Source organism: Kitasatospora sp. NPDC053308, assembly GCF_055585785.1.
Map to the genome: position 1 here is coordinate 112496 of NZ_JBVJJY010000009.1, position 56035 is coordinate 168530.

Below are 56035 nucleotides of genomic sequence, written 5' to 3' on the forward strand. Positions count from 1 at the left end.
CCCGGACCGCACGCTGGTGCCCGGGGTGGAGATCGCCTCCGGCTCGCTCGGGCACGGTCTGCCGCTGGGTGTCGGCACGGCGCTCGGGCTGCGGGCGCAGGGCCTGACCGGGCCCGCGGTGTGGGTCCTGGTCGGCGACGCCGAGTTCGACGAGGGCTCCAACCACGAGGCGGTCGCCTTCGCCGGGGCGTACGGGCTGGACCGGCTGCACGTCGTGGTGATCGACAACTCCTCGGCCACCCACGGCTGGCAGGGCGGCATCGCCCGGCGCTTCGCGGCCGAGGGCTGGTCCACCGCGACGGTGGACGGCCGCGACCACGAGGCGCTGTACCGGGCCTTCACCGCCGAGCACCGGGGCCGCCCGCACGTGGTGGTCGCCCGGGTGGAGCCCAAGGACTCCTGAGCACGACCCGCCTCCTGTCGAACCCCCGCCGGACCCCCGTCGAACCCGTACCGCACCCCCGCCGGGCCCACCCGCCGAACCGGACCGAGCGAAGACCCGGCCCCGAGAGGAACCCACCGATGGACACCATGCGCGACCGTTTCGTCGACGTCACCACCCGCCTGCTGGACGAGGACCCGCGGCTGGCCGTGGTGCTCGCCGACATCACCGCGGCCGCCTTCGCCCCGGCCCAGGAGCGCCATCCCGACCGGGTGGTGAACGTGGGCATCCGGGAGCAGCTGCTGATCGGCGCCGCGGGCGGCCTCGCGCTCAGCGGGATGCGCCCGATCGCCCACACCTTCGCCAGCTTCCTGATCGAACGGCCCTTCGAGCAGGTCAAGTTGGACCTGACCCACCAGGGCGCCGGCGCCGTCCTGGTCAGCGCGGCCGGCTCGTACGACTGGCCGGCCGGCGGCCGCACCCACATGGCGCCGGGGGACGTCGCCCTGCTGGACACCCTGCCGGACTGGACCGTGCACGTCCCCGGCCACCCGGACGAGGCCGAGCAGCTGCTGCGGCACGCCTACGCGGACGGTGACCGCACGGTGTACGTCCGGCTCTCGGCGCACCGGAACGCGGAGCCGGTGGCCGTCGAGCCGGGCCGGTTCAGCACCCTCCGCACCGGCACCCGCGGTGTGGTGCTGGCGGTCGGGCCGATGCTGGACGCGGTGCTCGCGGCCACCGAGGGCCTGGACGTCACCGTGCTGTACGCGGCGACGGTGCGCCCCTTCGACGCCGCAGGGCTGCGCGCGGCCGTCGGCGACCGGGCGGACGTGGTACTGGTCGAACCGTACCTGGCGGGCACCTCGGCCGGGGAGGCGCACGAGGCGCTGGCCGACCGCCCGCACCGGGTGCTGGGCCTGGGTGTGCCGCGCGAGGAGCACCGGCACTACGGGTCGATCGCCGAGCACCTGGCGGCCTACGGCCTGGACGCCCCGGCGCTGCGGGAGCGGATCGGCACCTTCCTCTGGTGAGCGTGAGCCGTGCCGCTGCGGGCGACCCCGCGGCCCCGGCCCCTGCGGGCCGCGGCGGGACCCCGGCCGCCGCGGGCTACACCGCGACCACGGCCACCGCGTCCGCCCCCACCCGCACCGCCGTCCCGTCGAGCGCCGCCGGGCCGAAGGCCGCGACCAGCTCGCGCCCGGTGCCCCCCAGCGGCAGCGCGGCCTCCCGCGCGCCGAGGTTGACCGCGACCCGGTACGGCCCGCGGTGCACCACCAGCCAGCCCGCCGCCTCGTCGAAGTCGGTGCGCACCGCCCCGAGGTCCGGGTCGGCGAGTTCCGGCCGCGCGCGCCGCAGTCGGATCAACGTCCGGTACCAGGCGAGCAGTTCGGAGTGCGGGGAGCGCCGGGGCTCGGTCCAGTCCAGGACGGAGCGCAGCACGGTGGCGGGCTCCTGCGGGTCGGGGACGGCCTCGGCGGCCCAGCCGTGGTCGGCGAACTCCCGCCGCCGCCCCTGCCGGACGGCCTCCGCGAGGTCCGGGTCGGTGTGGTCGGTGAAGTACTGCCACGGGGTGGCGGCGCCCCACTCCTCGCCCATGAACAGCATCGGGGTGAACGGCGAGGTGAGCACCAGGGCGGCGCCGCAGGCCAGTCGGCCGGCCGGGAGCGTGGTGGAGAGGCGGTCCCCGAGCGCCCGGTTGCCGACCTGGTCGTGGGTCTGCAGGTAGCCGAGCAGTCGGTGGCCCTCGGTGGTGGGGAAGGGGCGCCCGTGCCGGCGGCCGCGGAAGGAGGACCAGGTGCCGTCGTGGAAGAAGCCCCGGGTGAGGGTCTTGGCGACGGCGGCGAGCGGGGCGCGCGCGAAGTCCCCGTAGTAGCCCTGGGATTCGCCGGTGAGCGCGCAGTGCAGGGCGTGGTGGAAGTCGTCGCTCCACTGGGCGGTGAGGCCCTGGCCGCCGGCCGCGCGCGGGGCGGTGGTGCGCGGGGTGTTGAGGTCCGACTCGGCGACCAGGAACAGCGGACGGTTCGTGGCGACGGCCAACTTCTCGACCTCGTGGGAGAGTTCCTCCAGGAAGTGGACGGCCCGGTCGTCCGCGAGGGCGTGCACGGCGTCCAGCCGCAGGCCGTCGATCCGGTAGTCGCGAAGCCAGGCCAGCGCGCTGCCGATCAGGTACGCGCGGACCTCGTCCGAGCCGGGCGCGTCCAGGTTCACCGCGGAGCCCCACGGGGTGTGGTGCCGGTCGGTGAAGTACGGGCCGAAGAGCGGCAGGTAGTTGCCGGACGGGCCGAGGTGGTTGTGCACGACGTCGAGGACGACGCCCAGGCCCTTGCGGTGGGCGGTGTCGACGAAGCGCTTGAGCCCCTCCGGCCCGCCGTAGGGCTCGTGGACGGCCCAGAGCGAGACCCCGTCGTAGCCCCAGCCGTGCCGGCCGGGGAACGGGCAGACCGGCATCAGCTCGACGAAGTCCACGCCCAACTCGACCAGGTGGTCCAGCTGTTCGGCGGCGGCGTCGAAGGTGCCGCGCGCGGTGAAGGTGCCGACGTGCAGCTCGTACAGCACCGCCCCGGGCAGCGCGCGGCCGCGCCAGCCGGTCCGGGACCAGCGGAACGCGGCGTGGTCCACCCGCCGGCTGGGGCCGTCGGGGCCGTGCGGCTGCCAGGCGGAGCGCGGGTCGGGCAGCGGCGGGCCGCCGTCCAGGCGGAAGGCGTAGTCGCCCGCCGGGGCCTCGCCGGACCACCAGCCCGCGCGCTCCGCGCAGCGCTGCAGCGGGTGTTCCACGCCGTCGACGTCGACGCTGACGCGGGAGGCGGCCGCGGGCGCCCACACTTCGTAGGCCGCCATCAGCCCCTCCTCGTCAGCAGGGCCACCGGGGAGTCGGCCAGCAGCTCGGCCACCGGGACCGGGCCCGCCGGGAAGCTCCGCAGGGTCAGCTCGTCCGTCCACGGCCGGCCCGCCGGCAGGTCCAGCACGGTGCCGCGCCACCCGCCCGACCGCTCCAGCCCGTAGGGCAGCCGGGTGACGGCGGTGACCACGTCGTCCCCGCGGGCGAAGGCCAGCAGGTGGTCGGCGGCGGGGCCCGTCGCGTCCAGCGGGCGGTAGGTGCCGAGCGGACGGGCGCGGCGCAGGTGCAGTGCCCTGGTGGTGAGGTGCAGCTTCTCCCGGGCGAGGTCGCCGGGGCGGGCGGTGGCCGAGTCGGTGAGCCGGACGGCGAGCCGGCCGAAGTCCACCACGCCGCGGTTGTCCGGGTCGACCAGGGTGTACAGCGGCTCCTCGCTGCCCTGGTAGAGGTCGGGCACGCCGGGCACGGTGAGGTGCAGCAGGGCGGCGGAGAGGGTGTTGGAGCGGGCGTAGGGGGCGAGGGCGTGCACCGTGCCCTCGATCCGGGGGAGCAGCCCGGGGTTGCCGTGGACGGCGCGGGCCCGGTCCTCCAGCGCCCGCTCGTAGCGCGGCTCGGGCTCGGTCCAGGAGGTGTGCAGCTTGGCCTCGCGGACGGCCTTGAGTAGCGCGGCGACCAGCCGGTCCGGGCTGATCGGCCAGGCGGCGACCAGGGTGTGCCAGAGCAGCCAGTCGGCGTCCCGGTCGAGTCCGGGGGCGGCCGGCCCGGCCGCGGTGGACCAGGCGGAGGCCTCGGCGGCCCAGGCCTCGGGCTGCTCGGCGAGGACGGCGAGCCGGGCGCGGGCGTCGGCGCTGCGCTTGGTGTCGTGGGTGGAGAGCACCGTCATGCCGTGCGGCCAGTCGCGCTCCTGGCGGCGGCACCAGTCGTGGAACTCCGCCGGACGAAGGCCGGGCCGGGCGGGCTCGCCGCCGACCTCGTTGAGCCCGGGCAGCGCGTTCCAGCGGTAGAAGGCGGTGTCCTCGACGCCCTTGGCGGCCACCGCGGCGGCGGTCTGGGCGAAGCGGACGCAGAACTCGTCGTGGTCGGGGCCGCGCCCCAGCTCGCCGAGCGCCAGGGCGGCCAGCAGCCGGTCGGTCGGATCGGTGGAGCCGTCCAGGGCGGCCCGCAGCTGCTGCTCCGAGGCGGCGGGCACCACCTCGCCGGGCCGCGCGTACGGCCGGTACGCGGGGTAGCCGGTGAGCAGCCGGCCGAGTGCCGCGCGCAGCTGCCAGGGCGCGTGGTCGGCGTGCGCGGGCTCGGCGGCGCCGATCCGCAGCGCGATCCGCACCAGCCGTTCGACCTCGGCGGCGAGCTCGCCGTCCGGCCCGGTCATGTCGGCCCGGCCGCGCCGGGCGGCGGCGATCGCCGGGTGCGGGTCCTCGCAGAGGTCGCGGGCCGGGCCGCCGGGCGGGAAGGGGCCGCGCAGGAAGGACTCGTACGCCCCGGCGAGGCGGCAGGCGCCGGCGTGGTCGGTGAGCACGCCGTCGATCCGGCGCAGCGCGTCGTAGCCGGTGGTGCCGGCGACCGGCCAGTCCTCGGGGAGGCGCTCGTCGCCGGTGAGGATCTTCTCGACGACGACGTACGCGCCAGAGGCGGCCGGCGCCGTCCGGTCCCCGTCCGCCGCTGCCGCGCCCCCGTCCGTCGACGCCTCGCCGGTGGTCCCCGACGCCTCGCCGGTGGTCCCGGTGGTCCCCGATGCCCCGCCGGCGGTAGCTGACGCCCCGCCGGTGGCGGCTGCGAGCCGGCGCAGGTAGCCGCGCGGGTCGGCGAGGCCGTCCGGATGGTCGATCCGGAAGCCGTCCAGGACGCCGTCCGCGTACAGCCCCAGCAGCACGGAGTGGGTGGCGGCGAACACCTCCGGGTCCTCGACCCGCAGCGCGATCAGGTCGTTGACGGTGAAGAACCGCCGGTAGTTGAGCTCGGTGCGGGCCAGCCGCCACCAGGCGAGCCGGTACCACTGGCGGGCGAGCAGCTCGGGCAGCGGCAGGTGCTCGGTGCCGGGGCGCAGCGGCAGCTCGTGCCGGTGGTGGCGCAGGGTCCGGCCGTCGACGGTCAGCTGGTCCAGGACGGCGCCGAGCCGGTCGCCGAGCAGCGGCAGCAGCAGCCGGCCGCGCCCGGGGGCGTCGACGGGGCCGGGCTGGGCGGTCCAGTCGATGTCGAACCAGCGCGCGTACGGGGAGTCCGGCCCGTCCCGCAGGACTTCCCAGAGCGGGCGGTTGAGCCGCTCGGGGACGGGCACGGCCATGTGGTTGGGCACCACGTCGGCGATCAGCCGCAGGCCGTGCCGGTGCGCGGCGGCGGCCAGCGCGCGCAGCGCCGCCTCGCCGCCGAGCTGTTCGCTGATCCGGGTGTGGTCGACGGTGTCGTACCCGTGGGTGGAGCCGGGGGCGGCCTCCAGCAGCGGGGAGAGGTGCAGGTGGGACACGCCGAGGGCGGCCAGGTAGGGGACGGCGGCGGTGGCGTCGTGGAGGGTGAATCCGGGCTGGAGCTGGAGGCGGTAGGTGGCGGTGGGCGGGCCCCCGGGAGGGTTGACGGCCGGGCGGGGCTGGGCGGGCTCGGCGGCGGAGGTCATAGCTCCATAGGTACCCGGGGGAGCCCGCCGCCAAGACCCGCTGCTGATCCGAACAGGTGAGCGCCCGGCGCCCGTGACCGGTACCGGCCGGTGCGGGCGGGGCCCGGCGGCCGGCTGTCCGGCGCCGCCCGCCCGGCAAGATCCGCAGGAACAGGACAGGGCAGGACAGGCCAGGGCAGGCCAGGGCAGGCCAGGGCAGACCTAGGCCGGTCGCTGCAGCACCATCAGCGAGCGGTCGACGAGCCAGAGGCTGTCCCCCGCCTTGACCCGCGCGCCGGTGCCCGGGGCGGGCAGCCGGGGCTGCGCGGTGTCCACCACGACCTGCCACTCCTGGCCGTGGTCGGCGGGCACGGTGAACTCCAGCGGTTCGAAGTGCGCGTTGAACATCAGCAGGAAGGAGTCGTCGACGATCCGCCCGCCGCGCCGGTCCGGTTCGGAGATCGCGTAGCCGTTCAGGAAGACCGTCAGCGACTTGGCGTAGCTGGCCCCCCAGTTGCGCTTGGTCATCTCCTCGCCGGTGGGGGTGAACCAGGCGATGTCGGTGAGGTCGTCGAAGCCGCCGGAGGCCGGGGCGGCCGCGCCCTGCCGCCCGGAGACCGGCCGCCCGTGGAAGAAGCGCCGCCGCCGGAACACCGGGTGGTCGCGGCGCAGCCAGATCATCCCCTGGGTGAACTCCAGCAGCCGCGCCTGCGGGCCGTCGCCCTCGGGCCAGTGCACCCAGGTGAGCTCGTTGTCCTGGCAGTAGGCGTTGTTGTTGCCGAGCTGGGTGCGGCCGAGCTCGTCGCCGTGCGAGAGCATCGGCACGCCCTGGGAGAGCATCAGGGTGGCGATGAAGTTGCGCTGCTGGCGGGCCCGCAGCTCCTCGACGGCCGGGTCGTCGGTGGGCCCCTCGACGCCGCAGTTCCAGGAGCGGTTGAAGGATTCGCCGTCGCGGTTGTCCTCGCCGTTGGCCTGGTTGTGCTTCTCGTTGTAGGAGACGAGGTCGCGCAGGGTGAAGCCGTCGTGGCAGGTCACGAAGTTGATGGAGGCGATCGGGCGGCGGCCGTCGTCCTGGTAGAGGTCGGAGGAGCCGGTGAGCCGGGAGCCGAACTCGGCGAGGGTGGCGTTCTCGCCGCGCCACAGGTCGCGCACGGTGTCCCGGTACATGCCGTTCCACTCCGTCCACAGCGGGGGGAAGTTGCCGACCTGGTAGCCGCCCTCGCCGAGGTCCCAGGGCTCGGCGATCAGCTTGGCCTGGGAGACCACCGGGTCCTGCTGGACCAGGTCGAAGAAGGACGAGAGCCGGTCCACCTCGTGGAACTGGCGGGCGAGCGTGGCGGCGAGGTCGAATCTGAAGCCGTCCACGTGCATCTCGGTGACCCAGTAGCGCAGCGAGTCCATGATCAGCTGGAGCACGTGCGGGCTGCGCATCAGCAGGCTGTTGCCGGTGCCGGTGGTGTCCTCGTAGAAGCGCTGGTCCTGGGCGAGGCGGTAGTAGGAGACGTTGTCCAGGCCGCGCAGCGAGAGCGTCGGGCCGAGGTGGTTGCCCTCGGCGGTGTGGTTGTAGACGACGTCCAGGATCACCTCGATCCCGGCCGCGTGCAGCGCCTTGACCATGGACTTGAACTCCTGCACCTGCTGGCCGCGGTCGCCGGTGGAGGAGTAGGAGGAGTGCGGGGCGAAGAAGCCGATGGTGTTGTAGCCCCAGTAGTTGGCCAGGCCGAGGTCGCGCAGCCGGTGGTCGCGGACGAACTGGTGCACCGGCATCAGCTCGATCGCGGTGACGCCGAGCTTGGCCAGGTGCTCGATCACCGCCGGGTGGGCCAGGCCGGCGTAGGTGCCGCGGATCTCCTCGGGGATGCCCGGGTGCAGCCGGGTGAGGCCCTTGACGTGGGCCTCGTAGATCACGGTGCGGTGGTAGTCGGTGCGCGGCGGGCGGTCGGTGCCCCAGTCGAAGTACGGGTTGATCACCACCGAGTGCATCGTGTGCGGGGCGGAGTCGAGGTCGTTGCGGCGCTCGGGCGCGCCGAAGTGGTAGCCGTAGACCGACTCGTCCCAGTCGATGTGGCCGCTCATCGCCTTGGCGTACGGGTCCAGGAGCAGCTTGGCGCTGTTGTGCCGCTGGCCCAGGCCCGGGTTGTAGGGGCCGTGGACGCGGAAGCCGTAGCGCTGGCCGGGCTGGATGCCCGGGAGGTAGGCGTGCCGGACGAAGGCGTCCGTCTCGCGCAGTTCGACGGCGGTCTCGGAGCCGTCCTGGTCGAGCAGGCACAGCTCGATGCGGTCGGCGCTCTCGGAGAACACGGCGAAGTTGGTACCGGCCCCGTCGTAGGTGGCACCGAGGGGGTAGGGCGTGCCGGGCCAGACCTGCATGACTCCTCAACTTCCTTACTGCCGAAGAAAACTGGCATGTAGTCCGACAATAAGTCCGGCAGTCTGTCCGGACTCGGACGCTCTCTGCCCGGCCGGGCGGCCGGACATGTGCGGTGCTCGCGTGCCGTGACGCACGGCACAGCCCGCATACTCCCCGAGCCCTTCCTCGGCGGCCGGGAGAACCGGCCCGGGTTGGTCCGAACGAGTGTCCGTCGGGCATTCGTGTGAAGAGTGGTGCCGCTGGTGCGGCCGCGACCCCGCCCCGGGTGCGCGGCGTGACCGTCGGCCATCCGGCTGCGGTCGGCTCTCGATCGGCAGTACCCTTGATCGTCCGGCCGCCCCGGCCGACCCGGTGTTCTGTCAACGGCCCGTCAAGGGCCCCCGTCTCCGCGGGGGTCAGCCGCAGATGAGGTGGCGCATGGTGTTCCCCGCTGGCGGCGGCCGTGGCTCCGGGCCCGACGTCCCGGACCGGGGCGCGGGCCGCAGCGAGGCGCCCACGGTCGTCATGCGTCCCACCCTGACCGGCCGCGCGCTGGTGCCCGCCCAGAGCGGCCCGGTCGAGGTGCCCGCGCTGGCCTGGTCCGGCGCGGAGTGGGAGGACGCCTACCAGCGGGTCCGGCTGTCCGGCCGCGCCTACGTCTGGCTCAACCTGGTCGAGCAGCGGCTGCGCTCCCTGGTGGACGAGGTGCTGCACCCCATCTACGCCCCCGCCCACGGCGAGGACTGGGTCACCGCCGCCGCCGGACCGGCCGGCGAGGAGTGGGCGCACCGGGCCGGGGCGGTGCGCGAGGTCAGCCGCCGCAAGGGCTACCTGCTCGACCCGGCCGACGACGACCCGCTGGTCTTCCTCACCCTGCCCCAGCTGCGCGAGCTGATGGTCCAGCACTGGCCCTGCTTCGAGCCGTACCTGGCCGACCGGCGCGAGATCGAGCTCGCGCTGGACGAGCTGGAGGTGGCCCGGCACGTGGTCTCCCGCAACCGGGTGCTCACCCAGACTGTCCTGGCGCAGACCGAGCGGGCCGCCGCCCGGCTGCTGGCCGTGCTGGACGGCGGCGCGGGCGGGGTGCCCGCCGACGTGGTGGAGTCCCTGGTGGCCGGCCGGTACGCGGACGTGGTCGCGGTGCACGCCGACCGGGTCCGGCTGCAGCGCGACCTGCCGGTGGAGGACCTGCTGGACGGCGCCCGCCGGCTGGACGCGCTCGGCATCGGCCTCGGCATGCTCTGCCAGAACTACACCGGCAAGCGGCTGGTGCGCCTCGCCGGGGAGGGCTGCCGGGTGCGGCTGCTGTTCCTCAACCCGGCGAGCAGCGCGGTGCGCCGCCGCGAACGCGAACTGGGCCTCGGCCGCAGCGAGTTGTCCCGCTCGATCGAGATGAACATCATGCACGTGCGGCGGGTGCGGGCCCGGCTGCGGGACCAGGGCGGCTTCGAGATCCGGGTCTTCGACGAGACCCCGCGCTTCACCGCCTACCTGGTCGAGGGCCCGCGCACCACCGGGCAGGCGGGCGGCCGCCGGCAGGGCCGCGACCTCGGCGTCATTCAGCCCTACCTGCGCCGCTCCCGCGGCATGGAGTCCCCGGCGCTGGTGCTGCGCGGCGGCGCCGGACAGCAGCCCGGCGGCACCGAACCGGGGCTGCTGGAGGTCTACCGCGAGGAGTTCGAGGGGGTCTGGGCGGACTCCCGACCGGTGTCCTGAGGCCCGCATCCCGAGAAACCCACTGGTCGGGGCGGTGCGGGCGCTGCCAGACTGCGGGCCGTGAACAGCCTTCCCGCCTGGACCCTGGTACCCGCCGCGCTCGCCGACCTCGAACGCATCACCGACCTCAAGGACCAGGTCATGCGCGCCGACCTGGAACGCCTCGGCCGCTGGGACCCGGACCGCTCCCGCCGGCGGGTGGCGGACTCCTTCTCCACCAGGTGGACGTCCGTGCTGCTGGTCGACGGCGCTTTCGCGGGCTCCGTCACCGTCCGCCCCGACGGGCGGGGCGGACGCCACCTGGAGCTGTTCTACCTGGCCCCGCACCTCCAGGGCCGCGGCCTCGGCAGCGACGTGCTGCGCCGCCTCCTCGCCGAGGCCGACGCCGCCGGCGAGCCGGTGCACCTCGTCGTCCTGCGGGGCAGCGCCGCCCAGCGGCTGTACGCGCGGCACGGCTTCACCGTCGTCCACGAGGACCCGGTCGACGTCCACATGTACCGCCCGGCCCCCGAGCCCGTCCCCGCGGCCACTCCCGAGCAGGCGCGCACCCGCCTCCAGGACTGGGCCGCCCTGTGGAGCACCGGGGCCGCCGCCGGCCGGGCGGTGATCGACGCGGCCTGCGAGGCGCTCGTCGTCGGGCTGGACGGCCCGGCCCTGCGCGAACTGGCCGCCTGCTCGTACGGCGAGGCCGCCACCGAACTGCCCGTGCTGCTGCCGCCCGCGCTGGCCGAGCAGGGCCTGGTCTTCCATCCCGCCGGCAGCGGCTCCGCCGCCGAAGCGGCACTGCGGGCGCTCGCCGCCCGCTTCCTGGACGGGGACCTGACGCCGAGGGAGCTGACCCGTGCCGTCCACCAGCGCTTCGGGCACCAGCTGGACCCGGCCGACCCGCTCTCCTGCCTCGACGACGAGTACGACCTGCTCGGCGTCCACTCCCGCAGCCGCGAGGAGATCGACGCGGACGTTCTCACCGAGGCCCGGCGGCTCACCGGCGCGGCGTAGGAGGGGCGGAGGGGCCGGGCTTCGGCCGGGTGGCGGGTTCGGCGATCACGGTGGCGTCCGCCGGGTGGATGACTCCGGGTCCGTCTGGTCGTCGTAGGAGCGCGATCCGAAGTCCAGCCCCTCGAAGGGCGTCGACAGGAGCCAGTCGACGAAGCCGTCGGTTCCGAGGGTTGCCCAGCGGTGCAGGATCGCCGGCAACTCGTCGATATCGGTGTCGGCGAGCTCGGCGTCGAAGTGCTCGACCTGGTCCGCGGGCAGGGACGCGCGGATCTCTCCGATCGTCCGCAGTGGGTGGGGCTCGTCAGGCCGGCGAGGGGGCACGGGCAGGTCCGGGGCAGTGCTCACGGTCGGCTCCTTCGTTCGGGTCCGAGGACCAGCCTGGGCCCGGCGGGGACCGGGGTCAGCCGCCCCGCGGGCCGGGTTGTCGGTGGGGCGGGTGATGATAGGGGCTGTTTCGAGAGCAGGACGGAAGGACACACCTGATGAGCTGGTGGCAGCAGCCACTGGTCGGCTTCGACCTGGAGACCACGGGCACCGACCCGGCCGTGGACCGCATCGTCACGGCCGCGCTCGTGGACACGGTCGGGGCCGCCCGGGTGGGGGCCGCGCACTGGCTGCTCGATCCCGGAGTGCCGATACCCGCCGAGGCGGAGGCGATCCACGGGATCGGGGACGAGGTGGCGCGGGGCAAGGGCCGCCCGGCCGAGGAGGCGGTGGAGGAGATAGCCGCCGCGCTCTGCGGGCGGATCGCCGCCGGAAGACCGGTGGTGGCGTTCAACGCGCCGTTCGACCTGTCGCTGCTCGACGCCGAGCTGCGGCGGTACGGGCTGGCGACGCTCGCGGAGCGCCTCGGCGCGCCCGTCGGGCCGGTGCTGGACGCGCTGGTGATCGACCGGGCCGTGGACAAGTACCGCAAGGGCTCGCGCACCCTGCAGCGGGTCTGCGAGGTGTACGGGGTGGAGCTGACGGACGCCCACGAGGCGGGCAGCGACGCGCTGGCCGCCGTCCGGGTCGCCGTCGCCCTGGCCGGGCGTTACCCGGCCGAGGTGGGGGAGGTGGCGCCGGCCGAACTGCACCGGCGGCAGATCGACTGGTACCGGGACTGGGCGCAGGGCCTGCAGGCCTGGTTGCGCCGCGGCAAGGACCCGCAGGCGGTGATCGACCCGCGCTGGCCCGCCCGCTGAGCGGCCCGGCCCCTACTGCAGGTCCAGGCCGACCGGGTGCGTGAGGTCCACCGGGCAGGTGAAGACGTGCAGTTCGCCGTGGCGCCCGACGGAGAGGTCCGGGTCCCCACCGCTGTCGACGGTGAGCAGGTGGACCATCCGCGCGCCGCAGGCGCAGTCGATCGGGACCAGGTCGGTGGAGCGCCAGGACGGCCAGCCGCCGAGCTTCCAGCCCTCCGCGCAGGACAGGGCGCGGTGGTACTCCACGCCGTGCCGCTGTGCGAACTCCTCGGCGGCGGCGTGCAGTTCGCGGGGGAGCTCGTCCTGGTCGGGCAGGTCGAGGAGGTGCTCGGGGCGTAGCGCGCAGGGTGTCGGCAGGTACTCGTCGTCGCTGCGCCGGGGCGCCGGGGGCGCGACCGGGCTGAGGTCGGCGGCGCGCTGCCAGTGCAGTTCGACGTTCGGGCCGTAGTAGTACCGCCCGTCCTGGAGGTCGTCGTGGTCGTTGGGGCACCAGAGCACCTGGAGCCGGTCGGCGCCGCGCGGCCAGGGCAGGTGCGGGGCGTCCTCGACGCGCAGGTGCGCGAGGGGCACCATGGCCGTCCCGGCGGCGGGCCGTTCGGCGACCTTCCGGTGGAGGCGCCAGCCGACGAGGTCGAGGGAGTGGGCGTCGCCAATGATCCGGCGCCGCTCGGCGGCCTCCTCGGGGGTGAGGACGTGGGCGTCGCCTCCGGCCCGGGCCCGCTCGCGCAGCGCGTGGTCGATGCCCTCCCAGATCGCCCGGTCGGCCGGGGGGACGTCCTGGTGGTCGTCGTCCAGGTGTCCGGCGGTGCAGTGCGGCCAGGGCTCGCCGGCCGGCCACAGCGCCGGGCCGCCGATCCGGCTCGCCCGCGGGTCGGGCGTGGCGGCGTACGGGTGGAGCAGGGTGGCGGGCCGCAGGTAGGGGGCCAGCGCCGGTACGGCGGCGACGAGTTCGGCGGGGGTGGCGCTGCGGTCGGTCACGCGCACCAGGGTAGGGCCCGTCAGCCCGCCGGGAAGTCGAAGGTGTACCCCTGGGCGACCAGCCAGGGCAGCAGCTGCTTGAGCGCGGCCACGGTCTGGCTGCGGTCGCCGCCGCCGTCGTGCAGCAGGATCACGCCGCCGGGCTTGAGCTGCTTCTGCACGGTGGAGACGATGGCCGGCACGCCGGGGCGGGACCAGTCGCGCGGGTCGACGGACCAGCCGAGCGAGGACATGCCGAGGCCCGCGGTGATGTGCTCGTTGTCGGGGTTGAAGCCGCCGCCCGGGGCGCGGAACCAGCCGACCTCGGTGCCCGGGCCGCCGGCCTGGACGATCATGTCGCGGGCCGCGGTGATCTCGTACACGGCCGTGTCGTGCGGGAGCTTCGCGAACGGCTGCGGGTGGTGGACGCTGTGGTCGCAGAGCCGGTGCCCGGCGGCCAGCACGCGCTTGACCAGGGCCGGGTTGGCGGCGGCGTTCTGGCCGATCTCGCAGAAGGTGGCCTTGGCGTGGTACTGGGCGAGCAGGTCGAGGATCTGGCCGGTCGCGGGGCCGGGGCCGTCGTCGAAGGTGAGCGCGACGGTGCGGCCGCCGGAGGCGGTGGAGCCGATCACGGAGCCCGCCCCGGCGTGCCCGGACGGTGTGGTGGGCGGCGCGGCGGGCGGTGTGGTGGGCGGCGCGGCGGGGGTGGAGGCCGCGGCCGGGGTGCCGGGGGCCGGAGTCGCCGGGGCGGCGGAGGAGCCGGCCGGTGCGGGGGTGCGCGGCTTCACCGGGGCGGCCGTCGCGGACGGCGAGGCGGAGGCCGGGGCCGGCGGCAGCCCGTCGGAGCCGGGGGCGGGCGCGAGGGTGGTGGCCGGTGTGCCGCTCGGCCGCTCGGCGAGCGGCGCCTGGGCCGCGGTGCTCGGCGACTGCAGGGCCCCGCTGGCGGTTCCGCATGCGGTCAGTCCCAGGACGGCGGCCGCCGCGATGCAGCCCGCGACCAGCCGGCGCCGGGAGCGGGTCGGGCTGGTCGGGGTGGAGGGGCGGCGGGCGGTCCGAAGCATGGCGGCGGCTCCTGAGGGTGCGGGGGCGGTGCCGATCTCTCGGGGCAGGATGACTGTCCGATAGGACGCCGAGCGTACGCGGCCCGGTTGCGCGCCGGACCGATCCGCCCCGGGACTCTTCTCACATCCGCTCCGGTTGGCACCCGCCCGCTGCCCGAGGTATCTCCCCCGCTGCCCGGGGGCGGTCGGCTGCCGTCAGAACGGGTACCAGCGCACCTCGGTGGCGCCGTCCCGCAGGGAGCCGACCCGCCGCCGGAACTCCGCCAGCGCGGCCGGGTTGCCGGCCGCCTGCTGCGCCACCCAGGCCGCGCTGGCGGTCTCCCGGGCGCCGCGCAGCACGGTGAAGCCGGGCCAGTCGCGCACGTCCCAGCCGTACGCCTCGGTGAACGCGTGGTACTCCTCGCCGGGCACCCCGTAGCGGTCCTGGGCGAGCGCGAGGACCACCAGGTCGTGTTCGCGCAGGTCGTCGGCGACGAATTCGAGGTCGAGCAGCACCGGGCCGTCCGGGCCGACGTGGACGTTGCGCGGCAGCGCGTCGCCGTGGACCACCCCGGGCCGCAGCCGGGGCACGAGGTCGGGCAGGGCGGCCTCGAAGGCGTTGCGGCGGTGGCGCAGGAAGGCGACGTCCTCGGGGTCGACGTGGCCCTCGGCGGAGGCCAGCCAGCGCTCGACCGGGGCCAGCAGGTCGCGCCGGCCGAGCGGTACGGGCGGCACCGGCAGCCGGTGCAGGCCGCGCAGCAGCGGGGCGAGGTCGACCGGGCGGGCCGGGCGGACGGCGGGCGCCAGCCGGTGCCAGAAGGTGACCGGGTGGCCGTCGGCGAGCTGCGGCTCGGGGGCCACGGCGTCGTACGGCCGCACCACCGGGACGCCCTGTCCGGCCAGCCAGTGGGCGACGGCCAGCTCGCGCTGCGCCCGGTCGTACAGTTCGGGGCCGCGGCCGACCTTGGCGACCACGGCCGGGTCGCCGAGGTCGAAGACGGCGTTCTCGCCGAGGGCGAGCAGCGCGGCGTCGCCGGGGCCGGGCAGTCCGGCGGACTCGCAGGCGTGGGCGAGCAGCAGCCTGGCGCGGCCCTCGTCGAAGGGGATCATGACCGGGCTCCGTTCCGTCGGCGTCCGCCCGGGGCCCCGGGCGGTGATCATCATGACGCACGGACGCCGGGCCCCGCGCGCTGCGGGGCCCCGCGTGGTGCGCGTCACGGCTACCGGATCAGACCCCGATCCTCCGGTGCCGCGGGCCCTGTGCCGGGGCCTCGGCGGCGGGCTGCCCGTGCAGGGCGGTCGCGGCGCCGAGCGGCGGGACGGACTCGCCGTGCGAGAGGTCCGGCAGCCACCTCAGCCAGCGCGGCAGGTACCAGTTGCGGTCGCCGAGCAGGGTCATCACCGAGGGCAGCAGCACGGCGCGGATCACCGTCGCGTCGATCAGCACGGCCACCGCCAGGCCGACGCCCATCTGCTTCATCGCCTGCATGGACAGGGTGCCGAAGACCGCGAACACCGCCACCATGATCACCGCGGCGCTGGTGACCACCCCGGCCGTGGAGCGGATGCCGTGGGCGATCGCGGCGCGGGTCGGCAGGCCGCGGTCGTGGCCCTCCTTGATCCGGGAGACCACGAAGACGTGGTAGTCCATCGAGAGTCCGAAGAGGATCACGAAGAGGAACAGCGGCACCCAGGACTCCACCGCCCCGACCCCGGCGGTGCCCAGCAGCGAGGCGCCCACGCCGTGCTGGAAGACCAGTGTCAGCACCCCGTACGCGGCGCCCACCGACAGCAGGTTGAGCACCACGGCGGTGAGGGCCACCACCGGCGAGCGGAAGGAGGTGAGCATCAGCAGGAAGGCGAAGGCGACCACGAAGCCGAGGACCAGCGGCATCGAGCCGGTCATCTTGGCGTTGAAGTCGTACGACCCGGCGGTGCGCCCGGTGACCGGGGCCTCGGTGCCGGGCACCGCGAGGACGGTCGAGGGCACCAGGTCCTCGCGCAGGGTCCTCAGCGCCGCGTTGCTGGTGGCGTCGTTGCCGGTGCCGTCGAGCGGGATGTCCACGGTGGCGACGTTCCGGTCGGCGTGCACGGTGACCTCGACCGGGCCGTGCATCCGCCCGCTGGCCAGTGCCTTCGCCTTGAGGTCGGCGATCGCGGCGGTCATCGCGGGGGAGTCGATGTCGGCGGCCCTGATGACCACGGTGGCCGGGGCCGGGCTGCCGGGGAAGGCGGCCTCGATCTTCTGCGAGGCGGCGACCAGCGGGTTGCCCTTCGGCAGCTGCTGCTGGAAGGTCAGGTTGGCGGTGTGCATGGTGAGCAGCGGCGCAGCCAGGGCGAGCAGGAAGGCCCCGGCGAGCAGGGTGGCGGCCAGCGGGCGGCGCAGCACCGGGGTCAGCACCGCGTTCCAGAACCGTCCGCCGGTCTGTGCCGCCTCCGGGCGGCGGAGCTTGGCGAGCAGGGGCACCCGGCCCTTGTCGACCCGGTCGCCGAGCATCGACAGCAGCGCGGGCAGCACGGTGAGCGAGCCGAGCACGGCGGTGACCACGACCAGGATGGTGGCGAAGGCCATCGCCCGGAAGTCGGCGATCCCGGTGAGGAACATCCCGGCCATGGCGACCACCACGGTGATGCCGGAGACCAGGACGGCCCGGCCGCTGGTGGCGGCGGCCACGGTCAGCGCGGTCTGCGCGTCGCGCCCGGCGGCCCGCTCCTCGCGCTCGCGGCGCAGGTAGAAGAGGCAGTAGTCGACGCCGACGGCGAGGCCGACGAGCAGCATCACCGAGCCGGCGTCGTCGCTGGTGTGCAGCAGGCCGCTGGTGAGGGCGACCAGTCCGCCGGCCGCGACGAAGGCGGTCAGCGCGAGCACCACCGGCAGCACGGCGGCGACCAGCGCGCCGAAGGCGATCAGCAGGATGCCGAGGGCGAGCGGCACGGCCGTCCACTCGGCGCGGGCGAAGTCGTCCTTGAACTGGTCCTGGATCCACTTGCCGGAGCTGGCGTCGCCGAGCTCGACCACGGTGAGCCCGGGGTTGCGCTGTTGCACGCCGTTCACCGCGTCCAGCACGGACTGCACCCCGGCGACGGCCTCGTCGTGGTCCCCCTTCAGCGTCACCAGGACGAGCGCGGAGTGGCCGTCCCGGGAGACCGCCTTGCTGTCGTACGGCGAGCGGACCTCCGCGGCCTTGCCGGTACCCTCGACGGCGGCGATCACCTGGCCGACGGCCGTCCGGAAGTCGGGGTCGTCGGCGCTGCGGGTGGCGCTCTGGACCAGGACGGTCTCGCTCGCGGGGCTCGTCAGGCCGGCCTCGTCGAGGATCCGCGCGGCCCGGGCGACCTGCCCGGGCATCGACTCGGCCTCGGTCACCTTGGTGCTGCCGTGCGCGCCGCCGAGCACGGTGGCGAGCACCACGAAGAGCAGCCAGCCGAAGACGGCGGTCCTGCGGTGCCGGGCGCTCCAGGCGCCCATCGCGGCGGCCATGCCGCGTCTGGTGGGCGCGGCTCCGGTCTGTACGGACTTCACGGTGGTCCCCCCTGGGAGAGCGGCGGTGGTCGCCGGCCGGGAGCGGCGCGCCGGCCCGGTCCCGGGCCGCCGTCCGCCGCGCGCCGGGTGCGGATCCGGCGCCTGACCGACAGTAGGGAAGCGGGAGTTGTGCGGTAATCCGGCTGGCGGGTGACGTCTCCCTGGTGCTGCCCTCGGGGCCGGGGTGGGGATTTCCCTACCGCCCGACCCCGAGAACTCCTCCTCAGGGGTAGGGGACGCGACTCCACCCTGAGGGGGAGATGACTCCACCCGGAGCACGAGGTCAACGAGCCCGCGCTCGGGAGAAACTGGGTCGGGGCCGGTTCGGGGCGGTCCCGCACGGGGGTTGGAATACGGGGGCTCCTTGCCGGGCGGCAAGCAAGTGCTCGTAGGATGATGCCCGAATCTACTTACCTGCCGACCGGCAAGGGTGTGCCCGCGTGCACGTCCCGGCCGGTCCTGCCGTCGCCCAGCGTCCCGTCCCCCAAGGGCTGCGGTGAACCATGCCCAGGAGGCATCACGAGCATGTTCCACCGACTAGGACACTTCGTCGTTCGCCGTGCGTGGTGGGTGATCCTCGCCTGGGTCGTCGCGATGGTCGCCATCGTCGCGTCGGCCCCGAAGGTCACCTCGCAGACGGACGAGTCCGCGTTCCTGCCCAAGCACTACGAGTCGATCCAGGCGGCGCAGCTCCAGGAGCAGGCGTTCCCGTCCAGCTTCACCCCCGCTGCGCTGCTGCTCTTCGAGCGCACCGACGGCCAGGCGCTGAACGACGCCGACCAGGCCTCGATGGACAAGGTCGTCAACGGCCTCACCGCGGCGCACATCCCCGCCGTCGAGAAGATCATCCCGGTCGACCCCAAGACGTCGAAGTCCAAGGACGGCAAGTACGCGCTGTCCATGGTCGCCATCGACAAGACCAAGATGCAGACCGACGAGTTCCCCGACGCGGCCAAGAAGCTGCGTGAGGAGGGCTCCAAGCTCGCCGACGGCTCCGGGCTGAAGTTCCAGGTCGGCGGTCAGGCCGCCAGCAGCCTGGACCAGAAGGACGCCTCCGGCGCCACTGACGCCATCGTCATGTTCGGCAGCCTGCTGCTGGTCATCCTGATCGTCGGCATCATCTTCCGCAGCATCCTGGCCGGCCTCCTGCCGGTCCTGCTCTCGCTGGTCATCGCGATGCCGGTGGCCAACGGCCTGATCGCCGACGCGATCAAGGTGTTCGACCTGAAGTCCTCGCCGATGACCTCCGCGATCCTGATCATCGTGGTCCTCGGCGTCGGTACGGACTACTTCCTCTTCCTGGCCTTCCGCTACCGCGAGCGGCTGCGCCTGGGCGAGGACCGCAAGACGGCCGTGGCCAACGCGGTCGGCCGGGTCGGTGAGGCGATCGCCTCCGCCGCCGGTGCCGTCGCCGTCGCCTTCGCCGTGCTCGTCCTGTCCAGCCTGGGCATGTTCACCGCGCTCGGCCCGGCGCTGGCCATCGCGGTCATCGCGACCGCCCTGGTCTCGCTCACCCTGGCCCCGGCCGTGCTCGCCGTCCTGCCCGCCAAGGCCGTGTTCTGGCCGGGCAAGAAGTGGATGCAGGAGCCGAAGAACGCCCGCTTCGCCGCGCTCGGCCGGATGACCGGCAAGAAGCCCGGCCTGGTGGCCCTGGTCTCCGGCGGCATCCTGGTCGTGCTGACCCTGGCCGGCGTCAACTACAACGGCACCTACGACCTCTCGGGCAGCTCGATGCCCAAGACCAAGGAGTCGATGGTCGTCCAGGACAAGCTGATGACGGCGTTCTCGGCCGGCGCCGCCGACCCGAGCCACGTCTACCTGACCAGCACCAACGGCGCCAAGCTCGCCGACTCGGCGGTCCAGGACTTCGGCGCCAAGCTCCAGGGCGTGCCCGGGGTCGCCTCGGTCTCCACGCCGGTCGCCCAGAAGGGGATCAACGCCGACGGCACCACCGCGGACTTCACGGTGATGCTGAACGACGCGCCGGCCTCCAACAAGGCGATCGACACCATCGAGAAGGTCCGCGACACCGCCCACGCCTCGGCCCCGGCCGACAGCAAGGCCCTGGTCGGCGGCATCACCTCGGTGTACAAGGACATCAACACCGCGATGGTCCACGACTACACCCTGGTCTTCCCGATCGCGGCCCTGATCATCATGCTCATCCTGGGCCTGCAGCTGCGCAGCGTGGTCGCGCCGTGGTACCTGATGGCCTCCGTCGGCCTCGGCTTCGGCGGCACCCTCGGCGCCACCACCCTGGTGTTCCAGAACATCAAGGGCGAGCAGGGCCTGATGTTCATGCTGCCGATCTTCATCTACCTCTTCGTGGTGGCGATCGGCACCGACTACAACATCCTGATCATCGCCCGCCTCCGAGAGGAGGCCCGCGAGGGCCGCAGCCCGCGCGAGGCGGCCCGCGAGGCCGTCAAGCACGGCGGCCCGACCGTCGCGGCGGCCGGCTTCATCCTGGCGGCCTCGTTCGCGACCTTCATGCTCGCGGGCAACGTGCTCTTCATGGAGCTCGGCTTCTCGCTGGCCTTCGGCATCGTGCTGGCGGCCTTCGTGATGGCGATGTTCTTCACCCCGGCCCTGACCGCCCTGCTCGGCCACCGCGCCTGGTGGCCCGGCCACGCGGACGAGGCGCCGTCCGGCCGCGGCCACGGCGGCGGTCCCGCCCCGCTGGCGGGCTCGCACGACGGCGTGCCGGAGCCGGCCGGCCGGCACTGACCCCGGGCCCGGCCACGGACGGGCTCCCGGGTGGTCCCGGGCCCGCCCCAGGCTGATCCACCGACGGCGCCCCGCTTCGGCGGGGCGCCGTTTTCCCGTTCCCCGGGCGCGCCAAACGTGATCTGTTCAGCGGAAAATCCCCGGTCGCTCGGGGTGCCACCGTGCTACAGTCGAGTCAGTTGCAGTTTTGGTTCCCATGAACGTGTATGTGCGCCTGCTGGTTCCAACCAACAGGCGCATTTGTTTTGTCCGGTGTTTCAGTCTCCGGATGGGGATCGCGGCTACTTGGGGATGCACGAGGTGTGGATCCCTGATGCCCCAGTTTTAGAGGAGACGGTTATGGCTACCGGCACCGTGAAGTGGTTCAACAGCGAAAAGGGCTTCGGCTTCATCGAGCAGGACGGCGGCGGCGCCGACGTGTTCGCTCACTACTCGAACATCGTTGCCCAGGGCTTCCGTGAGCTGTTCGAGGGCCAGAAGGTCGAGTTCGACGTCACCCAGGGCCAGAAGGGCCCGCAGGCCGAGAACATCCAGATCATCGGCTGACGTCAGCCTCACGCTGACTCGCGATCATCGCGAAGCGGGGGCCCGCACCGCACGGTGCGGGCCCCCGTTCATGCCGCCGAACGGCCGGGGCGGCGCACTTCATCCCGACGGCCGACCAGCCCGCAGCGCGGGCTGCCGACCGACGGACGGAGACCCCCCGTGACCACCCCTGCCCGCCCGCCCCGCGACCGCGGCGCCCGCACCAACGACCGCGGCACCCGGAGCACCGACCGCGGCGCCGACCAGGCCCGCCGCCCCGCCGGCGGCGACCGCGCGCGCAAGCCGCGCAACCGCGCCGGCGCCCCCAAGCAGGCCCGCGCCGCCGTCCCCGAGGCCACCGAGTTCACCGTGGTCCAGGGCACCCCGGCCCGCCCGCCGGCGGCCACCTTCGCCGAGCTGGACCTGCCCAAGGCGATCCTCTCCGCGCTCGGCCGCGAGGGCGTCACCGAGCCCTTCCCGATCCAGGCCGCCACGCTGCCCGACTCGATCGCCGGCCGTGACGTGCTCGGCCGCGGCCGCACCGGCTCCGGCAAGACCCTGGCCTTCGGCCTGCCGCTGCTCGCCCGTACCGCCGGGAGCCGCGCCGTCGCCCGGCACCCGCTGGCGCTCGTCCTGGTGCCCACCCGCGAGCTGGCCCAGCAGGTCACCGAGGCGCTCACCCCGTACGCCACCGCCGTCAACCTGCGGATCACCACCGTCGTCGGCGGCATGTCCATCAACCGGCAGGCCAACGCCGTGCGCCGCGGCACCGAGGTCCTGGTCGCCACCCCCGGCCGGCTGGACGACCTGATCGGGCGCGGCGACGTCGACCTGTCCGACGTGGCGATCACCGTCCTGGACGAGGCCGACCAGATGGCCGACATGGGCTTCCTGCCGCAGGTCAGCAAGCTGCTGGAGCAGGTCGCCGAGGGCGGGCAGCGGATGCTGTTCTCCGCCACCCTGGACCGCAACGTCGACCGGCTGGTGAAGCGCTTCCTGAACGACCCGGTGACCCACTCGGTGGACCCGTCGGCCGGCGCGGTCACCACCATGGACCACCACGTCCTCCAGCTCGACCCGACCGACAAGGCCTCCGCCACCGCGCACATCGCCTCCCGCGACGGCCGCGTGATCATGTTCGTGCATACCAAGCACGGCGCCGACCGGCTCGCCAAGCAGCTGCTCGCCAACGGCGTGAAGGCCGCCGCCCTGCACGGCGGCAAGTCCCAGCCGCAGCGCAACCGGGTCCTGGACCAGTTCCGCGACGGCCACGTCACCGCGCTGATCGCCACCAACGTCGCCGCCCGCGGCATCCACATCGACGGCCTGGACCTGGTCGTCAACGTGGACCCGCCGATCGACCACAAGGACTACCTGCACCGCGGCGGCCGCACCGCCCGGGCCGGCGAGTCCGGTACGGTCGTCACCCTCGTGCTGCCCGAGCAGCGCCGCGAGGTCAACCGGCTGATGACGGTGGCCGGCATCCGCCCGACCGTCACCAAGATCCGCCCCGGCGACGCCGACCTGGCCCGGATCACCGGCGCCCGCACGCCGAGCGGCGTCCCGGTCACGCTGGCCGTGCCGGTGGTCGCGGTGGCCGAGAAGCCCGTCGAGGCCAAGTCCGCCACCCCGCGCCGCCGCCCGGGCAAGCGCTCCGGCCTGCCCACCGACGTCGACATGAACGGCAACCCGCGCCGCCCCCGCCCCAAGCAGCGGATCGGCGGCGCCCAGGGCGAGCGGCACCAGGCGGCCGGCTTCATCGGCCGCTCCTCCGGGCGCGCCAAGCCCGGCAGCGGTTCCAAGTCCGGCTCCAACTACGGGACGGGGCGCCAGCGCCGCAAGGCCGACTGACCGCCGCCCCGGCCCCGCCGAACGGGCCCCGCGACCACCCCGCACCGGGGGAGGGCGCGGGGCCCGTTCCGCGTTCCGGGACGCCGTGCCCAGGGGGCGCGTGCCCGCCGCGGTGGAACTGCCGCCCGGGCCGACGGCGCTGATCAGCCCCCGGTCAGGCGGCAGCTGCCGCCGAACTGCCGTTGACGGTCGACCGTGCGACCCCGAGTCTTTCACTCGGCCCACACATTCGACGCAGCGTCAACACGGTTGCGCGAACGGTGAGTTGCCGTCATCAATCCGACCGGAAGGACGACCGTACCGATGCGCCGCACCTCCGCACTGCTGACCACCGCCCTGCTCGCCGGGGCCGCCGCCCTCGCCGCCCCGGCCACCTCCGCCCAGGCCGCGCCCGCCTGTGGCGCCTACGCCGCGGGCTGGAACGCGATCGGCACCTGTACCGGCCTCGACCCGATGCAGACCTGGTCGGTCACCGCCAGCTGCTTCTACTGGAACGCCGACCACACCGTGCAGTTCTCCCGCCCCGCGTTGGGCGGCGTGGCGATCGGCGACGGCTCCGCCTCCGCCTCCTGCGGCTTCGGCGACACCGTGATGTTCCCGCGGGTCGTCCTCGGCGCCGTGCCGCCGGCGGGCCCGACCGGCCAGATCACCGGCTACGCGGACAAGTGCGTCGACGTGAAGGGCGCCAACCTCGGCAACGGCACCCCCGTCCAGATCTACGACTGCAACAACACCTGGGCGCAGAAGTGGCGGATCGGCGTCGACGGCACGATCCGCGCCCTCGGCAAGTGCCTGGACGTGCAGGGCGGGAACACCGGCAACGCCACCCGGGTGCAGATCTACGACTGCAACGGCACCGGCGCCCAGCAGTGGCAGGCCCGCCCGGACGGCTCGCTGCTGAACCCGCAGTCCGGCCGCTGCCTGGACGACCTGGGCTTCTCCACCACCAACGGCAACCAGCTGGGCATCTGGGACTGCAACGGCGCCGCCAACCAGAAGTGGAACCTGCCGGTCTGACGACCCGGCCGGGGGAGAGGACCCGCCTGCGCTCCGCCGCCCCGGCCCCCGCGCCGGGGCGGCGGAGCCGCGTTCAGACGGCGGCGACGGCCGGGGCCGGGGTCGGGGCCAGGGACCGCAGCCGCTCCTTCGTCTCGGCGTCGCGCGGCGCCATCACGATCAGCTGCAGGCCCTCGGCGGCCAGCAGCACGTGCTGGTCGATCCGCAGCTCGCCCACCACCTCGTGGCGGATGAGCTTCTCGGCCCCGCCCCGCTCGGCGACCTGGTGCTCGTCCAGCCAGCGGTCCGCCTCCGGGTACTCGGCGCGCACCTGCTGGATCATCCGGGCCAGGTGGCGCCCCACCGCCGTCGCCTCCCCGCCGCGCTCGGCGTACGCGGACCGCAGCTGGGCCAGGAAGCGGCGGGCGTGCTCCTCCCAGTGCTCCACCCGGGCCCGGTGCACCGCGTTGCCGAACACCACCCAGGCCAGATTGCACTCCTCCGGCGGCCGGCCGGTCAGGCCGAACAGCGCGTCCGCGCCCGGGTTCCAGGCCCGGATGTCCCAGTTGGCGTCCATCACGAAGGCCGGCGCCGGCCACTGTGCCCGCATCAGCCGCAGCAGCGGCACCGGGACGTCACCCGGCGCGGCCACCTCGCCGTCCTGCGGGTGGCTGCCGGCCAGCCGGAACAGGTACGCCGTCTCCGCCCGGTCCAGCCGCAGCGTCCGGGCCAGGCTCGCCAGCACCTCCGGCGACGGATGGATGTCCCGCCCCTGCTCCAACCACGTGTACCAGGTCACCCCCACGCCGGCGAGCAGCGCCAGCTCCTCCCGCCGCAGCCCCGGCGTGCGCCGCCGCACCCCGGGCGCCAGCCCGACGTCCTGCGGGGCCAGCCGGGCCCGGCGGCTGCGCAGAAAGCTCGACAGCGCCGTACGGCGCTCCTGGGCGTCCTCGACGTCCGTCATGTCCCCCGTCCTTCCTGGTAGCCGGACTACCAGTACCCTCACGCACTGCTGCGGCCCGCCCGTTCGCACGAGACTCGATCACGACAACGGACCGCACGCGCAGAGGAATTCCGATGAGCCACCGTCAGCACCGTACTCTCCGCCGCACCCTGGCCGCGGCCGCGTTCACCACCCTGCTGGGAGCCTCCGGCGCACTGCCTGCGGCCGCGCCCGCCGTCGCCTCGCCCGCCTCCGCCTCACCGGTCCTCTCCGCGCCCGCCGCCCCGCCGGTGGCGCCGGCGGACCGCCCGGCGCCGGCCGTGATCACCGGCCGGGCGCCCGGTCTGGTGCCCGAGGCGGGCGCCTGGGACGCCTCCCACCACCGCTTCCTGCTCGGCTCGCTGCGGCACGCCACCGTCTCCGCCGTCGGCACCGACGGGAGCGTGCGCACCCTGGTGCAGGACCCCGCGCTGACCGAGATCGCGGGCCTGCGGATCGACCCGGTCCACCGCCGCGTCCTGGTCACCGACCTCGACAACGGCCTCGGCGAGCGCAGCGGCCCCGCCACCCTCGGGAAGATCGCCGGCATCGGCGCCTACGACCTGGACACCGGCCGGCGGATCTTCCACACCGACCTCGCCGCCGTCGCCGCCGACGGCGGCGGCCACCTGGCCAACGACATCGCGGTCGGCCCCGACGGCACGGCGTACGTCACCGACTCCTTCGCCCCGGTCGTCTACCGGGTGACGCCGGACGGCGCCGCCTCCGTCCTGCTGCGCGACCCGCGGCTGGCCCCCGCCCCCGGGTCGTACGGCCTCAACGGCATCGTCTACCGGGAGGGCCGGCTGGTCCTCGGCAAGTGGGACGACGGCACCCTGTGGCAGGTCCCGCTCCGGAACCCGGCCGCCGTACGGAAGGTCGAGGTGGCCGGCGACGCCGGGGCCCTGCTGCACCTGGACGGCCTGCTGGGCCGCCCGGACGGCTCCGTCGCGGGCGTCACCAACGCCCTCCTGGGGGCCGGCCGCGACGCCGAGGTCGAACTGCGCTCCGACGACCACTGGCGCACCGCCCGCCTCACCGCCGTCCGCCCCTCCGCCGACGCCACCCCCACCGCGCTCATCGCCGGCCCGGCCGGCCGCGTCTACCAGCTCTCCGCCGGCCTCGCCGACGCCCTCGCGGGCCGGCCGTCGGACACCTTCACCCTGCGCCGGATCTGATCGGCGGCGGGCCGCCTGACGGCCCGGCTCCCGTTCGACCGGGCGCCGGGCCGTACGCGATCCGCCTGCGCGGTGGACCAGGGTTAGCACCCTGGCGCGCTTCGCCTCCGACCTCGGCGAGCACAGCATCCTGGATCACGCGTGAGGGACCGCTCCCCGCTCAGGCGGTGAGGGCCGGGCGCGCCCGCGCCGTGTGGCGGGCCCGGTCGTAGCGCTCCAGGAGCAGGGTGGCCAGCTCGGGGGCGGGGCCGAGGACGTCGGCGAGGACGTCGGCCCCGGCCGAGGCCGCGGCGATGCGGTCGGGCAGGCGGCCGGGGGCGAGCAGGTAGGGGGCGACCGCCGTCCGTTCGGCGCCGGCGGCGCGGAGGGCGGCGAGGGCGTCGGGGACGCGGGGGCCGGCGGCGGAGGCGTAGGCGACCTCCACGGCGGCCCAGCCGCGGGTGCGCTGCCACTCGGCGGCCACCGCGCGGGTGGCGGCGTCGGCGGCCGGGTCGGAGGAGCCCGCGGCGGCCAGCACCACGCCGGTGCGGGCGCGGACGGCCGGCGCGGCGACGTCCAGGCCGGCCTCGGCGAGCCGGCGGTCCAACGCGGCCGGCAGCAGCGGGGACGGCCCCAGCACGTCCGCCACCGGCAGGCGGGAGCCGGCGGCGCGCAGCGCGGCGGGGATGTCGTGCTTGGCGTGGAACGCCCGGTTCAGCAGCAGCGGGACGGCCACCGCGTCCGCCAGCCGTGCGAGCACCTGCGGGATCCGCGGTGCGCAGTGGTCCAGGTACGCGGTGGCGACCTCGGTGCCGGGCCGCTGCGCCCGCACCTCCTCGACGAGGGCGGCCACGGACGCGGCGTGGCGCGGGTCGCGGCTGCCGTGGGCGATGAGGAGGAGGGCGGGCGTCATCGGCGGTGCCTCACTTGCCGGCGGCCAGCAGGCCGCGGTTGCGCAGCACCCGGCGCTCGACCGGGGTGAACACCAGCAGCTCGATGGCGATGCCGACGAACAGGATCAGGACGATGCCGAGCAGCACCCCGGACATGTCGGAGAACTCGCGCTGGTCCTCCAGGAACCGGCCGAGGCCGCGGCCGAGGTCGGGGGAGGAGGCGACCAGCTCGGCGGCCATCAGCGAGCGCCAGGAGAACGCCCAACCCTGCTTGAGGCCGGCCAGGTAGCCGGGCAGCGCGGCCGGGATCAGCACGTGCCGGGCGCCGGCCAGGCCGGTGGCGCCGATGGTGCGCCCGGCCCGCAGGAACAGCGGCGGCACCTGGTCGATGCCGGCCACCAGGCCGTTGGCGATCGAGGGGACGGCGCCCAGCAGGATCACCGCGTACATCATCGAGTCGTTGATGCCGAGCCAGATCACCGCGGCCGGCACCCAGGCGACCGAGGGCAGCGACTGCAGGCCCTGCAGCACCGGGCCGATCGCGGTGCGCACCGGCCTGACCCGGGCGACCACCAGGCCGATCGGGGTGCCGATCACCACGGCGAGCAGGAAGCCGGACAGGCCGCGCCACACGCTGGTCCAGATGATCGAGAACAGCGTGCCCTGGTACCAGAGCTCCTGCGCGGAGTGCCAGACGTCCAGCGGGCTGGGCAGCTTGTACGAGGAGGTGAGGTGCAGGCTGTACGCGCCCTGCCACAGCGCGAGCACCACGAGCACGCCGATCAGCGGCGGCAGCGCCTTGGTCCGCAGCGCCTGGCCGAGGCTGCCGCGCTGGGCGGTGACGGCGTCGAGGGCGTCCAGGCCGGCGCCGACGTCGGCGGTGTCGGTGCTGCCGGCGGCCTTGTCCAGGACGGGGGTGGTGTCAGTGCTGGCCATGGCGACGGATCTCCCCACGCAGTTCTTCGGTGATCTCGATGGACAGGTCGGCGACGCCCGCGGACTCGATGCGGCGCGGCTGCGGCAGGTCGATCCGCCATTCGCGGGCGACCCGGCCGGGGCGGGAGGAGAGCAGGACGACGCGCTGGGCCAGGCGGACGGCCTCGCGGACGTTGTGGGTGACGAACAGGACGGACAGCTGCCGCTCGGCCCAGATCCGGGTGATCTCGTCGTGCAGCACGTCGCGGGTGATGGCGTCGAGCGCGGCGAACGGTTCGTCCATCAGCAGGACCTTGCTGCCCTGGGCGAGGGCCCGGGCCATCGCCACGCGCTGGCGCATGCCGCCGGAGAGCTCGTGCACCCGCTTGTCGTACGCGCCCTTGAGGCGGACGAGTTCGAGCAGCCGCTCGGCCTCGGCACGGCGTTCGGGGCGGGGCAGGCCGGCCAGCTTGAGGGCGAGTTCGACGTTCTTCCCGGCGGTGAGCCAGGGGAACAGGGCGTGCTCCTGGAACATCAGGGCGGGACGGCCGCCGGGCACCTCGATGCCGCCGGCGGTGGGCTTGTCGAGGCCGGCGACCAGGTTGAGCAGGGTGGACTTGCCGCAGCCCGAGGCGCCGAGCAGGGTGACGAACTCGCCGGGCGCGACGTCGAGGGTGATGTCGTCCAGGACGTGGGTCTGGGCGCCGGGGCGGCCGAAGGACTTGTGCACGTGCGAGATCCGGACGGCGGGCGCGCCGCCGTGGGCGCCGGCGCCGGGGGAGGCGGGCGCCGAGGTGGTCAGTGCCGAGGTCATCCGGGCACCTCCTGCGTGAGTGGTCTGCGTGGGCTGCGGGTCGGGGCCGTGGCCCGGGCCCCGCCCGCTCCGGTGGGCATCGATCGGGGATCGACCGGACGGGCGGGGGCCGGACCGCGGAGTCGGGGCCGAACGGCGGAGTCGGGGCCGAACGGCGGTGGCCCGGGAGTTACTTGGCGCCGAGTCCGGCGTCCGACACGGGCGCCTGGCCCTGGGCGGCGAGGACCTTGTTCAGCAGGGTGAGGTCGTAGATGCCGTTCAGGTTGGGCTTCTTGAGGAGCCCGGCGGTGACGGCGTGGTCGGCCTCGGCCTGCAGGGTGTTCGCCAGCGGGTCGTCCAGGAAGTCGATGTCGGCCCAGGCCGGGTCGAGGACGGCCGGCTCCAGCGCGTTGCCGGCCTCCTTCCTGATCGCCTCGTTGGCGTCGGACTTGGCCTTGTCGGAGTTCGCCTTGATGAAGGCGTTGGTCTTCACCGAGCCGCGCAGCACGGCCTCCACCACGTCCGGGTGCTCCTTGAGGAACTTCTGCGAGACGATGATGTTGGTGATCACGAACTTCTTGTCCGGCCAGACGTCCTTCTCGTTGAGCAGGACCTTCGCGCCGAGTGTGACCAGCTTGGAAGCGGTCGGCTCGGGCACCCAGGCGCCGTCGATGGAGCCGGACTTGTAGGCGTCGGGGGTGACCTTGTTGTCGGTGCGCACCACCGAGACGTCGCCCGCGCCGGAGGCCGCGTCGACCTTGTAGCCCTTGCCCGCGAGGTAGTTGAGCAGGGCCACGTCCTGGGTGTTGCCCAGCTGCGGGGTGGCGATCTTCTTGCCCTTGAGGTCGTCCAGCGAGGGGACCTTGTCCGGGTTGACCACCAGCTTGACCCCGCCGGAGGCCGAACCGCCGATGATCTTCAGCGACTGGCCGTCCGACTTGGTGTAGCCGTTGATCGCGGGGGACGGGCCGATCCACCCGATGTCGATCGAGCCGGCGTTGAGCGCCTCGATCTCGGCGGGGCCCGCGTTGAAGACCTGGGTCTTGATCTGGGTGCCGCCCAGCTCCTTCTGGAAGATGCCCTCCTGGAGGCCGACCAGCGGGGTGCCGTGGGTGAGGTTGGCGAAGTAGCCGATCTTCACGGTGTCCGCCGACAGCTTGGCGCCGGAGCCCGCGGCGGTGGCCGCGGCCTTGGCCTTGTCGTCGGACTTGTCGGCCTTGGAGCCGTAGCTGCAGGCCGACAGCAGGGCCACCGCGGTCAGGCCGGCCGCGGCGGCCGCCGCGGTGCGTCTGATCCGGCCGGCGTTGGGGCGGGTGCGGGTATGGGGGCGGGACGGGGCCTGGTTCGGTGCCATGGTGAGTCCTGTTCGCGGACGGACCGTCAGGAGGCGGTCTCGGGAGGACGGTTCGGAAGGTGGTGCACGCGGCAGCGGGTGCCGGGGCAAGCCGGGCGGCTGTGGGGGAAGACGGCCCGGTGACAGGGCGTTCTCAGCCCTGTCGGCCCGCACATCGGGTCAAGCCGCCCTGGCCGCTGCCGAGGACGCCGCTGCCGATGCGGCCGCCTTCCTTGTCCATGCCCGAGAACGCCTCGCTGGGCATCAGACCCAGTCCTCCTCGTCGGGTGCGTCGGGTGCGTCGGTCCCGCGTACGGTCCCGAAGGCCTCGCCCGCCATGCCGGCGGTGAGGGTGGTGCCGTCGGCCGGGTCGATCAGCAGGAACGAGCCGGTGCGGCGGTTGTCGGCGTAGCTGTCGAGGGCCAGCGGCTCGGCGGTGCGCAGCGTCACGTGGCCGATGTCGTTGACGTTCAACCCCTCGGCGCCGCTGCGCCGTTCGAGCGTGTCGATGTCGATCCGGTAGGAGATCTCCTTGACGAGCGCGCGCACCGTGCGGGTGGTGTGCTTGAGGAGGACCTTGTCGCCGGCGCGCAGCGGTCGCTCGTTGAGGTGGCTGACGGTGGCCTCGATGTCCTTGGTGGGGACGGGGGCCGGGCCGGCGGCGAGGAGGTCGCCGCGGGAGACGTCGAGGTCGTCGGCGAGGCGGACGGTGACCGACTGCGGGGCCCAGGCGATGTCCGTTTCGCGGCCGAGGACGTCGATGCCGGTGACGGTGCTGGTGTGGCCGGAGGGCAGCACGGTGACCGGGTCGCCGACGCGCAGCACGCCGGAGGCGAGCTGGCCCGCGTAGCCGCGGTAGTCGGGGTGCTCCTCGGTCTGCGGGCGGATCACGTACTGGACGGGGAAGCGGGCCGGCTCGGCGCTCGGGTCGCTGCCGACCGGGACGGTCTCCAGGTGCTCCAGCAGGGTCGGGCCGCCGTACCAGTCCATGTGGGCGGAGGGCTCGACGACGTTGTCCCCGGCGAGCGCGGAGATCGGGACGGCCAGCACGTCCTTGACGCCGAGCGAGGCCGCGTAGTCGGTGAACTCGGCGGCGATGGCGGCGAAGACGGGCTCGGCGTAGCCGACGAGGTCCATCTTGTTGACGGCGAGGACGACGTGCGGCACGCGCAGCAGGGCGGCGACGGCGGCGTGCCGGCGGGTCTGCTCGACCACGCCGTTGCGGGCGTCGACCAGGACGACGGCGAGCTCGGCGGTGGAGGCGCCGGTGACCATGTTGCGGGTGTACTGCACGTGGCCGGGGGTGTCGGCGAGGATGAAGCGCCGGCGGGGGGTCGCGAAGTAGCGGTAGGCGACGTCGATGGTGATGCCCTGCTCGCGTTCGGCGCGCAGGCCGTCGGTGAGCAGCGCGAGGTCGGGCGCGTCCTGGCCGCGGCCCAGGGAGACGCGCTCGACGGCCTCCAGCTGGTCGGCGAGCACGGACTTGGAGTCGTGCAGGAGGCGGCCGACCAGGGTGGACTTGCCGTCGTCGACGGAGCCGGCGGTGGCGAAGCGCAGCAGCGAGGTGGCGGTGCCGGTCTGGATCATGTCGGCCCGGGTGGTGCTGGTCATGGTTAGAAGTACCCCTCGCGCTTGCGGTCTTCCATCGCGGCCTCGGAGAGCTTGTCGTCGGCGCGGGTGGCGCCGCGCTCGGTGAGGCGGCTGGCGGCGATCTCGGCGATGACGGCCTGGATGGTGGTGGCGTCGGAGTCGACGGCGCCGGTGCAGGACATGTCGCCGACGGTGCGGTAGCGGATCAGGCGGCGCTGGACGGGTTCGGTGTCCTTGGGGCCGCCCCACTCGCCGGCGGTGAGCCACATGCCGTTGCGGGCGAAGACGTCGCGCTCGTGGGCGTAGTAGATCTCGGGGAGCTCGATGCCCTCGCGCTCGATGTACTGCCAGACGTCGAGTTCGGTCCAGTTGGACAGCGGGAAGACGCGCACGTGCTCGCCGGCGGCGTGGCGGCCGTTGTAGAGCGACCACAGTTCGGGGCGCTGGCGGCGCGGGTCCCAGGCGCCGAACTCGTCGCGCAGCGAGAAGACGCGCTCCTTGGCGCGGGCCTTCTCCTCGTCGCGGCGGCCGCCGCCGAAGACGGCGTCGAAGCGGTTGGTCTCGATGGCGTCGAGCAGCGGGACGGTCTGCAGCGGGTTGCGGGTGCCGTCCGGGCGCTCGCGCAGCCGGCCGTCGTCGATGAAGTCCTGGACGTGGGCGACGTGCAGGCGCAGGTTGTGCTCGGCCACGACGCGGTCGCGGTAGGCGATGACCTCGGGGAAGTTGTGCCCGGTGTCGACGTGCAGCAGGGAGAACGGGACGGCGGCCGGCGCGAAGGCCTTCAGCGCCAGGTGCAGCATGACGATGGAGTCCTTGCCGCCGGAGAACAGGATCACCGGGCGCTCGAACTCCCCCGCGACCTCGCGGAAGATGTGCACCGACTCGGCCTCCAGGGCGTCCAGGTGGGACAGCGCGAAGGGGTTGTCCTCGGTGCGGACGGGACTGTCGGTCGCGGTGGTCATGCCAGGCCCCTCTCGGTCAGGAAGGCGTGCAGCTCGGCGGCGCTCTCGGCCACCTCGCGGCCCTGGGTCTGCAGTCGCAGCTCGGGGTCCACGGGCGCCTCGTACGGGTCGTCCACGCCGGTGAGACCGGAGATCTCGCCGGCCGCCTGCTTGGCGTACAGGCCCTTGACGTCGCGTTCGGCGCACAGCTCGACCGGGGTGGCGACGTGGATCTCCAGGAACTCGGTGCCCGCCGCGGCGTGCCGCGCGCGCACGGCGGCGCGGGAGTCGGCGAACGGGGCGATCACCGGCGCGAGGACCTTGACGCCGTTGGCGGCGAGCTTCTCGGCGACGAAGCCGATCCGGGTGACGTTGGTGTGCCGGTCCTCGCGGGAGAAGCCGAGGCCCTTGGAGAGGAACTCGCGGATCTCGTCGCCGTCCAGGACCTCGACCTTGTGGCCCTCCGCGCGCAGCCGCTCGGCCAGCGCGAAGGCCAACGTGGTCTTGCCGGCGCTCGGCAGCCCGGTCAGCCACACGGTGGCGCCGCGCTCGCAGGGGGCGGCCGCGGGGGCCGCCTCTGCGGCTCCGTCGGCGGCCAGGGTGTTCGCTGTCACGGGCTTCCTCACGGGGTCGTTGACGATGGGTCGGTGGGCGGATGTCAGAGGTGGATGCCGCACTCGGTCTTGCCGGAGCCGGACCAGCGGCCGGCCCGGGCGTCCTCGCCCTCGGCGGGCTTGCGGGTGCAGGACAGCGGCGAGCAGCCGATCGAGGTGTAGCCCTCCCACAGCAGCGGGTTGAGCAGCACGCCGTGGGCGGCGACGTAGGCGTCCACGTCCTCCTGCGTCCACCGGGCGATCGGGGCGATCTTGACCTTGCGGCGCTTCGGGTCCCAGGCCACCACCGGGGTGTTCGCCCGGGTCGGCGACTCGTCGCGGCGCAGCCCGGTGGCCCAGGCGTCGTACCCGCCGAGGCCGCGGTTCAGCGGCTCGACCTTGCGCAGCGCGCAGCACAGGTCCGGGTCGCGGTCGTGCAGGTTCGGCCCGTACTCGGCGTCCTGCTCGGCCACGGTCTTCAGCGGGGTGAGCGTGATGACGTTGACCGGCATGGTCGCCGCCACCGCGTCCCGGGTGCCGATGGTCTCCGGGAAGTGGTAGCCGGTGTCCAGGAACACCACGTCCACGCCGGGAAGCACCGTGGAGGCGAGGTGCGCGACCACCGCGTCCTCCATCGAGGAGGTGACGCAGAAACGCTTGCCGAAGGTGTCGGCGGCCCACTGCAGGATCTCCTGCGGGGTCGCCTCCTCCAGCTCGCGGCCGGCCCGGACGGCTGCCGCCTCGTCATCAGTCGCGGTGCTGCTCATGGGACGTACCCCCGTGGTCGGTCGGTGACAGCAGGCCGAGGAACTTCAACTGGAAGGCCCGGCGGCACCCGTGGCACTCCCAGGCGCCGTGACCGGCCTCCGAGGGGCGCAGGTCCTCGTCCCCGCAGTACGGGCAGAAGAACGGCGCGGCTCGCTCACTCATCGCCCACCTCGCTGCGCTCGGCGTTCGCTTCGCGAACAACGCCCTGCCCTGTTGGTTCGCTCGCTCATTGCCCACCTCGCTGCGCTCGGCGTTCGCTTCGCGAACAACGCCCTGCCCTGTTGGTTCGCTCGCTTCGCTCGCTCACGACAACTGCTCCTCGGTCGCCCGGGCCGCCCACTGGGCGAAGCGCTCGCCTGCGGCGCGGTCGGCCTGGTAACGGGTCAGCAGCCGCTCGACGTAGTCGGGCAGGCCGGCGCTGGTGACCTTGAGGCCGCGGACCTTGCGGCCGAAGCCGGCCTCCAGGCCGAGCGCGCCGCCGAGGTGCACCTGGTAGCCCTCGACCTGCCGGCCGTTCTCGTCGGTGACCAGCTGGCCCTTGAGGCCGATGTCGGCGACCTGGATGCGGGCGCAGGCGTTGGGGCAGCCGTTGATGTTGATGGTGAGCGGCTCGGTGAACTCCGGCAGGCGCTGCTCCAGTTCGTCGATGAGCGTCTGGCCGCGCCCCTTGGTCTCGACGATGGCGAGCTTGCAGTACTCGATGCCGGTGCAGGCCATGGTGCCGCGGCGGAACGGCGACGGGGTGACGCGCAGGTCGAGCGCCTCCAGGCCGGCCACCACCGACGCGACGTGCTCCTCGGCGATGTCGAGGATCAGCATCTTCTGCTCGGCGGTGGTGCGCACCCGGTCGCTGCCGTGGGCGGCGGCGAGGTCGGCGATCCGGCCGAGCAGCTTGCCGTCGACCCGGCCGACGCGCGGCGCGAAGCCGATGTAGAACCGGCCGTCCTTCTGCTTGTGCACGCCGACGTGGTCGCGCCAGCGGGCGGTGGGCTCGGCCGGGGCGGGGCCGTCCACCAGCCGGTACTTGAGGTACTCGTCCTCCAGGACCTGACGGAACTTCTCCGCGCCCCAGTCGGCGACCAGGAACTTCAGCCGCGCGCGGTTGCGCAGGCGCCGGTAGCCGTAGTCGCGGAAGATGCCGATCACGCCGCCGTAGACGTCGGCCACCTCGTCCAGCGGGACCCAGGCGCCGAGCCGCACGCCCAGGCGCGGGTTGGTGGACAGGCCGCCGCCGACCCACAGGTCGAAGCCGGGACCGTGCTCGGGGTGGACCACGCCGACGAAGGCGACGTCGTTGATCTCGTGCGCGACGTCGAGCTGCGGGGAGCCGGAGACGGCGCTCTTGAACTTGCGCGGCAGGTTGGAGAAGTCCGGGTTGCCGATGAAGCGGCGCTGGATCTCGTCGATGGCGGGGGTGCCGTCGATGATCTCGTCCTCGGCGATGCCGGCCACCGGGGAGCCGAGGATGACGCGCGGGGTGTCGCCGCAGGCCTCGGTGGTGGACAGTCCGACGGCCTCCAGCTTCTGCCAGATCGCCGGGACGTCCTCGATCCGGATCCAGTGGTACTGGATGTTCTGCCGGTCGGTCAGGTCGGCGGTGCCGCGGGCGTACTGCTCGGAGACCTCGGCGACGGCGCGCAGCTGGGCGACGGTCAGCCGGCCGCCGTCGATGCGGACGCGGAGCATGAAGTACTCGGCGTCCAGCTCGTGCGGCTCCAGGATCGCGGTCTTCCCGCCGTCGATGCCCTCCTTGCGCTGGGTGTAGAGCCCCCACCAGCGCATCCGGCCGCGCAGGTCGGCCGGGTCGATCGAGTCGAAGCCGCGGTGCGCGTAGATCGTCTCAATGCGTGTCCGCACATTGAGACCGTCGTCGTCCTTCTTGAACTGCTCGTTGGCGTTCAGCGGCGTGTAGTGGCCCATGCCCCACTGGCCCTCGCCGCGGTGGCGGGTCACCTTGCGGGCCGCGGCGGGGCGGCGCTCGGCGGGGCGGTCGGCCGTGGGCTCGACGGTCTCGGGAGAGGTGGCCATGGTGAAGTCCTTCGGGGCAGGTGGCGCTGGCGCCGGTGGGGTCGCTGGGCGTGCTCAGCCCTGCGGTGCTGCTCTGACCTGCGGGTTTCTCAGGACCGGGAGGGCAGTGACCGAGGCCGGGCGGGCGCCTGCGCATCCGTTGCGGCGGGATGGCGGGAACGGGTGGCGCCGGGTGCGGTGGTGCGGCGGGGATGGGCTCAGGTCACCGGACAGATGGCGCTGGACACGCGAAGGAGATCGACGTGGAGTCGACCTACTAGGGTGGTTCCGGCGCTACGCATGGCAAGAGATTCGCACGGCCCGGGACTCGCGGTCCACTAACATCCGCATGCTGGACGCTGATGTTCCGTCATGTGGGACGCTGCGGAGTCCCCGCCGCTCCCCGCCCGGGCGGCCCGGCCACGCGACCACACCCCGGCGAGATCAACCGGAGCGCCCCGGCCCGATACGGTTGGCCCTGTGCAAGCAGCAGGCGATACGAGCAGACCGAACCCCGAACGGCCCTCCCGGCGCCGGGGCAAGGGCTCCCGGCGCGCGGCCAAACAGGCCACCTGGCGCCGCACGGCGTGGGAACTGGTCAAGGACACCACCAACACCTGCGTCGAGTACCGGGTCACCGGCCTCGCCGCGGAGGCGGCCTTCTTCACGCTGCTGTCGATCCCGCCGCTGCTGCTCGGTCTGGCCGGCACACTCGGCTACCTCGACGAGTTCGTCGGACAGGGCACCATCGCCGGGCTGAAGAAGAGCATCCTCTCGGCCTCCGGGACGGTGCTGTCGGACTCCTCCGTCAACGAGGTCGTGGTCCCGCTCCTGAACGGGGTGTTCGACCGCACCCGGCCCGACCTGGTCTCGATCGGCTTCCTGCTGTCCCTGTGGTCCGGCTCCCGAGCCCTCTACATCTTCATCGACACCATCACCGTCATGTACGGCCTCGACGGCAAGCGCGGCATCGTCAAGACCCGGCTGATGTCGCTCAGCCTCTACTTCGGCGCGCTGGTGATCGGCTCGCTGGTGCTGCCCCTGCTGATGCTCGGGCCGGGGCTGCTGGAGAACGCGGTGCCGGGGGTGTCCGGACTGGTCGGCGTCCTCTACTGGCCGGTCGCGATCGTGCTGCTGACCGTCTCGCTGACCACCCTCTACCACTTGGCCGTCCCGGTCTCGACCCCGTGGCGCGAGGACATCCCCGGCGCCCTGGTGGCCCTGGTGGTGCTGGTCTTCTGCAGCATCGGACTGCGGGTCTACCTGGTCAGCTCGGTCGAGGGCCCCTCGGTGTACGGCTCGCTGGCGGCGCCGGTGGCCGTCCTGCTGTGGATCTTCGTGGTCGCCCTCGCCGTCCTCATCGGGGCCGCCATGAACGCCGCGATAGACCGCCGCTGGCCCACCCTGGAGACCGCCGACGCCCGCGCCGAGAACGAGCGGGCGCACGAGGAGGCGGCCGCCGCCGTGGTCCGCGAGGTCGCCGCCCGGCGGGCCGTCGAACGGGCCCGGCGCGCCCGCGAGCTCGGGCTCGCCGAGGGCGCCGAGGAGGAGTGGGGCGAGGAGGACGGCGAGGACGTCGACGTGCCCTCCGAGTACCCGGAGCGCTGGGCCGACGTCCTGGCCGCCGACAACCTGCGCGGCCGGCTCACCGCGCGTGGCGGGCCGCACCACCGGCCCGCCCCGCCGCCGCCGGACAGCGACCGGCCGTCCGGGCCGCCGCCGGGGCCGCCGTCCGGTCCGCCCGGGCCGCCCGGGCCGCCCGGGCCGTCCCCGGTGCCGCCGGGGCTCTCCGGCCCGCCGGGCGGTGCGGGGCCCTCCGCGGGCCCGGGGTACCCGCCGCGACCGCCCCGGCCGCCGTGGGAGCAGCGGTAGCCGGGCGGGGATCGGTCGGTCGACCGTCGAACGGGCAGGGCCTCCTCCGCGGGTGCGGGGGAGGCCCTGCCCGTTTAGTGCGGGTGCGGGTACGGGCGCGAGTCCGGAGGCCTGAGGTCTACCGGGCCGAATTCGGGGGGTAGCCGTACTGCGGGGTCGCGCTGTGGGGGGTCGCGCTGTGCGGCGTCGCGCTCTGCGGGGCGGCCCACTGCGGTACGGCCGACTGCGGGGTGGCGGGGATCGGGGCCGCCGGGGTCGGGGTGGGGCTCCCGGGCGCCGGGTCGTTCCCCGCCGGGCTGCTCCCCGCCGAGTCGGTCCCGTCCCGGTCGCCTCCGCTCGGGCGGCCCCGGGCCGGGAGCGGTTCGGGGGAGGGCTGGGCGGGCTCCAGCGCGGTGCGCCCGGAGGAGTCGCTCAGCTTGATCAGCAGCGCGACCATCAGCCAGTTCGCCAGCAGGGAGGAACCACCGGCGGCCAGGAACGGCAGCGCCTTGCCGGTCAGCGGGACGAGCCCGCTCACCCCGCCGACCACCACGAAGATCTGCAGGGCCAGCGCCGCCGACAGGCCGGTGGCCAGTAGCTTGCCGAACGGGTCGGTCAGGCCGACGGCGGTGCGCAGACCGCGCTGGATCAGCAGCACGTAGACCAGCAGCACCGCCGTGACCCCGGCGAGCCCCAGCTCCTCGCCGATGGTGGTGAAGATGAAGTCGCTGCGACCGGCGAAGCCGATCAGCCAAGGCCGGCCCGAGCCCAGGCCGGTCCCGGTCAGGTGCCCGGTGCCCAGGCTGAACAGCGCCTCGGCGGGCTGCTCGGAGATGGCCTTGTCGTGCACCGGCTTGTAGTAGTCGAGCGGGTGGAGCCAGGCCTCGACACGGCCGTGCACGTGCGGCTCCACGGTGCCGACCACGGCCGCGCCGCCGACCGCCATCAGCAGGCCGAGCACCACCCAGCTGGTGCGCTCGGTCGCCACGTACAGCATCACGATGAAGACGCCGAAGAAGATCAGCGAGGTGCCGAGGTCGCGTTCGAAGATCAGCACCAGCAGGCTGACCACCCAGATCGCCAGCACCGGCCCGGCGTGCCGGCCGCGCGGCAGGGTCATCCCCCAGACCTTGCGGCCGGCCAGGGCGAGCGCGTCCCGGGAGGCCATCAGGTAGCCCGCGAAGAAGATCGTGATCGCGACCTTCACGAACTCGTCCGGCTCGAAGGAGAGCCCGAACAGCCGGATCCAGCGCTTGGCGCCGAAGCTGTCGCTCGGCGAGGCCACCGGCGCGGCCAGCAGGATCAGCGCGCCCGCCATCAGCAGGTAGACGTAGCGCTGGAAGAAGCGGTGGTGCTTGACCAGCACGATCAGCGCGATCGCCGCGGCCACCGAGATGAACACCCACATCAGCTGCGAGGGCGCGGCCGGGAGCTTCTGGTAGTCGCCCTTGGCGCTGTGCGCGGCCTTGTAGCTGAAGTCCAGCCGGTCCAGCAGCACCAGCCCGAAGCCGGTGAGGAAGACGCCGAGCGGGAGGATCAGCGGGTCCGCGTACGGCGCGAACCGGCGCACCGCCAGATGCGCCACCCCGGCCAGGGCGCCCAGCGACAGGCCGTGCACCAGCAGACCGGGAGGCAGGGAGCCGGTCAGCGCCAGAGCGGCGTCGACGTGCCCCGCCAGACAGACGACCACCGCGAACACCAGCAGTCCCAGCTCGATGTTGCGGTGGCGCGCGGCCAGTCGGCGGCCCTCGCCGCGTGCAGTGCTGTGCACCTCGTGTCGTCCCCTTGTCACCCCACGCGGCGGGATTCGCCGACGGGCATCCTGCCAGACGTCCGGGGCCCTGCCGCGGTTGCGGACGGTGGGGTTTCGAGGGCAGAACTTTGCCTGGGCAAAGCCTTGATGGTGTTCGGTAAAGCCTTGTTCAGGGGCGGGTATAGAGGCGGGCCCCGCGCGCGGCGGGCCGGCCCCGCGGAGCCATCATGGCCGGGCGCCGCGGCGTCCGCCGGCTCGGCGGTGGCGGTGGTCGCGGCTTCGGCTGTGGCTGCGGCCGTGGCTGTGGCTATGGCTGTGGTGGCGGTGCGGTTGCGGCTGTGGCTTCGGGTTCGGCTTCGGGTTCGGTGAGGTGGGCGGACGGATGAACGGTGTGCTGGACGGCCCGGCGCAGGGCGCGGTCTCCGCACTCGCCTACAGCGGGCCGCCGCCGTGGCAGTGGTCCGACCTGGTCACCTCCTGGACGGCCGAACCGCTGGTGCTCGCCCTCTCCGCGCTGCTCGGCGCCTGGTACCTGGCCGCGGTGCGCACCGTCCACCGCGCCGGCGGCGAACGCTGGCAGCCCACCCGCACCGTCGCCTTCCTCGGCGGACTGCTGCTCTGGATCTGGTGCACCTGCTCCGGCCTCGGCGTGTACGAGCGGATCCTGTTCACCGACCGGGCCGTGCAGGTCGTGCTGCTGCTGATGGTCGTCCCGCTGCTGCTCGCGCTCGGCGCGCCCGTCTCGCTGCTCGTCCGGGCCGCGCCGCCGGCCCGGCGGGAGCGGATCCTGCGGGCGCTGCGCAGCCGCCCGTCCAAGGTGCTGATGTTCCCGGCCGTCTCCACCGCGCTGCTGATGGCCCCGCCGTGGCTGCTCTACTTCACGCCCTGGTACGAGGAGTCGGTGTCCAGCGCCGCCGGGAACCTGCTGCTGCACCTGGCACTGGTGCTGCTCGGACTGGCGTACTTCTGGCCGCGGCTGCAGATCGACCCGGTCGGGCACGAGTACCCGCACTTGGTCGGGCTGTTCATCACCTTCGCCGAGGTGATCTTCGACGCCGGGCTGGGGATCGTGCTGATCTACGGCGGCCACTTGGTCGCCGAGCACTACTACGCGGCGCTCGGCCGGCCGTGGGGGCCGAGCCTGGCGCAGGACCAGACCTGGGGCGGCAACGCGTTCTGGGTCCTGGGGGACCTGGTCGGGCTGCCGTTCCTGGCCGCGCTGGTGCGGCGGATGGTGGTGCAGGGCCGCGAGGAGACCCGAGCCGTGGACGCCGAGCTGGACGCGCGCTTCGAAGCGGCGGCCGAGCGGGCGCGCGCGACGGGGCAGCCCGAGGAGGAGGAGACGGGCATGCGGCCGTGGTGGCTGGACGACCCGAACCTCAAGCACCGGTACGGCGGCTAGGTCCTGACCCGGCAGGGGTGTGCGCGAGGGCCCGCGAGGGGCGTGCGCGAGGGCCCGCGAGGGGCGTTTCCGCAGGTCGAAAATGGGTTGGCGGGGGCAGGGGGCTCCGCTAGCGTGTGACGTGTTCGGTTCGGGGGCCCATCAGGTCGCCCGAGGAGCAGAGAGCAGGAGGTGAACCCCCGTGGTCGTTGTCGCCCGGATGGCTGCCCAGGGCAGCACTCGCGTTCATCTCCTCTTCCCGGCCGCCGGCTGAGCCCTTTCGCGCCAGCCGTAGCCCGCCGGGACCATCTCCTCCCGAAGGGCCACTGCGTTGTCCGACGCTGCCTCCGTTCCGTCGTTCTCCTCTTCTTTCTCCTCTGTCTCTTCCTCCTCGTCCCCCGGTTTCGCCGACGGCTTCGCCGACGGCGTCGCGCCGACCGGCTCGGCGCCGACCGGCTCGGCGCTGACCGACTACGGCTGGACGGCCGAGCTCGACGAGCTGTTCGCCCCGCTCGGCGAGGCCGGGCTGCTCCCCGCGCGGATCGTCCGGGTCGACCGCGGCCAGTGCGACGCCGTGATCGCCGACCCGGAGACGGGCGAACCGCGCACCGTCCGCTTCGACACCCGGCCGGTGGGCGACGCCGACATGATCAACTGCCCCTGCACGGGCGACTGGGCCGCCGTGGACCTCCACGCCCAGCCGATGGCGGCCGTCGCCGCGCTGCTGCCGCGCTCCACCGCGATCATCCGCAAGGTGGCCGGCAAGCGCTCCGACGGCCAGGTGCTGGCGGCCAACGTCGACACCGTGCTGATCGCCTCCTCGCTGGCGAGCGATCCCGACCTCGGTCGGATCGAGCGCTTCCTGGCGCTGGCCTGGGAGTCGGGCGCCGAACCGCTGGTCGTCCTCACCAAGGCCGACCTGGTGGACGACGCCGACTTCATCCGGTCCGACGTCGAGGCGGTCGCGCCCGGGGTCACGGTGCTCGTGGTGAGCGCCGAGACCGGCGAGGGCATGGACGTACTGCGTGCCTGCACCCCCGGCACCACGGCGGTGATCGGCCAGTCCGGCGTCGGCAAGTCCACGCTCACCAACGCGCTGGCCGGCGCCGACGTCATGACGGTCCAGGAGGCCCGCGCGGTCGACCAGAAGGGCCGGCACACCACGACCACCCGCGAGCTGAACCCGCTGCCCGGCGGCGGTGTGCTGATCGACACCCCCGGGCTGCGCGAGGTCGGCCTCTACGGTGGCGAGGGCGTGGACCTGGCCTTCGCCGACATTGCCGGACTGGCCGAGGAGTGCCGCTTCCACGACTGCGGGCACCACACCGAGCCCGGCTGCGCGGTGCGGGCCGCCCTGGAGGACGGCAGCCTGCCGCAGCGCCGGATGGACAGCTACCTCAAGCTCCAGCGCGAGAACGAGTGGATCGCCTCGCGCACGGACGCCCGGGTGGCCAAGGCCCGGCTGCAGAAGTGGAAGGCGATCACCAAGTCGATGCGCGCCGCGGGAGGTCCGGTGAAGCGCTGACCGGTCGACCGGCGGTCGGGTCGGAATGTCCTCCGGGCCCGCCGACCGCCGTCGGGCCGGGCGGGCTCCGTCGGGCCCGCCCGGCCGCCGTGGGCCGGCCCTCCGTGCCGGCCGGCTCAGCGGAGGTCGGCCACCAGACGGAAGCGCTGGAGGACCAGCGGGGTGGTGTCGTCCACAGTGAACCCAGGGTCGTCGAGGGCGGCGAGCATCTCCGGGCTGCGCCAGAACCGCTCGTGCCCCGCTCGCCACTCGGCCACGCTGCCGTAGCCCTCGCCCTCGTCCAGGGCGTGCTGCAGGTCGACCTCGGCGAGCGGGACCACCCGGACGTCCGTGGTCTCGATCACTGCCACCCGGCGGCCGTCCGAGTCGAGGACGGCGGCCCGCTCACCGGGCTTCGGCAGGGGCTCGTTCTCGTGCTCGTAGTCGGCGACCAGGCCGGTGGTGCTGGTCTTGGCGCCGCTCAGGACAGCGGCGACCAGCTGGTCCCGCAGCGGGCCGGGGAAGGCGAACTCCTCCGGCGGCAGGGCGGCGACCCGCGGGTCCTCCGGGCCCGCGTAGGAGTGGTCGACGGACCGGGTTCCTGGCTGCTCGCTCATGGGGCGAGCGTAGCCGCGGCCCGATCGGTCGGCCGGTGAATTTCGGGCGGGGCACGGTCGAGCAGGGCAGGCCAGGGCCGGGGAGGGCTGGGCAGGGTCGCGCACGCGGGGCACGGTCGAGCAGGGCAGGCCAGGGCCGGGCAGGGCCGGGGAGGGGCGACGGGTCGGTCACGGCCGGGCGGGGTAGGTCACGGCCGGGCCGGGCTGCAGGGCCCCCGACGGCGATGTCCGATTCCCGCCAGTCACCCCTCGCCCGATCCCGCAGACTGGACAGCGTGATCGACGACGACATCCGGTACCGAGCCGTGGACAGCCGTGACGCCCGCTTCGACGGCGTCTTCTTCACGGCCGTCACCTCCACCGGCATCTACTGCCGACCGAGCTGCCCCGCCGTGACCCCCAAGCGCGCCAACTGCGTCTTCTACCCCAGCGCCGCGGCCGCCCAGGGCGCCGGCTTCCGGGCCTGCCGCCGCTGCCGCCCCGATTCGGTGCCGGGTTCCCCCGAGTGGAACCACCGCGCCGACCTGGTCGGCCGCGCGATGCGGCTGATCGGCGACGGCGTGGTGGACCGCGAGGGCGTCGCCGGCCTGGCCGGCCGCCTCGGCTACAGCTCCCGCCAACTGCAGCGCCAGCTCACCGCCGAGCTGGGCGCCGGCCCGATCGCCCTGGCCCGCGCCCGTCGCGCCCAGACCGCCCGGCTCCTCCTGCAGACCACCGAACTGTCCGTCACCGACATCGCGTTCGCGGCCGGTTTCGCCTCCGTCCGCCAGTTCAACGACACCGTCCGCGAGGTCTACGACCGCACTCCCAGCGGCCTGCGCGCCGAGGTCGCGGCCGGCCGTCGCACCGCGACCCCGACCGGCGGGCTGACCCTGCGCCTGGCCTACCGCGGCGCGCTGGACAGCGACCACCTGATCGACTTCCTCGCCCTGCGCGCCGTCCCCGGCGTGGAGGAGGTCGTCCCCGGCGCGCGCCCCGGCGTCCGCACCTACCGGCGCACCCTCGCGCTGCCCTACGGCCACGGCATCGCCGAGGTCGACGGCCTGCCGCCGGGCGAGCCGCGCACCCGCGGCTGGCTGGACTGCCGGCTGTTCCTCGCCGACCTGCGGGACCTGCCGACCGCCGTCCAGCGCCTGCGCATCCTCTTCGACCTGGACGCCGACCCGCTGGCGGTCGACGACCAGCTCGGCGCGGACCCGCTGCTCGGCGCCCTGGTCCGCGAGCGCCCCGGGCTGCGTTCGCCGGGACACGTGGACCCGCACGAGCTGGCCGTGCGCGCCGTCCTCGGCCAGCAGATCAGCGTCGGCGCCGCCCGTACCCTGGCCGGTCGGTTGGCGGAGAAGTACGGCACCGCGCTGCCCGAGCCCAACGGAGGCCTGCGCCTGCTCTTCCCGACCGCGGCGGCGCTCGCCGCCGCGGACCCGGAGGACTTCGCGATGCCCGCCGCCCGGCGCCGCGCGCTCACCGGGCTGTGCGCGGCCCTGGCGGAGGGCGCGGTCCGGCTCGACAGCGGGGTCGACCGGGAGGAGGCCGCGGCCGAGCTGCTGGCGCTGCCCGGGATCGGCCCCTGGACGGTCGGCTACCTGCGGATGCGGGCCCTCGCCGACCCCGACGTCTTCCTCCCGAGCGACGTGGGCGTCAAGCACGGCCTCGTCCGGCTCGGCGCCGCCGGTGACCCGAAGTCCGCCGCCCGCGCGGCCGAGGCCTGGGCCCCGTGGCGCTCCTACGCGGTCCACCGGCTGTGGGCCGGCCCCGCGACCATCAGCACCGGAACGGAGAGCACCGCAGCATGAGCACTACCGAGCACGTCCCGAGCGAGCACGTCCCGAGCGAGCACGTCCCGAGCGAGCACGTCCCGAGCGAGCAGGCCACCACGGTCTACACGACGATGGACAGCCCCTTCGGCCGGCTGCTGCTGAGCGGTGTCCGGCCCGCGGGCGGCGGTCCGGCCGCGCTGGCCACCGTCACCGCGCCGGGCCAGAAGTACGCGCTGGCCGAGCCGGCCGACGACTGGGTCCTCGACCCGGAGGCGCTGGCGGAACCGGTCGTCCAGCTGACGGCCTACTTCGCCGGTGAGCGCACCGAGTTCGACCTGCCGCTGGCGCCGGTGGGCACCGAGTTCCGCCGCAGGATCTGGGCCGCGCTCGACGCGATCCCGTACGGCACGACCGTCACCTACGGCGAGCTCGCCGAGCTGGCCGGACAGGAGCCGCGGATGGTCCGCGCCGTCGGCGGCGCGGTCGGCGCCAACCCGCTGCTGATCGTGCGCCCCTGCCACCGGGTGCTCGGCGCCAACGGGGCGCTCACCGGCTTCGCGGCGGGGGTGGACCGCAAGCGGCTGCTGCTGGAGCTGGAGAGCGGGACCCTGTTCTGAGCCGGTCGGGTCTGATCAGGCCCGACCCGCTCGGGTCCGACCCGCTCAGGCCGACCCGCTCGGGTCCTCCCCGCTCCGGCCCGACCTGCTCGGACCTGAGCGGCTCAGGCCGAACCGCGCAGGTCCACCCGCCAGTTGTGGCTGCGCATGAACCGCCCGGGCGGGAACTCGAAGTCGGTCGCGCCGAGCAGCGTGAACCCGGCCTTCGCGCAGACCGCGTTGGAGGCGGGGTTGTCCACCGAGGGGAAGGCGTGCAGGTACCGGTGGGCGGCCTCGCGGCGGGCGGCCCCGACGGCGAGACGGGTCGCCGTGACGGCGATGCCCCGGCCCTGGTGGCCGGGCAGCACGTTCCACCCCATCTCGTGGACGGTCTCGCCCTCCCAGGTCCGGGTGCCGTAGCCGACCGTGCCGACCGCCTCGCCCTCGGCCGCCGGGCCTTCGATCACGCGGCCGGTCGCGTCGCCGGTCGCGTCGCCGGTCGGGGCGCCGGTGTCCTCGGTGGTGTCGTCGTCGGGCAGCAGCACGATCCGGTACATGCAGCCCAGCCCGGACGGGACGAAGTCCAGGTAGCGGCGGTGCCGGACGAGCAGCTGTTCCTCGGTCTCCGGTCCGCCGACGTGCTTCTTCATCTCCGGGGTGTTGACCCGGCGCAGGAGTTCCAGGTCGGCGTCCGTCCAGGGCTCGATCCGTACCCGTGCTGTCGTCATGCCGGGACGGTAGCGGTCGGCCTGGGGCGATGACCAGCGGTTTTGTGGCGCAGTCGGGGCTCCGTCGCGGGCCCGGTCGCAGCTCTGCCGCGGCTCGGCCGTGGCTCGGCGTGGTTCACCCGGCCTCGGGGCCTGTCCCCGGCTGGGCGAGGGCGCGGGCGAGTCGCTCCAGCGCCGGCAGGGCGTCGACGACCGTGGCCCGGTCGGCCGGATCGAGGGTGTCGAGCGCGCCGGCGATGCGGCGTTCGTGGGCGTGCTGCCAGTCGTCCAGCTGGCGCCGGCCGGCCGGGGTGAGGGCGATCCGGGCGGTGCGGCGGTCGCCGGGGTCGGCCTGGCGGTCCACGAAGCCGGCTTCGAGCAGCTTGCCGACGAGTCCGCTGACGGTGTTCGGCGCGAGCCGCTGCCGGGCGGCCAGCTCGCCGACCCGCAGCGGCGCGGCGGCGAGCGTCTGGAGGAGTTCGACCTGCGCCATCGGCAGGGACTCCCAGGGGTAGTCGGTGCGGATGCTGCTGCGCAGGGCGCGGCGCAGTCGGGTGACGGTGTCGGTCAGCCGTCGGGCGTGCTCGACCGCCGGATCGGTGCCCTCGGTGGCGGAGTCGGGAACGTGGTGTGACGACGGCATGGCGGACAGCGTATCTCCTGGTCCGGGGCGTTCCGGGGGCGCGGTCCGCCCCTCGGACGTGCCGCGGACGCCCTGTGAGACGCTTCGTATCGTGGAGCGATCTGATCGTAGAAAGAACATATCTGCATCCGATATATTCGGAGCATGAACGCCACCGCCCTTGTCGCCCGCCTGCTCACCGAGCGGCCCCGGCCCCGCGGCATCGCCGGCTGGCGCCACGCCCACTGGCTGGCCGTCGGGACGGTCTGCCTCGGCGCCTTCCTCGGTCAGCTCGACGCCAGCGTCATCGCCCTGGTCTTCCCCGCCATCGGCCACCACTTCGACGCGGGCTTCGCCGCCGTCGAGTGGGTCGCCCTCGTCTACCTGCTCGTCCTGGTCGCCCTGTTGGCCCCGATCGGCTGGCTGTCCGACCTCGTCGGCCGCAAGACGATGTACCTCGGCGGCTTCGCCGTCTTCGGGCTGTCCTCGCTCGGCGCCGGGTTCGCCGGCAGCCTCTGGATCCTGGTCGGCTGCCGCGCCGTCCAGGCCGTGGGTGCCGCGATGATGCAGGCCAACAGCGTCGCCCTGGTCGCGCGCGGGGTGCCGGAGCGCGCGATGCGGCGCGCGCTCGGCATCCAGGCCTCCGCCCAGGGCCTCGGGCTGGCGCTGGGGCCCAGCCTCGGCGGGCTGCTGGTCGAACACGCCTCGTGGCGCTGGGTGTTCTGGGTCAACGTGCCGATCGCGGTGTTCGGCATCCTGGCCGGCTGGTACCTGCTGCCCCGTACCCGGACGGACCGCCCGGCCCCGGCCGTCACCCCCGGGCTGCCCGGGCCACCCGGGCTCCCCGGGCCACCCGGGCCACCCAGGCTCCCTGGGCTCCTCGGGCTCCCTGGGCCGCGAAGGGCGGGTCCGCGGCCCGACGGACCCGCCCAGGACGGCGCCCGGTTCGACCTGCCCGGCATGCTGCTGCTCACCGGCGCGACCACCTCGCTGCTGCTCGCCCTGTCCACCGCCTCCGGCCTGCCGCTGCCCGGCTGGGTGGTCGCCGTCCTGCTGCTCGCCGCCGCCGTGCTCACGGCCGCCCTGGTGCGCCAGGAGCGGCGGGCCGCCCGGCCGATCCTGGCGCCCGGCCTGGTCAACACCCCGGGCGTGCGGTCCGGCCTGGCGGTCGCGCTGATCGGGTACCTGCTGCTGTTCTGCCCCCTCGTGCTGGGCCCCGTCCTGCTCACCGGCGCGGGCGTGTCCACGGCCGGCGCGGGCCTGCTGGTCACCCTGCTGCCCGCCGCGTTCGCCCTCGCCGCGACCGTCGGCGGCGGACTGCTGCCCCGGGGCTGGTCGGACGTCAGCAGGTGCCGGTTCGGCGCCGCCGTCGCGGGCGGCGGGCTGCTGCTGTTCGCGCTGCTGCCGGCCTCGACCGCGTCGGCGGCTCCGCTGCTGGTCGCCGGGTACGGGCTGGGCCTGCTGCTGCCGGCCAACAACGCGCTGGTCATGCGGGCGATACCGGCGCAGTGTTCGGCGGTCGGCGGCGGGATGGTGAACATGGCGCGCAGCCTCGGCACGGCGCTCGGGATGGCGCTGTCCGTCCTCGGTGTCCACCTGGCGGGCGCGGCGTCCGGTGGGCGGACGGTGCTGGTCGCCCTCGCGGTGGTCGCGGCGGGGGCCGCGCTCCTCATCCGGCCGGCCCGAGGCGCGCTCCGACCGGCCCGAGCGCGCCTCGGGCAGGCCCGGGGCGGGCGCGCGGCCGGGGCGCCCGGGCGGTCTCACGGGAAGTCGTCGACCGCGGTGAGGCCGTCGAGGAACGACCGGAAGTCCGGGGCGAGCGGCACCTCCCGGCCGAGGTCCGCCTCGAACCAGGTGACGGACGGTTCCCCGTCCGGGCCGCCGTCCCGGTAGTCCAGCCCGATCCAGCACGGGCACTGACTCGAGATCAGGACCACCGGCGTGGGCAGCCCCCACTCCGCGACCAGGTACGGGCTGTCGAGCAGGGAGAACGGCCCCTCCTCGTAGCGCCCGATGCCCAGGAGCCAGTCGAACGGGACGTGGTCGGGGCTCCATGAGGTCGGCCGGTCGGTGGGGAAGGCGTTCCGGTCCTCCGCGACCTCGCCGCCGTCGCGGTGGCGCAGTACGTCCAGCAGGGCGGCGGGGAGCTTGACGCCGAGCAGCCGCTCGGCCTCGGCCACCGCCTCGGCGGTCAGGGGAGGCCGTCGGTCGTCGGGTGGTGCGACGAGCAACCGCGCGATGTCCGGCCGTACGTCGTCCGGCCGCGCGTCGTCCGGCCGTACGTCGTTCCCGGGGCCGGTGGCCCGCGGAGTGCGGCGGAGGCCCTCACCGCCTGCCATGGCCGGCCTCCACGCCACGGTCGGCCTCCAGGCCATGACCGGTCGCCGTCCCGTGACCGGCCACAGTCCCGTGAGCGGGCGCGGGCGGGGCCGCGGGCGCGGAAGGGGCGCCGGCGGCCGGGCGGGCGTTCAGGGCGTCCTGGGCCCGGTTCAGGCCGCGCCGCACCAGCGTCTCCAGCGCGTCCGCGCACCGGTCCAACTCGCCGGGCATCGCCGCGAGTTCGTCGTCCGAGAAGCTCCTCAGCACGAAGTCGCCGACGCTCTGCCCCTTCGGCGGCCGCCCGATGCCGAAGCGCAGCCGGACGAAGTCGCGGGTGCCGAGCACCTCGCCCACCGAGCGCACGCCGTTGTGGCCGGCGGGCCCGCCGCCGCGCTTGAGCCGGGCGGAGCCGAACGCGAAGTCCAGGTCGTCCTGCACGACCACCAGGCGCTCCACCGGCACGCCGTACCGGCGCAGCAGCGCGGCCACCGGACGGCCGGACAGGTTGATGGACCAGAGCGGCTTGGCGAGCAGGACCGGCCGCCCGTCCACGGTGATCTCGGCGACCAGGGTGGCGAGTCCGCGCCGCCGGAAGCGGGCGCCGTGCCGCTCGGCCAGCCGGTCGACGGCCAGGAAGCCCGCGTTGTGCCGGGTCTGCCGGAACCACGGGCCGGGGTTGCCCAGTCCGGCGATCAACCAGGGGGAGCCGGAGGCGCCCGTCGAGTCGTGGGAACCGGGCGGGTGAGGGGAACCGGGCGGGTGAGGGGAGCCGGGCGGGTAGGGGGTCATGTGAGCTGCTCCGCGAGGGGTGGGAACGGCGGACGGCCGGGGCGCGGCGGGGACGGTACGGGACCGTCGGCCGCGCCCCGGCCGTCCGGGGAGACGGGAGGAGGGCCGAGCCGGCTCAGGACGCGGGCACGCCGGGGGCGGCGCCGCGCTCCTGGAGCATCTCGGTCATCAGCTGCAGCTCCGAGGTCTGGGCGATCACCATCGACTGCGCGAGCCGCTTCTCGGTGTCGTTCTTGGCCAGGTCCACGTAGCCCTGGGCCATCTCGACGCCGCCCTTGTGGTGCTCGATCATCAGCTGCAGGTAGAACACCTCGGCGTCCCGCCCGCTGAGCGAACGCAGCTTGGCGATCTGGGTGTTGGTGGCCATGCCGGGCATCAGCGAGCCGTCGTGCGGCGGGTAGTCGTGGTCCATCTTCATCCACGCCATCGGCTTGGCGGACGAGTTCTGGGTCAGCCCCCACTGGTCCAGCCAGCCCATCATCATCCCGCGCTGGTTGGCCTGGGTGTTGATGATGTCGAAGGCCAGGGTGCGGGTCGGCTCGTCGCCGGTGCGGTCCCGGACGACGAACGACAGGTCCACCGCCTGCTGGTGGTGGGTCGCCATGTCGCGGGCGAACCCGGCCTCGGGCGAGTCGTCGGCCGGGACGGACAGCGAGCTGCCGGACGCGGAGGTCCCGCTCGCCACCAGGGCCGGCACGCCGAGCGCCAGCGCCACGGCGGCGGCCAGCGCGGCCGGCCACCACAGGCGCCGGCGCGGGGACTTGGCCCCGCCGGTCCTGCCGCCCGCGCCGTCCGCGGCGGCGACGGCTCCCGCGACGGCCGCCCCGGCCGTCGCGACGGCGTCCTCGTGCGCGGCCCCCTCGGAGCGGCCCGCGTCGGCGGTCACATCGCCCCCATGGTGCAGGAGGCGCCGGGCTCCTGGGTCTGCTTGCCCTGGACGTACTTGGTGAAGAACTGGTTCACCCGCGGGTCATTGGCGCTGTCCACGACCAGCTGGGTGCTCCAGGCGTTCAGGGTGATGGTGCCCTGCTCGTCCGGGTACGGGCTCATCAGCGAGTACGGGGTGGCCTTGACCTTGTCGGACAGGGTCTTGATGTCCTCCGGGGTGGCCTTGCCGTTGTAGGTCACCCAGACCGCGCCGTGCTCCAGCGAGTGGACGGCGCGCTCGTTCTCGACCGGCTGGTCGTAGACGTGGCCCATGCAGTCCAGCCAGACCGCGTTGTGGTCGCCGCCGACCGGAGGGGTCATCGGGTAGGTGACCTTGTCCTTGACGTGGTTGCGGGTCAGCTCGCCGAAGGTCTTCACGCCCGGGATGTCCGCGTTGGCGGCGGCTTCCTTGTCCTTCTTCTTCTGGTTCTGGTCCATGACGACCCAGGTGCCGGTGGCGACCGCAGCGACCACCAGCACACCGGCCGCCACCGAGGCGACGATCTTGTTCCGGCGGTCGCGGCGCTGCTCGGCGGCGCGCAGCTCGGCGATCCGGGCGCGGCGGTCGAGGCCGGCCTGCTTGCCGCCGGACTTGTTGGACTGCTTCGAGGCGGAACCCATGGTGGTGTCCTTGTCTCCGCCGCGCACCGGTCGGTGGCGGCGGTCGGCTGGAAGGTGAGGCGGGGCGGATCCGCCGGCGGCTGGGCCGGCGGTGGGTTCCGCTCAGGACCGGTGGACCTGCAGCGCGTGCAGATCGGGCGCCGGGTGCGAACCGTCCAGCAGGCCCGCGGGCACCACCCGGGGCAGCGCCTCGGGCGCGGCCGGGGCGAGCGGTGACACGGCGGGCTGCGGCTGCGGCGGCGGATTGGGCAGCTGGGCGTCCTGCGGGCAGTACGGGTGGCTGGAACAGCCGTTGTTGCGCGGGGGCTGGCCGTCGGCGGTGCAGAGGATCCAGTGCCCCTGGTCCTCGGCGATGCGGTGCGGGTCGGCGGCCTTAGGGGTCTTCGCCCCCGGGGCAGCCTCGGCGGCCCAGGGGGCCCCGGCGAGCTTCGCGGCCCTGGCGGGCCGGGTGGTGGTGGACGCGGCGTGGCCGGTGGGGGGCGCCTGACCGGTCGCGACCTGGACGCTGACGACGGTGACGGCACTGACCGGGCCCGCGGTCGGCGCCGGCCGGGCGGGCCCGTCCATCGCCTTCGCCTGGCCCGCGCAGGGCAGCATCGCCAGCAGGGCGACGAGCAGCAGGACCAACAGCGCACCCACCGGGCGGCCCGCCGGTGCGGCCCTCCCCGGTCGGGACGAGCTGGGGGCCGACGCGGTCATGCGGACATTTAATCAGCCGAACGAGTGAAGCGATGCCCCCCATCGGCCCTCATTTTCAGGGGCCCAGCCACCCGGATGTCCAGGAAACGCCCTGCTCCGGGCACATCCGGCAAGCACGGACGGAACGGAAGCGAACCAGCGGCGAACCGGCGGCGGACGGGCGGCAGACGGACGATCGACGGGCGGCGGCCGGACGGTGACACCCGCGGTGACACGGCGCCGCGCGGTCGACGAACCGGCTGGTCGGCGCCATGGCCGGGATGTTCCGCTGGGTGACCGGTTGTCGCCGAATCCCGGACAGGGTCGTTGCACCTGGAGAACAATGACGTCGAGCCCGGCCCGCCGGGGGGCGGCGCGCGACCACGGACCGAGCAGGAGCCGCCAGATGAGCAAGCAGGGTGCACCCGCACAGCCGCACCGGCCGGAGGACGGCTGGTGGGACACCGTCTACGACGGCCCGGCGGGCACCCTCCCGGACACCCCGCACGCCGACCCGGGGGACGGCAGCGTGGACGACTGGTTCGACACGGCGGTCGGGCTCATCGGACAGCAGCGGTCGGCGGAGCCGTCGACCGGGGAGCCTTCGGTGGCGGAGCCGTCGGTGGGAGAGCCGTCGGCCGGGGAGCCCTCGGTGGCGGGGCCGCCGGTCGGGGAGGCGGAGGCAGGCGAGGCGGAGGCAGGGGGGCCGTCGGCCGGGGAGCCCTCGGTGGCGGGGCCGCTGGTCGGGGAGACGGAGGCAGGCGGGCCGTCGGCCGGCGAGGCGGAGCAGCCCGAGCCCACGCGGGACGGCGGCGACAGCCTCGACGACTGGTTCGACACGGCGGTCGGGGTGATCGGGGGAGCGACGGCGATCGGGCGGCAGCGGACGGCGTCCGCCTCCACGGACACCCACCGGTTCCGGGCGCCCGCCTTCGCCGACGACCCCTCGGAGCCGGAGGCGGCTCGGGTGTCCCTGGAGAAGGACACTCCACCGTCCGTCCCCGTGCCGGAGCCGGAGCCGGAGGCCGTGGCCGGCGTAGCCCCCGAGCCCGAAGGCGAGCCGGAGCCCGTTGCGGCCGAAGCCCCAGAGCCCGAGCCCGAAGCCACGCCCGAGGCCGCCGTTCCCGAAGCCGAGCCCGAGCGCGCCGAAGCGCCCGTACCGACGGACGTCCTCGAAGCGCCCGCCCCCGAGCCGACTCCCGAACCCGAGCCCGCCCCCGAGCCGACTCCCGAACCCGAGCCCGACCACGCGCCGGCCACCGAGCCCGAGCCGGAACCACTGCCCCCCACCGCCACCGTCCCCGACCCCCGGCCGCCCGTCCGCGCACCGCTCGCCGACGGCGGGGCCGCCGTCCCGCACGTCGGCGAGCGCCCCCCGACGTACGGACCCGAGCCGACGGCCGTCCCGGAGGCGGACCCGGGCGCCCTGCGCGCACTCGTCCCGGACACCGTGCTGGAGGGTGCGCAGTACGGGCCGTCGGTGCTGCGCGCCGCGTCCGTCCGGGGCGACTCCGCCCGCTACCGGGGCGAGCCGCGCCGGGACTCCCTGCTGGTCACCCGGTTCGGGGACGGGCCCGAGGGACTGCTGCTCGCCGTCCTCGGCGGTTTCGACCGGACGGGCGGCGCGGCGGACGACACGGTCGGCCCGGAGGCCGTCGCCACCGCGAGCGGTGAGGCCTGCCGCCACCTGGCCGCCGCCATCGGACGCAGCCGGGCCGGGCTCGCCGCCGACCTGCGCGACGGCGCCCGGGACCGGCTCCGCTACGGGCTCCAGCGGCTGGCCACCAGCGCCGCCGCCCCGTTGCGCGCGCTGACACCCCGGGCGGAGGGGGACGAGACGCCTTCCCCGGCCTCGCTGCACTGCCTGATGGTGTCGCTCGACCCGGCCGCCGGCTACCGCGCGGCCTTCGGCGTCGGCCCGGGCGGCCTCTACCTGCTGCGGTCCGGGCACTGGATCGACGCGTACGCGGCCCGGCTGCTGCACCACCCGGACGGGCAGCCGCCGGTACCCGAGGCCCCGGTCCCGGAGCCGCGCCCGTTCCGCTTCCGGCTCGTCCCCGCGACCCCGGGCGACATCCTGCTCCTCTGCACCCCGGGCCTGGCCCGGCCGATCGCCGACGAACCCGCCGTCGCCCACTTCCTCTCCACCCACTGGGCCCACCCCCACCCGCCGGGCACCGTGGACTTCCTGCGCCAAGTCCAGGTCCGCGCCAAGGGCTACGCCGACGACCGCACCGCCGCCGCGATCTGGACCGAGTAGGAGGGCCCCCGGACCCGCCGACCGGCCCGGCCCCACCCCGGATGCTCCCGACGCCCCCACGCACCAGAAGTCGGCCCACCCGACTTCTGGTGCACGCGCCGGGAGAAATCTGTAGACCGGTCGACATATTCCTTACCCTGTGCCCGCGTGAGGCTGCACAGGAAGTCGGCCCGGCCGACTTTTGGGACGCTCGTCCCGGGTCCGGGTCAATCTGTAGACCGGTCTGCATATTTTCCTGAGGCCTGCGATGGGCGGGGTGGAGTTGACGTGAAGGGCGCGTCAGAAGTCGGCCCACCCGACTTCTGGTGCACGCGCTGGGGCGAATCGGTAGACCGGTCGACATATTCCTCCCCGTGTGCCCGTGTGCCGGTACGCAGAAAGTCGGCGGGCCGACTTTTGGGGCGCTCCCTCCCGGTCCGGTAAATCTGTAGACCGGTCTGCATATTTTCCCGAGGTCTGCGATGGGTGGAGTGGAGCTCTGGCGTGAAGGGCGCGTCAGAAGTCGGCCCACCCGACTTCTGGTGCCCACACGTGGTTTCCGCGGCGAGACACATCTGTAGACCGGTCTACAGATTTTCTGCGCCCGAACGGTGCTGCTGCGCAGGAAGTCGACCTGGCCGACTTCTGGTGCGCGCGGAGGATCCGGGGTGGCGGGGGAATCTGTAGACCGGTCTGCTGATTTTCGCCCCTCAGGTGCGGAGGAGGATGGTGGCGACGGCGGTGGCCTGGGTGAGGGCGGCCGGGGGGTGGGTGCCGGGGAGGCCGATGGCGATCGGGACGGCGAGACCGTCCAGGAGGGCGCGGAGCTGGGTGGCGCGGTCGGCGGCGGGGCCCGGGGTGAAGTGGCCGCTGGCGGTGCCCTCCTCGATGAGGGCCACCAGGTCGGCCTGCCAGGGGGCCTCGATCTCCTGCTGGCCCTGGCGGATCTCGGCGCTCGCCGGTGAGCGCCCCCACACCTCGACCCAGAGGATCCAGCGCGGGTCCCCCGCCCCCTCGGGCAGGTAGAGGCGCAGGTACGCGTCGAGGCGCTGCCAGGGGTCGAGGGAGTGGTCGGCGAGGGCGTCGCGGCGGCGGGCGCCGAGCTGGTCCTCGCTCCAGCGGAGGGTCTCCAGCAGCAGCTGGTCCTTGCTGCCGAAGTAGTAGAGCAGGTGTCCGGCGCTCATCTGGAGCTGTTTGCCGAGCCCGGCCATGGTGAGTTTGGCGAGCCCGTGTTCGGCGATCGCGGCCCGGGCGGTGGCGAAGACCTCCTCGCGGGGGCGTGCCGGCCGGCGCGGGCGGGGGTCCGCCATGTGCGTTGCTCTCCCTCGGTGGAACGGAGGTTCGAAGGCTACCCGGGCGGGAGCGCGCGGCTCCCGCCCGGGGTGCGGGTGTCAGAGCGCCTTGGGCTGCTGCTGGGTGATGCAGTGGATGCCGCCGCCGTTGGCGAAGATCTCGCGGGCGTCGACGAGTTCGACGGTGCGGCCCGGGTAGGCGCGGCCGAGGATGGCGGCGGCCTCCTGGTCGCGGGGGTCGGCGAAGGCGCACAGGATCACGGCGCCGTTGGCCACGTAGTGGTTGATGTAGGAGTAGTCGACCGGCTCGCCGTCCTCGTCCAGCAGGACGGTGGGGGCGGGCAGTTCGATGACCTCCAGCGGCCGGCCCTGGGCGTCGGTCGAGGCGCGCAGGATGGCGACGAGTTCCTGGCAGACCTCGTGGTCCGGGTGCGCGGGGTCGGGCTGGACGTGGGCGACCACGACGCCGGGGCGCACGAAGGAGGCGACGATGTCGATGTGCCCGCGGGTGCCGAACTCGTCGTAGTCGCGGGTGAGTCCGCGCGGCAGCCAGATCGCCTTGGTGGTGCCGAGGAAGGCGTGCAGCTCGGCCTCGACCTCCTCCTTGGTCCAGTCGGAGTTGCGGCCCTCGCCGAGCTGGACGGTCTCGGTGACCAGCACCGTGCCCTCGCCGTCGACGTGGATGCCGCCGCCCTCGTTGATCAGCCGGGAGGCGAAGCGCCGGACCCCGGTCA

The 56035-nt window shown here is 74.3% G+C and carries 47 protein-coding genes and 1 pseudogene (2 of these 48 cut by a window edge); 17 read left to right on the plus strand and 31 right to left on the minus strand.

What is annotated here, in order from left to right; all coding sequences use genetic code 11:
* Both ACZ6Y7_RS21395 and ACZ6Y7_RS21400 read left to right on the plus strand, forming a co-directional pair.
* On the plus strand, nucleotides 1–403 hold the 3' portion of the coding sequence (locus tag ACZ6Y7_RS21395) for a transketolase (protein WP_465759483.1). Its footprint begins 323 nt before the window's first position; the window shows 403 of its 726 coding nt (coding positions 324–726); its start codon lies off the left edge, out of view; it ends in the stop codon at nucleotides 401–403.
* 119 nt (nucleotides 404–522) lie between these two features.
* Nucleotides 523–1416: a transketolase family protein gene (locus ACZ6Y7_RS21400; protein WP_465759484.1), complete on the plus strand. Its 894-nt coding sequence runs from the start codon at nucleotides 523–525 to the stop codon at nucleotides 1414–1416.
* Between the two features lie 76 nt (nucleotides 1417–1492).
* On the opposite strand, the gene treZ is transcribed toward ACZ6Y7_RS21400, so the two are convergent.
* From treZ to glgX, 3 genes are all read right to left on the minus strand, one after another.
* On the minus strand, nucleotides 1493–3223 hold the full coding sequence (gene treZ, locus ACZ6Y7_RS21405; protein ID WP_465759485.1) for a malto-oligosyltrehalose trehalohydrolase: 1731 nt from the start codon (nucleotides 3221–3223) through the stop codon (nucleotides 1493–1495).
* Entirely contained in the window at nucleotides 3223–5829 is a 2607-nt protein-coding gene (gene treY, locus ACZ6Y7_RS21410; RefSeq protein ID WP_465759486.1) for a malto-oligosyltrehalose synthase, read from the minus strand. The genes treZ and treY overlap by 1 nt, the downstream gene beginning before the upstream one ends.
* A 201-nt stretch (nucleotides 5830–6030) precedes the next feature.
* Nucleotides 6031–8178, minus strand: a complete 2148-nt coding sequence (glgX, locus tag ACZ6Y7_RS21415) for a glycogen debranching protein GlgX (protein ID WP_465759487.1) — start codon at nucleotides 8176–8178, stop codon at nucleotides 6031–6033.
* 418 nt (nucleotides 8179–8596) lie between these two features.
* Between glgX and ACZ6Y7_RS21420 the strand changes: the two genes are divergently transcribed.
* Nucleotides 8597–9874 carry an SAV2148 family HEPN domain-containing protein gene (locus ACZ6Y7_RS21420; protein WP_465759488.1) on the plus strand — a complete coding sequence of 426 codons (1278 nt, stop codon included), beginning with the start codon at nucleotides 8597–8599 and terminating at the stop codon, nucleotides 9872–9874.
* A 60-nt stretch (nucleotides 9875–9934) separates the two neighbouring features.
* Nucleotides 9935–10873, plus strand: coding sequence for a GNAT family N-acetyltransferase (locus ACZ6Y7_RS21425; RefSeq protein ID WP_465759489.1), 939 nt, complete (start codon nucleotides 9935–9937; stop codon nucleotides 10871–10873).
* Nucleotides 10874–10918: 45 nt separating this feature from the next.
* Here the strand turns inward: ACZ6Y7_RS21425 and ACZ6Y7_RS21430 are convergent, their stop codons facing one another.
* On the minus strand, nucleotides 10919–11218 hold the full coding sequence (locus ACZ6Y7_RS21430) for a hypothetical protein (protein WP_465759490.1): 300 nt from the start codon (nucleotides 11216–11218) through the stop codon (nucleotides 10919–10921).
* A gap of 137 nt (nucleotides 11219–11355) precedes the next feature.
* Here ACZ6Y7_RS21430 and ACZ6Y7_RS21435 point away from each other — a divergent pair, with 137 nt between their 5' ends.
* On the plus strand, nucleotides 11356–12057 hold the full coding sequence (locus ACZ6Y7_RS21435) for an exonuclease domain-containing protein (RefSeq protein ID WP_465759491.1): 702 nt from the start codon (nucleotides 11356–11358) through the stop codon (nucleotides 12055–12057).
* Between the two features lie 12 nt (nucleotides 12058–12069).
* On the opposite strand, the gene ACZ6Y7_RS21440 is transcribed toward ACZ6Y7_RS21435, so the two are convergent.
* The 4 genes from ACZ6Y7_RS21440 to ACZ6Y7_RS21455 form a co-directional block, all read right to left on the minus strand.
* Nucleotides 12070–13035 (minus strand): hypothetical protein, encoded by a 966-nt coding sequence (locus ACZ6Y7_RS21440; protein WP_465759492.1) that lies wholly within the window; start codon nucleotides 13033–13035, stop codon nucleotides 12070–12072.
* Nucleotides 13036–13055: 20 nt separating this feature from the next.
* Complete coding sequence (locus ACZ6Y7_RS21445) at nucleotides 13056–14075, minus strand: polysaccharide deacetylase family protein (protein ID WP_465759493.1); 1020 nt, start codon at nucleotides 14073–14075, stop codon at nucleotides 13056–13058.
* 195 nt (nucleotides 14076–14270) lie between these two features.
* Nucleotides 14271–15164 (minus strand): phosphotransferase enzyme family protein, encoded by an 894-nt coding sequence (locus ACZ6Y7_RS21450; RefSeq protein WP_465759494.1) that lies wholly within the window; start codon nucleotides 15162–15164, stop codon nucleotides 14271–14273.
* Nucleotides 15165–15282: 118 nt separating this feature from the next.
* Nucleotides 15283–17535 (minus strand): MMPL family transporter, encoded by a 2253-nt coding sequence (locus ACZ6Y7_RS21455; protein WP_465759676.1) that lies wholly within the window; start codon nucleotides 17533–17535, stop codon nucleotides 15283–15285.
* A gap of 567 nt (nucleotides 17536–18102) precedes the next feature.
* Here ACZ6Y7_RS21455 and ACZ6Y7_RS21460 point away from each other — a divergent pair.
* The 4 genes from ACZ6Y7_RS21460 to ACZ6Y7_RS21475 all read left to right on the plus strand — a co-directional run bounded on the left by ACZ6Y7_RS21460 (nucleotide 18103) and on the right by ACZ6Y7_RS21475 (nucleotide 23697).
* A complete protein-coding gene (locus ACZ6Y7_RS21460) occupies nucleotides 18103–20304 on the plus strand; it encodes an MMPL family transporter (protein WP_465759495.1) in 2202 nt (733 codons plus the stop codon).
* A gap of 339 nt (nucleotides 20305–20643) precedes the next feature.
* Nucleotides 20644–20850 carry a cold-shock protein gene (locus ACZ6Y7_RS21465; RefSeq protein ID WP_049657493.1) on the plus strand — a complete coding sequence of 69 codons (207 nt, stop codon included), beginning with the start codon at nucleotides 20644–20646 and terminating at the stop codon, nucleotides 20848–20850.
* A gap of 159 nt (nucleotides 20851–21009) precedes the next feature.
* Nucleotides 21010–22680 (plus strand): DEAD/DEAH box helicase, encoded by a 1671-nt coding sequence (locus ACZ6Y7_RS21470; protein WP_465759496.1) that lies wholly within the window; start codon nucleotides 21010–21012, stop codon nucleotides 22678–22680.
* Nucleotides 22681–22983: 303 nt separating this feature from the next.
* Nucleotides 22984–23697 (plus strand): ricin-type beta-trefoil lectin domain protein, encoded by a 714-nt coding sequence (locus tag ACZ6Y7_RS21475; protein ID WP_465759497.1) that lies wholly within the window; start codon nucleotides 22984–22986, stop codon nucleotides 23695–23697.
* A 73-nt stretch (nucleotides 23698–23770) separates the two neighbouring features.
* Here the strand turns inward: ACZ6Y7_RS21475 and ACZ6Y7_RS21480 are convergent, their stop codons facing one another.
* The gene (locus tag ACZ6Y7_RS21480; RefSeq protein ID WP_465759498.1) at nucleotides 23771–24640 is read right to left on the minus strand and encodes a helix-turn-helix transcriptional regulator; all 870 of its coding nucleotides are present in this window, start codon (nucleotides 24638–24640) and stop codon (nucleotides 23771–23773) included.
* A 113-nt stretch (nucleotides 24641–24753) separates the two neighbouring features.
* Between ACZ6Y7_RS21480 and ACZ6Y7_RS21485 the strand changes: the two genes are divergently transcribed.
* The gene (locus ACZ6Y7_RS21485) at nucleotides 24754–25836 is read left to right on the plus strand and encodes a hypothetical protein (protein WP_465759499.1); all 1083 of its coding nucleotides are present in this window, start codon (nucleotides 24754–24756) and stop codon (nucleotides 25834–25836) included.
* Between the two features lie 160 nt (nucleotides 25837–25996).
* On the opposite strand, the gene ACZ6Y7_RS21490 is transcribed toward ACZ6Y7_RS21485, so the two are convergent.
* The 11 genes from ACZ6Y7_RS21490 to ACZ6Y7_RS21540 form a co-directional block, all read right to left on the minus strand.
* Nucleotides 25997–26728 (minus strand): sirohydrochlorin chelatase, encoded by a 732-nt coding sequence (locus tag ACZ6Y7_RS21490; protein WP_465759500.1) that lies wholly within the window; start codon nucleotides 26726–26728, stop codon nucleotides 25997–25999.
* A gap of 10 nt (nucleotides 26729–26738) precedes the next feature.
* Nucleotides 26739–27644, minus strand: coding sequence for an ABC transporter permease (locus tag ACZ6Y7_RS21495; protein ID WP_465759501.1), 906 nt, complete (start codon nucleotides 27642–27644; stop codon nucleotides 26739–26741).
* Nucleotides 27631–28437, minus strand: coding sequence for an ABC transporter ATP-binding protein (locus ACZ6Y7_RS21500; RefSeq protein WP_465759502.1), 807 nt, complete (start codon nucleotides 28435–28437; stop codon nucleotides 27631–27633). The genes ACZ6Y7_RS21495 and ACZ6Y7_RS21500 overlap by 14 nt, the downstream gene beginning before the upstream one ends.
* Before the next feature lie 169 nt (nucleotides 28438–28606).
* Nucleotides 28607–29770, minus strand: coding sequence for an aliphatic sulfonate ABC transporter substrate-binding protein (locus ACZ6Y7_RS21505; RefSeq protein ID WP_465759503.1), 1164 nt, complete (start codon nucleotides 29768–29770; stop codon nucleotides 28607–28609).
* Nucleotides 29771–30013: 243 nt separating this feature from the next.
* Entirely contained in the window at nucleotides 30014–31360 is a 1347-nt protein-coding gene (locus tag ACZ6Y7_RS21510) for a sulfate adenylyltransferase subunit 1 (RefSeq protein ID WP_465759504.1), read from the minus strand.
* Nucleotides 31361–31362: 2 nt separating this feature from the next.
* Nucleotides 31363–32301, minus strand: coding sequence for a sulfate adenylyltransferase subunit CysD (gene cysD / locus ACZ6Y7_RS21515; protein WP_465759505.1), 939 nt, complete (start codon nucleotides 32299–32301; stop codon nucleotides 31363–31365).
* A complete protein-coding gene (gene cysC, locus ACZ6Y7_RS21520) occupies nucleotides 32298–32879 on the minus strand; it encodes an adenylyl-sulfate kinase (protein ID WP_465759677.1) in 582 nt (193 codons plus the stop codon). The genes cysD and cysC overlap by 4 nt, the downstream gene beginning before the upstream one ends.
* Nucleotides 32880–32938: 59 nt before the next feature.
* On the minus strand, nucleotides 32939–33640 hold the full coding sequence (locus ACZ6Y7_RS21525; protein WP_465759506.1) for a phosphoadenylyl-sulfate reductase: 702 nt from the start codon (nucleotides 33638–33640) through the stop codon (nucleotides 32939–32941).
* Nucleotides 33621–33803 carry a hypothetical protein gene (locus ACZ6Y7_RS21530; protein WP_359826007.1) on the minus strand — a complete coding sequence of 61 codons (183 nt, stop codon included), beginning with the start codon at nucleotides 33801–33803 and terminating at the stop codon, nucleotides 33621–33623. Before ACZ6Y7_RS21530 ends, ACZ6Y7_RS21525 begins: the two co-directional genes overlap by 20 nt.
* 141 nt (nucleotides 33804–33944) lie before the next feature.
* Nucleotides 33945–35669, minus strand: a complete 1725-nt coding sequence (locus tag ACZ6Y7_RS21535) for a nitrite/sulfite reductase (RefSeq protein WP_465759507.1) — start codon at nucleotides 35667–35669, stop codon at nucleotides 33945–33947.
* A 197-nt stretch (nucleotides 35670–35866) separates the two neighbouring features.
* Nucleotides 35867–35950, minus strand: a complete 84-nt coding sequence (locus ACZ6Y7_RS21540; protein WP_373313697.1) for a putative leader peptide — start codon at nucleotides 35948–35950, stop codon at nucleotides 35867–35869.
* 178 nt (nucleotides 35951–36128) lie between these two features.
* Between ACZ6Y7_RS21540 and ACZ6Y7_RS21545 the strand changes: the two genes are divergently transcribed.
* Nucleotides 36129–37520: a YihY/virulence factor BrkB family protein gene (locus ACZ6Y7_RS21545; protein WP_465759508.1), complete on the plus strand. Its 1392-nt coding sequence runs from the start codon at nucleotides 36129–36131 to the stop codon at nucleotides 37518–37520.
* A gap of 118 nt (nucleotides 37521–37638) precedes the next feature.
* Here ACZ6Y7_RS21545 and ACZ6Y7_RS21550 read toward each other — a convergent pair whose 3' ends face one another.
* Nucleotides 37639–39270 (minus strand): FtsW/RodA/SpoVE family cell cycle protein, encoded by a 1632-nt coding sequence (locus tag ACZ6Y7_RS21550; RefSeq protein WP_465759509.1) that lies wholly within the window; start codon nucleotides 39268–39270, stop codon nucleotides 37639–37641.
* Between the two features lie 364 nt (nucleotides 39271–39634).
* Between ACZ6Y7_RS21550 and ACZ6Y7_RS21555 the strand changes: the two genes are divergently transcribed.
* Together ACZ6Y7_RS21555 and rsgA are read left to right on the plus strand one after the other, a co-directional pair.
* Complete coding sequence (locus ACZ6Y7_RS21555; RefSeq protein WP_465759510.1) at nucleotides 39635–40654, plus strand: cytochrome c oxidase assembly protein; 1020 nt, start codon at nucleotides 39635–39637, stop codon at nucleotides 40652–40654.
* A 310-nt stretch (nucleotides 40655–40964) separates the two neighbouring features.
* A complete protein-coding gene (gene rsgA / locus ACZ6Y7_RS21560; protein WP_465759511.1) occupies nucleotides 40965–42158 on the plus strand; it encodes a ribosome small subunit-dependent GTPase A in 1194 nt (397 codons plus the stop codon).
* A gap of 116 nt (nucleotides 42159–42274) precedes the next feature.
* On the opposite strand, the gene ACZ6Y7_RS21565 is transcribed toward rsgA, so the two are convergent.
* Nucleotides 42275–42754 (minus strand): ASCH domain-containing protein, encoded by a 480-nt coding sequence (locus ACZ6Y7_RS21565; RefSeq protein ID WP_465759512.1) that lies wholly within the window; start codon nucleotides 42752–42754, stop codon nucleotides 42275–42277.
* Nucleotides 42755–42978: 224 nt separating this feature from the next.
* Here ACZ6Y7_RS21565 and ACZ6Y7_RS21570 point away from each other — a divergent pair, with 224 nt between their 5' ends.
* Together ACZ6Y7_RS21570 and ACZ6Y7_RS21575 are read left to right on the plus strand one after the other, a co-directional pair.
* A complete protein-coding gene (locus ACZ6Y7_RS21570) occupies nucleotides 42979–44547 on the plus strand; it encodes a DNA-3-methyladenine glycosylase 2 family protein (protein WP_465759513.1) in 1569 nt (522 codons plus the stop codon).
* A gap of 95 nt (nucleotides 44548–44642) precedes the next feature.
* Nucleotides 44643–45128 carry a methylated-DNA--[protein]-cysteine S-methyltransferase gene (locus tag ACZ6Y7_RS21575; protein WP_465759678.1) on the plus strand — a complete coding sequence of 162 codons (486 nt, stop codon included), beginning with the start codon at nucleotides 44643–44645 and terminating at the stop codon, nucleotides 45126–45128.
* A gap of 104 nt (nucleotides 45129–45232) precedes the next feature.
* On the opposite strand, the gene ACZ6Y7_RS21580 is transcribed toward ACZ6Y7_RS21575, so the two are convergent.
* Nucleotides 45233–45835 carry a GNAT family N-acetyltransferase gene (locus ACZ6Y7_RS21580; protein ID WP_465759514.1) on the minus strand — a complete coding sequence of 201 codons (603 nt, stop codon included), beginning with the start codon at nucleotides 45833–45835 and terminating at the stop codon, nucleotides 45233–45235.
* A gap of 115 nt (nucleotides 45836–45950) precedes the next feature.
* Nucleotides 45951–46457, minus strand: coding sequence for a MarR family winged helix-turn-helix transcriptional regulator (locus tag ACZ6Y7_RS21585; protein ID WP_465759515.1), 507 nt, complete (start codon nucleotides 46455–46457; stop codon nucleotides 45951–45953).
* 144 nt (nucleotides 46458–46601) lie between these two features.
* Between ACZ6Y7_RS21585 and ACZ6Y7_RS21590 the strand changes: the two genes are divergently transcribed.
* Nucleotides 46602–48329 carry an MFS transporter gene (locus ACZ6Y7_RS21590; RefSeq protein WP_465759516.1) on the plus strand — a complete coding sequence of 576 codons (1728 nt, stop codon included), beginning with the start codon at nucleotides 46602–46604 and terminating at the stop codon, nucleotides 48327–48329.
* Here the strand turns inward: ACZ6Y7_RS21590 and ACZ6Y7_RS21595 are convergent.
* The 5 genes and pseudogenes from ACZ6Y7_RS21595 to ACZ6Y7_RS21615 all read right to left on the minus strand — a co-directional run.
* Nucleotides 48287–48811 (minus strand): annotated as a pseudogene (locus ACZ6Y7_RS21595) (SMI1/KNR4 family protein); the annotation flags it as partial. The gene ACZ6Y7_RS21590 and the pseudogene ACZ6Y7_RS21595 overlap by 43 nt on opposite strands.
* The gene (gene pth / locus ACZ6Y7_RS21600; protein WP_465759679.1) at nucleotides 48762–49451 is read right to left on the minus strand and encodes an aminoacyl-tRNA hydrolase; all 690 of its coding nucleotides are present in this window, start codon (nucleotides 49449–49451) and stop codon (nucleotides 48762–48764) included. The gene pth and the pseudogene ACZ6Y7_RS21595, both read right to left, overlap by 50 nt.
* A gap of 208 nt (nucleotides 49452–49659) precedes the next feature.
* Complete coding sequence (locus tag ACZ6Y7_RS21605) at nucleotides 49660–50430, minus strand: DUF305 domain-containing protein (RefSeq protein ID WP_465759517.1); 771 nt, start codon at nucleotides 50428–50430, stop codon at nucleotides 49660–49662.
* On the minus strand, nucleotides 50427–51092 hold the full coding sequence (locus ACZ6Y7_RS21610; RefSeq protein ID WP_465759518.1) for a DUF3105 domain-containing protein: 666 nt from the start codon (nucleotides 51090–51092) through the stop codon (nucleotides 50427–50429). Before ACZ6Y7_RS21610 ends, ACZ6Y7_RS21605 begins: the two co-directional genes overlap by 4 nt.
* A 102-nt stretch (nucleotides 51093–51194) precedes the next feature.
* On the minus strand, nucleotides 51195–51791 hold the full coding sequence (locus ACZ6Y7_RS21615) for a hypothetical protein (RefSeq protein WP_465759519.1): 597 nt from the start codon (nucleotides 51789–51791) through the stop codon (nucleotides 51195–51197).
* Nucleotides 51792–52176: 385 nt separating this feature from the next.
* Between ACZ6Y7_RS21615 and ACZ6Y7_RS21620 the strand changes: the two genes are divergently transcribed.
* Entirely contained in the window at nucleotides 52177–54030 is a 1854-nt protein-coding gene (locus ACZ6Y7_RS21620; RefSeq protein ID WP_465759520.1) for a PP2C family serine/threonine-protein phosphatase, read from the plus strand.
* Nucleotides 54031–54719: 689 nt separating this feature from the next.
* On the opposite strand, the gene ACZ6Y7_RS21625 is transcribed toward ACZ6Y7_RS21620, so the two are convergent.
* Nucleotides 54720–55319, minus strand: a complete 600-nt coding sequence (locus tag ACZ6Y7_RS21625) for a TetR/AcrR family transcriptional regulator (protein ID WP_465759521.1) — start codon at nucleotides 55317–55319, stop codon at nucleotides 54720–54722.
* Between the two features lie 81 nt (nucleotides 55320–55400).
* On the minus strand, nucleotides 55401–56035 hold the 3' portion of the coding sequence (locus ACZ6Y7_RS21630; protein ID WP_465759522.1) for an agmatine deiminase family protein. 421 nt of this gene lie beyond the right edge of the window; only the last 635 of its 1056 coding nucleotides appear in the window; the start codon falls outside the window, past its right edge; its stop codon occupies nucleotides 55401–55403.

Bases quoted from the DNA above. Each gene is read 5' to 3' on its own strand.
- ACZ6Y7_RS21620 (WP_465759520.1), top strand. From the start codon at position 52,177: ATGAGCAAGCAGGGTGCACCCGCACAGCCGCACCGGCCGGAGGACGGC.
- ACZ6Y7_RS21485 (WP_465759499.1), top strand. From the start codon at position 24,754: ATGAGCCACCGTCAGCACCGTACTCTCCGCCGCACCCTGGCCGCGGCC.
- ACZ6Y7_RS21570 (WP_465759513.1), top strand. From the start codon at position 42,979: ATGTCCGATTCCCGCCAGTCACCCCTCGCCCGATCCCGCAGACTGGAC.
- ACZ6Y7_RS21450 (WP_465759494.1), bottom strand. From the start codon at position 15,164: ATGATCCCCTTCGACGAGGGCCGCGCCAGGCTGCTGCTCGCCCACGCC.
- ACZ6Y7_RS21580 (WP_465759514.1), bottom strand. From the start codon at position 45,835: ATGACGACAGCACGGGTACGGATCGAGCCCTGGACGGACGCCGACCTG.
- ACZ6Y7_RS21585 (WP_465759515.1), bottom strand. From the start codon at position 46,457: ATGCCGTCGTCACACCACGTTCCCGACTCCGCCACCGAGGGCACCGAT.
- ACZ6Y7_RS21455 (WP_465759676.1), bottom strand. From the start codon at position 17,535: ATGGCCGCCGCGATGGGCGCCTGGAGCGCCCGGCACCGCAGGACCGCC.
- ACZ6Y7_RS21480 (WP_465759498.1), bottom strand. From the start codon at position 24,640: ATGACGGACGTCGAGGACGCCCAGGAGCGCCGTACGGCGCTGTCGAGC.
- treY (WP_465759486.1), bottom strand. From the start codon at position 5,829: ATGACCTCCGCCGCCGAGCCCGCCCAGCCCCGCCCGGCCGTCAACCCT.
- ACZ6Y7_RS21625 (WP_465759521.1), bottom strand. From the start codon at position 55,319: ATGGCGGACCCCCGCCCGCGCCGGCCGGCACGCCCCCGCGAGGAGGTC.
- cysD (WP_465759505.1), bottom strand. From the start codon at position 32,301: ATGACCACCGCGACCGACAGTCCCGTCCGCACCGAGGACAACCCCTTC.
- ACZ6Y7_RS21500 (WP_465759502.1), bottom strand. From the start codon at position 28,437: ATGACCTCGGCACTGACCACCTCGGCGCCCGCCTCCCCCGGCGCCGGC.
- ACZ6Y7_RS21435 (WP_465759491.1), top strand. From the start codon at position 11,356: ATGAGCTGGTGGCAGCAGCCACTGGTCGGCTTCGACCTGGAGACCACG.
- ACZ6Y7_RS21610 (WP_465759518.1), bottom strand. From the start codon at position 51,092: ATGGGTTCCGCCTCGAAGCAGTCCAACAAGTCCGGCGGCAAGCAGGCC.
- ACZ6Y7_RS21475 (WP_465759497.1), top strand. From the start codon at position 22,984: ATGCGCCGCACCTCCGCACTGCTGACCACCGCCCTGCTCGCCGGGGCC.
- ACZ6Y7_RS21505 (WP_465759503.1), bottom strand. From the start codon at position 29,770: ATGGCACCGAACCAGGCCCCGTCCCGCCCCCATACCCGCACCCGCCCC.
- ACZ6Y7_RS21495 (WP_465759501.1), bottom strand. From the start codon at position 27,644: ATGGCCAGCACTGACACCACCCCCGTCCTGGACAAGGCCGCCGGCAGC.
- ACZ6Y7_RS21490 (WP_465759500.1), bottom strand. From the start codon at position 26,728: ATGACGCCCGCCCTCCTCCTCATCGCCCACGGCAGCCGCGACCCGCGC.
- ACZ6Y7_RS21590 (WP_465759516.1), top strand. From the start codon at position 46,602: ATGAACGCCACCGCCCTTGTCGCCCGCCTGCTCACCGAGCGGCCCCGG.
- ACZ6Y7_RS21535 (WP_465759507.1), bottom strand. From the start codon at position 35,669: ATGGCCACCTCTCCCGAGACCGTCGAGCCCACGGCCGACCGCCCCGCC.
- ACZ6Y7_RS21400 (WP_465759484.1), top strand. From the start codon at position 523: ATGGACACCATGCGCGACCGTTTCGTCGACGTCACCACCCGCCTGCTG.
- ACZ6Y7_RS21575 (WP_465759678.1), top strand. From the start codon at position 44,643: ATGGACAGCCCCTTCGGCCGGCTGCTGCTGAGCGGTGTCCGGCCCGCG.
- ACZ6Y7_RS21445 (WP_465759493.1), bottom strand. From the start codon at position 14,075: ATGCTTCGGACCGCCCGCCGCCCCTCCACCCCGACCAGCCCGACCCGC.
- ACZ6Y7_RS21525 (WP_465759506.1), bottom strand. From the start codon at position 33,640: ATGAGCAGCACCGCGACTGATGACGAGGCGGCAGCCGTCCGGGCCGGC.
- glgX (WP_465759487.1), bottom strand. From the start codon at position 8,178: ATGCAGGTCTGGCCCGGCACGCCCTACCCCCTCGGTGCCACCTACGAC.
- ACZ6Y7_RS21540 (WP_373313697.1), bottom strand. From the start codon at position 35,950: ATGCGTAGCGCCGGAACCACCCTAGTAGGTCGACTCCACGTCGATCTC.
- ACZ6Y7_RS21420 (WP_465759488.1), top strand. From the start codon at position 8,597: ATGGTGTTCCCCGCTGGCGGCGGCCGTGGCTCCGGGCCCGACGTCCCG.
- ACZ6Y7_RS21615 (WP_465759519.1), bottom strand. From the start codon at position 51,791: ATGACCGCGTCGGCCCCCAGCTCGTCCCGACCGGGGAGGGCCGCACCG.
- ACZ6Y7_RS21465 (WP_049657493.1), top strand. From the start codon at position 20,644: ATGGCTACCGGCACCGTGAAGTGGTTCAACAGCGAAAAGGGCTTCGGC.
- ACZ6Y7_RS21510 (WP_465759504.1), bottom strand. From the start codon at position 31,360: ATGACCAGCACCACCCGGGCCGACATGATCCAGACCGGCACCGCCACC.
- treZ (WP_465759485.1), bottom strand. From the start codon at position 3,223: ATGGCGGCCTACGAAGTGTGGGCGCCCGCGGCCGCCTCCCGCGTCAGC.
- ACZ6Y7_RS21555 (WP_465759510.1), top strand. From the start codon at position 39,635: ATGAACGGTGTGCTGGACGGCCCGGCGCAGGGCGCGGTCTCCGCACTC.
- ACZ6Y7_RS21565 (WP_465759512.1), bottom strand. From the start codon at position 42,754: ATGAGCGAGCAGCCAGGAACCCGGTCCGTCGACCACTCCTACGCGGGC.
- ACZ6Y7_RS21460 (WP_465759495.1), top strand. From the start codon at position 18,103: ATGTTCCACCGACTAGGACACTTCGTCGTTCGCCGTGCGTGGTGGGTG.
- ACZ6Y7_RS21530 (WP_359826007.1), bottom strand. From the start codon at position 33,803: ATGAGTGAGCGAGCCGCGCCGTTCTTCTGCCCGTACTGCGGGGACGAG.